54 protein-coding genes and 1 tRNA gene are annotated in these 52,956 nt (G+C 67.1%); 38 read left to right on the top strand and 17 right to left on the bottom strand.

Annotation, left to right across the window (positions count from 1 at the left end; genetic code table 11):
* Positions 1 to 173: 173 nt before the first annotated feature.
* Both QZT59_RS13920 and QZT59_RS19235 read right to left on the bottom strand, forming a co-directional pair.
* A complete protein-coding gene (locus QZT59_RS13920; protein ID WP_290817604.1) occupies positions 174 to 560 on the bottom strand; it encodes a PIN domain-containing protein in 387 nt (128 codons plus the stop codon).
* On the bottom strand, positions 560 to 784 hold the full coding sequence (locus tag QZT59_RS19235; RefSeq protein WP_394348660.1) for an antitoxin VapB family protein: 225 nt from the start codon (positions 782 to 784) through the stop codon (positions 560 to 562). Before QZT59_RS19235 ends, QZT59_RS13920 begins: the two co-directional genes overlap by 1 nt.
* 143 nt (positions 785 to 927) lie before the next feature.
* On the opposite strand from QZT59_RS19235, the gene glmU reads away from it, so the two are divergent.
* From glmU to QZT59_RS13955, 7 genes are all read left to right on the top strand, one after another.
* Entirely contained in the window at positions 928 to 2,121 is a 1,194-nt protein-coding gene (glmU, locus tag QZT59_RS13925) for a bifunctional sugar-1-phosphate nucleotidylyltransferase/acetyltransferase (protein WP_290817607.1), read from the top strand.
* A 175-nt stretch (positions 2,122 to 2,296) separates the two neighbouring features.
* A complete protein-coding gene (locus QZT59_RS13930) occupies positions 2,297 to 3,778 on the top strand; it encodes a phosphopentomutase/phosphoglucosamine mutase (RefSeq protein WP_394348661.1) in 1,482 nt (493 codons plus the stop codon).
* A 406-nt stretch (positions 3,779 to 4,184) separates the two neighbouring features.
* Positions 4,185 to 4,922: a UTP--glucose-1-phosphate uridylyltransferase AglF gene (gene aglF / locus QZT59_RS13935; RefSeq protein ID WP_290817610.1), complete on the top strand. Its 738-nt coding sequence runs from the start codon at positions 4,185 to 4,187 to the stop codon at positions 4,920 to 4,922.
* A gap of 73 nt (positions 4,923 to 4,995) precedes the next feature.
* Positions 4,996 to 5,298 (top strand): antitoxin VapB family protein, encoded by a 303-nt coding sequence (locus QZT59_RS13940; RefSeq protein ID WP_290817613.1) that lies wholly within the window; start codon positions 4,996 to 4,998, stop codon positions 5,296 to 5,298.
* Positions 5,270 to 5,554, top strand: coding sequence for a type II toxin-antitoxin system VapC family toxin (locus QZT59_RS13945; protein ID WP_290817616.1), 285 nt, complete (start codon positions 5,270 to 5,272; stop codon positions 5,552 to 5,554). Before QZT59_RS13940 ends, QZT59_RS13945 begins: the two co-directional genes overlap by 29 nt.
* Positions 5,555 to 5,757: 203 nt before the next feature.
* A complete protein-coding gene (aglM, locus tag QZT59_RS13950) occupies positions 5,758 to 7,047 on the top strand; it encodes a UDP-glucose 6-dehydrogenase AglM (RefSeq protein WP_290817619.1) in 1,290 nt (429 codons plus the stop codon).
* 284 nt (positions 7,048 to 7,331) lie between these two features.
* Positions 7,332 to 8,327: an MBL fold metallo-hydrolase gene (locus tag QZT59_RS13955; RefSeq protein WP_290817622.1), complete on the top strand. Its 996-nt coding sequence runs from the start codon at positions 7,332 to 7,334 to the stop codon at positions 8,325 to 8,327.
* Between the two features lie 40 nt (positions 8,328 to 8,367).
* On the opposite strand, the gene QZT59_RS13960 is transcribed toward QZT59_RS13955, so the two are convergent.
* A complete protein-coding gene (locus QZT59_RS13960; RefSeq protein WP_290817625.1) occupies positions 8,368 to 10,173 on the bottom strand; it encodes a VWA domain-containing protein in 1,806 nt (601 codons plus the stop codon).
* Between the two features lie 259 nt (positions 10,174 to 10,432).
* On the opposite strand from QZT59_RS13960, the gene aroC reads away from it, so the two are divergent.
* Complete coding sequence (gene aroC, locus QZT59_RS13965) at positions 10,433 to 11,587, top strand: chorismate synthase (protein WP_290817628.1); 1,155 nt, start codon at positions 10,433 to 10,435, stop codon at positions 11,585 to 11,587.
* Between the two features lie 350 nt (positions 11,588 to 11,937).
* Here the strand turns inward: aroC and QZT59_RS13970 are convergent, their stop codons facing one another.
* Positions 11,938 to 12,276 (bottom strand): hypothetical protein, encoded by a 339-nt coding sequence (locus QZT59_RS13970; protein WP_290817631.1) that lies wholly within the window; start codon positions 12,274 to 12,276, stop codon positions 11,938 to 11,940.
* A 777-nt stretch (positions 12,277 to 13,053) separates the two neighbouring features.
* On the opposite strand from QZT59_RS13970, the gene QZT59_RS13975 reads away from it, so the two are divergent.
* A complete protein-coding gene (locus QZT59_RS13975) occupies positions 13,054 to 14,955 on the top strand; it encodes a 2-oxoacid:acceptor oxidoreductase subunit alpha (RefSeq protein ID WP_290817634.1) in 1,902 nt (633 codons plus the stop codon).
* Positions 14,956 to 14,957: 2 nt separating this feature from the next.
* On the top strand, positions 14,958 to 15,893 hold the full coding sequence (locus tag QZT59_RS13980; RefSeq protein WP_290817637.1) for a thiamine pyrophosphate-dependent enzyme: 936 nt from the start codon (positions 14,958 to 14,960) through the stop codon (positions 15,891 to 15,893).
* A 406-nt stretch (positions 15,894 to 16,299) separates the two neighbouring features.
* On the opposite strand, the gene QZT59_RS13985 is transcribed toward QZT59_RS13980, so the two are convergent.
* Positions 16,300 to 16,635 carry a hypothetical protein gene (locus QZT59_RS13985; RefSeq protein ID WP_290817639.1) on the bottom strand — a complete coding sequence of 112 codons (336 nt, stop codon included), beginning with the start codon at positions 16,633 to 16,635 and terminating at the stop codon, positions 16,300 to 16,302.
* A 235-nt stretch (positions 16,636 to 16,870) separates the two neighbouring features.
* Here QZT59_RS13985 and lrpA1 point away from each other — a divergent pair, with 235 nt between their 5' ends.
* From lrpA1 to QZT59_RS14005, 4 genes are all read left to right on the top strand, one after another.
* Positions 16,871 to 17,299, top strand: coding sequence for an HTH-type transcriptional regulator LrpA1 (gene lrpA1, locus QZT59_RS13990; RefSeq protein WP_290817642.1), 429 nt, complete (start codon positions 16,871 to 16,873; stop codon positions 17,297 to 17,299).
* Positions 17,300 to 17,414: 115 nt separating this feature from the next.
* A complete protein-coding gene (locus QZT59_RS13995) occupies positions 17,415 to 17,918 on the top strand; it encodes an SRPBCC family protein (protein WP_290817645.1) in 504 nt (167 codons plus the stop codon).
* Positions 17,919 to 18,024: 106 nt separating this feature from the next.
* The gene (locus tag QZT59_RS14000; protein WP_290817648.1) at positions 18,025 to 18,648 is read left to right on the top strand and encodes a nitrous oxide reductase accessory protein NosL; all 624 of its coding nucleotides are present in this window, start codon (positions 18,025 to 18,027) and stop codon (positions 18,646 to 18,648) included.
* Positions 18,649 to 18,724: 76 nt separating this feature from the next.
* Entirely contained in the window at positions 18,725 to 19,660 is a 936-nt protein-coding gene (locus tag QZT59_RS14005; protein ID WP_290817651.1) for a DMT family transporter, read from the top strand.
* A 163-nt stretch (positions 19,661 to 19,823) separates the two neighbouring features.
* On the opposite strand, the gene QZT59_RS14010 is transcribed toward QZT59_RS14005, so the two are convergent.
* Both QZT59_RS14010 and QZT59_RS14015 read right to left on the bottom strand, forming a co-directional pair.
* Positions 19,824 to 20,180, bottom strand: coding sequence for a helix-turn-helix domain-containing protein (locus tag QZT59_RS14010; protein WP_290817654.1), 357 nt, complete (start codon positions 20,178 to 20,180; stop codon positions 19,824 to 19,826).
* A gap of 248 nt (positions 20,181 to 20,428) precedes the next feature.
* Entirely contained in the window at positions 20,429 to 21,088 is a 660-nt protein-coding gene (locus QZT59_RS14015; protein ID WP_290817656.1) for a type 1 glutamine amidotransferase, read from the bottom strand.
* 106 nt (positions 21,089 to 21,194) lie between these two features.
* Here QZT59_RS14015 and QZT59_RS14020 point away from each other — a divergent pair, with 106 nt between their 5' ends.
* The 7 genes from QZT59_RS14020 to QZT59_RS14050 all read left to right on the top strand — a co-directional run bounded on the left by QZT59_RS14020 (position 21,195) and on the right by QZT59_RS14050 (position 26,618).
* Positions 21,195 to 21,899 (top strand): competence/damage-inducible protein A, encoded by a 705-nt coding sequence (locus QZT59_RS14020; RefSeq protein WP_290817659.1) that lies wholly within the window; start codon positions 21,195 to 21,197, stop codon positions 21,897 to 21,899.
* 303 nt (positions 21,900 to 22,202) lie between these two features.
* Positions 22,203 to 23,282, top strand: coding sequence for an ATP-NAD kinase family protein (locus QZT59_RS14025; RefSeq protein ID WP_290817662.1), 1,080 nt, complete (start codon positions 22,203 to 22,205; stop codon positions 23,280 to 23,282).
* A 402-nt stretch (positions 23,283 to 23,684) separates the two neighbouring features.
* Complete coding sequence (locus tag QZT59_RS14030) at positions 23,685 to 24,716, top strand: PhoU domain-containing protein (RefSeq protein ID WP_290817664.1); 1,032 nt, start codon at positions 23,685 to 23,687, stop codon at positions 24,714 to 24,716.
* Between the two features lie 82 nt (positions 24,717 to 24,798).
* On the top strand, positions 24,799 to 24,984 hold the full coding sequence (locus QZT59_RS14035) for a hypothetical protein (protein ID WP_290817667.1): 186 nt from the start codon (positions 24,799 to 24,801) through the stop codon (positions 24,982 to 24,984).
* Positions 24,985 to 25,076: 92 nt separating this feature from the next.
* Positions 25,077 to 25,301: a hypothetical protein gene (locus QZT59_RS14040; RefSeq protein ID WP_290817670.1), complete on the top strand. Its 225-nt coding sequence runs from the start codon at positions 25,077 to 25,079 to the stop codon at positions 25,299 to 25,301.
* A gap of 43 nt (positions 25,302 to 25,344) precedes the next feature.
* Complete coding sequence (locus QZT59_RS14045; protein ID WP_290817673.1) at positions 25,345 to 25,800, top strand: SRPBCC family protein; 456 nt, start codon at positions 25,345 to 25,347, stop codon at positions 25,798 to 25,800.
* Positions 25,797 to 26,618 (top strand): carbon-nitrogen family hydrolase, encoded by an 822-nt coding sequence (locus tag QZT59_RS14050; RefSeq protein ID WP_290817675.1) that lies wholly within the window; start codon positions 25,797 to 25,799, stop codon positions 26,616 to 26,618. Before QZT59_RS14045 ends, QZT59_RS14050 begins: the two co-directional genes overlap by 4 nt.
* Before the next feature lie 369 nt (positions 26,619 to 26,987).
* On the opposite strand, the gene QZT59_RS14055 is transcribed toward QZT59_RS14050, so the two are convergent.
* Together QZT59_RS14055 and QZT59_RS14060 are read right to left on the bottom strand one after the other, a co-directional pair.
* A complete protein-coding gene (locus tag QZT59_RS14055; RefSeq protein ID WP_290817678.1) occupies positions 26,988 to 28,523 on the bottom strand; it encodes an aldehyde dehydrogenase family protein in 1,536 nt (511 codons plus the stop codon).
* Between the two features lie 287 nt (positions 28,524 to 28,810).
* The gene (locus QZT59_RS14060) at positions 28,811 to 29,620 is read right to left on the bottom strand and encodes an RIO1 family regulatory kinase/ATPase (protein WP_290817681.1); all 810 of its coding nucleotides are present in this window, start codon (positions 29,618 to 29,620) and stop codon (positions 28,811 to 28,813) included.
* Positions 29,621 to 29,862: 242 nt separating this feature from the next.
* Here QZT59_RS14060 and QZT59_RS14065 point away from each other — a divergent pair, with 242 nt between their 5' ends.
* From QZT59_RS14065 to QZT59_RS14080, 4 genes are all read left to right on the top strand, one after another.
* Positions 29,863 to 31,083 carry a hypothetical protein gene (locus tag QZT59_RS14065; RefSeq protein WP_290817684.1) on the top strand — a complete coding sequence of 407 codons (1,221 nt, stop codon included), beginning with the start codon at positions 29,863 to 29,865 and terminating at the stop codon, positions 31,081 to 31,083.
* A gap of 63 nt (positions 31,084 to 31,146) precedes the next feature.
* A complete protein-coding gene (locus tag QZT59_RS14070; protein ID WP_290817687.1) occupies positions 31,147 to 32,289 on the top strand; it encodes an acyl-CoA dehydrogenase family protein in 1,143 nt (380 codons plus the stop codon).
* A gap of 2 nt (positions 32,290 to 32,291) precedes the next feature.
* Complete coding sequence (locus QZT59_RS14075) at positions 32,292 to 32,507, top strand: hypothetical protein (protein ID WP_290817690.1); 216 nt, start codon at positions 32,292 to 32,294, stop codon at positions 32,505 to 32,507.
* Positions 32,508 to 32,594: 87 nt separating this feature from the next.
* Positions 32,595 to 32,822, top strand: a complete 228-nt coding sequence (locus tag QZT59_RS14080; protein WP_290817693.1) for a hypothetical protein — start codon at positions 32,595 to 32,597, stop codon at positions 32,820 to 32,822.
* A gap of 8 nt (positions 32,823 to 32,830) precedes the next feature.
* Here QZT59_RS14080 and QZT59_RS14085 read toward each other — a convergent pair whose 3' ends face one another.
* Together QZT59_RS14085 and QZT59_RS14090 are read right to left on the bottom strand one after the other, a co-directional pair.
* Complete coding sequence (locus tag QZT59_RS14085) at positions 32,831 to 34,087, bottom strand: Glu/Leu/Phe/Val dehydrogenase (RefSeq protein WP_290817696.1); 1,257 nt, start codon at positions 34,085 to 34,087, stop codon at positions 32,831 to 32,833.
* Between the two features lie 90 nt (positions 34,088 to 34,177).
* The gene (locus tag QZT59_RS14090; protein WP_290817699.1) at positions 34,178 to 35,035 is read right to left on the bottom strand and encodes a CoA ester lyase; all 858 of its coding nucleotides are present in this window, start codon (positions 35,033 to 35,035) and stop codon (positions 34,178 to 34,180) included.
* A 32-nt stretch (positions 35,036 to 35,067) separates the two neighbouring features.
* Between QZT59_RS14090 and QZT59_RS14095 the strand changes: the two genes are divergently transcribed.
* Together QZT59_RS14095 and QZT59_RS14100 are read left to right on the top strand one after the other, a co-directional pair.
* Positions 35,068 to 35,595, top strand: coding sequence for a MaoC family dehydratase (locus QZT59_RS14095; protein ID WP_343195780.1), 528 nt, complete (start codon positions 35,068 to 35,070; stop codon positions 35,593 to 35,595).
* 109 nt (positions 35,596 to 35,704) lie between these two features.
* Positions 35,705 to 36,484, top strand: a complete 780-nt coding sequence (locus tag QZT59_RS14100) for a winged helix-turn-helix transcriptional regulator (RefSeq protein ID WP_290817708.1) — start codon at positions 35,705 to 35,707, stop codon at positions 36,482 to 36,484.
* Positions 36,485 to 36,510: 26 nt separating this feature from the next.
* Here QZT59_RS14100 and QZT59_RS14105 read toward each other — a convergent pair whose 3' ends face one another.
* Genes QZT59_RS14105 through QZT59_RS14125 form a run of 5 tightly spaced genes read right to left on the bottom strand, consistent with a single transcriptional unit; the run spans position 36,511 to position 38,745 of the window.
* Positions 36,511 to 37,278 carry a proteasome assembly chaperone family protein gene (locus QZT59_RS14105; RefSeq protein WP_290817711.1) on the bottom strand — a complete coding sequence of 256 codons (768 nt, stop codon included), beginning with the start codon at positions 37,276 to 37,278 and terminating at the stop codon, positions 36,511 to 36,513.
* Between the two features lie 4 nt (positions 37,279 to 37,282).
* Complete coding sequence (locus QZT59_RS14110; protein ID WP_290817713.1) at positions 37,283 to 37,465, bottom strand: RNA-protein complex protein Nop10; 183 nt, start codon at positions 37,463 to 37,465, stop codon at positions 37,283 to 37,285.
* A gap of 19 nt (positions 37,466 to 37,484) precedes the next feature.
* A complete protein-coding gene (locus QZT59_RS14115; RefSeq protein ID WP_290817716.1) occupies positions 37,485 to 38,285 on the bottom strand; it encodes a translation initiation factor IF-2 subunit alpha in 801 nt (266 codons plus the stop codon).
* Complete coding sequence (locus QZT59_RS14120) at positions 38,282 to 38,455, bottom strand: 30S ribosomal protein S27e (RefSeq protein WP_290817719.1); 174 nt, start codon at positions 38,453 to 38,455, stop codon at positions 38,282 to 38,284. Before QZT59_RS14120 ends, QZT59_RS14115 begins: the two co-directional genes overlap by 4 nt.
* A gap of 5 nt (positions 38,456 to 38,460) precedes the next feature.
* The gene (locus QZT59_RS14125) at positions 38,461 to 38,745 is read right to left on the bottom strand and encodes a 50S ribosomal protein L44e (RefSeq protein ID WP_290817722.1); all 285 of its coding nucleotides are present in this window, start codon (positions 38,743 to 38,745) and stop codon (positions 38,461 to 38,463) included.
* 241 nt (positions 38,746 to 38,986) lie between these two features.
* Between QZT59_RS14125 and QZT59_RS14130 the strand changes: the two genes are divergently transcribed.
* The 10 genes from QZT59_RS14130 to QZT59_RS14175 all read left to right on the top strand — a co-directional run bounded on the left by QZT59_RS14130 (position 38,987) and on the right by QZT59_RS14175 (position 50,883).
* Positions 38,987 to 39,250, top strand: a complete 264-nt coding sequence (locus QZT59_RS14130; RefSeq protein WP_290817725.1) for an HAH_0734 family protein — start codon at positions 38,987 to 38,989, stop codon at positions 39,248 to 39,250.
* 167 nt (positions 39,251 to 39,417) lie between these two features.
* A tRNA-Met gene (locus QZT59_RS14135) sits at positions 39,418 to 39,492 on the top strand.
* Positions 39,493 to 40,318: 826 nt separating this feature from the next.
* Positions 40,319 to 41,218, top strand: a complete 900-nt coding sequence (locus QZT59_RS14140; protein ID WP_290817728.1) for a hypothetical protein — start codon at positions 40,319 to 40,321, stop codon at positions 41,216 to 41,218.
* A gap of 317 nt (positions 41,219 to 41,535) precedes the next feature.
* Positions 41,536 to 43,458, top strand: coding sequence for an ABC transporter substrate-binding protein (locus tag QZT59_RS14145; protein ID WP_290817730.1), 1,923 nt, complete (start codon positions 41,536 to 41,538; stop codon positions 43,456 to 43,458).
* A 380-nt stretch (positions 43,459 to 43,838) separates the two neighbouring features.
* Positions 43,839 to 45,764, top strand: a complete 1,926-nt coding sequence (locus QZT59_RS14150; RefSeq protein WP_290817733.1) for an ABC transporter substrate-binding protein — start codon at positions 43,839 to 43,841, stop codon at positions 45,762 to 45,764.
* A gap of 57 nt (positions 45,765 to 45,821) precedes the next feature.
* Complete coding sequence (locus QZT59_RS14155; RefSeq protein ID WP_290817736.1) at positions 45,822 to 46,775, top strand: ABC transporter permease; 954 nt, start codon at positions 45,822 to 45,824, stop codon at positions 46,773 to 46,775.
* Positions 46,776 to 46,787: 12 nt separating this feature from the next.
* Positions 46,788 to 47,828, top strand: a complete 1,041-nt coding sequence (locus QZT59_RS14160) for an ABC transporter permease (protein ID WP_290817739.1) — start codon at positions 46,788 to 46,790, stop codon at positions 47,826 to 47,828.
* Position 47,829: 1 nt separating this feature from the next.
* On the top strand, positions 47,830 to 48,903 hold the full coding sequence (locus QZT59_RS14165) for an ABC transporter ATP-binding protein (RefSeq protein ID WP_290817742.1): 1,074 nt from the start codon (positions 47,830 to 47,832) through the stop codon (positions 48,901 to 48,903).
* Positions 48,903 to 50,297: an oligopeptide/dipeptide ABC transporter ATP-binding protein gene (locus tag QZT59_RS14170; protein ID WP_290817745.1), complete on the top strand. Its 1,395-nt coding sequence runs from the start codon at positions 48,903 to 48,905 to the stop codon at positions 50,295 to 50,297. Before QZT59_RS14165 ends, QZT59_RS14170 begins: the two co-directional genes overlap by 1 nt.
* Before the next feature lie 43 nt (positions 50,298 to 50,340).
* Positions 50,341 to 50,883 carry a hypothetical protein gene (locus tag QZT59_RS14175; RefSeq protein ID WP_290817748.1) on the top strand — a complete coding sequence of 181 codons (543 nt, stop codon included), beginning with the start codon at positions 50,341 to 50,343 and terminating at the stop codon, positions 50,881 to 50,883.
* Positions 50,884 to 50,936: 53 nt separating this feature from the next.
* On the opposite strand, the gene QZT59_RS14180 is transcribed toward QZT59_RS14175, so the two are convergent.
* Entirely contained in the window at positions 50,937 to 51,884 is a 948-nt protein-coding gene (locus tag QZT59_RS14180; protein WP_290817751.1) for an ABC transporter permease, read from the bottom strand.
* Between the two features lie 251 nt (positions 51,885 to 52,135).
* On the opposite strand from QZT59_RS14180, the gene QZT59_RS14185 reads away from it, so the two are divergent.
* Positions 52,136 to 52,956: ABC transporter permease (locus tag QZT59_RS14185; protein ID WP_290817754.1), on the top strand; the 821-nt coding region annotated here is incomplete at its 3' end.

Genomic DNA, 52,956 nt, shown 5'->3' on the forward strand with positions numbered 1-52,956 from the left:
CCCGCCCACACCGGCGAGTACGAGCTGGCGGACGCGATCACGCGACTGATCGAGCGGGGCGAGCGCGTCGACGTCGCGGAACTCGGGGGCGAGCGGGTGAACGTGAACGAACCGGCGGACCTGGCGCGAGCCGCACGGATCGTCGACGGCTGACCGTATCGTCGACGGCTGACTCAGTACGAGCGCACGCGAAGGTTCGGAACCCGTTCGAAGACGGAATCCCCGGCCACTAGCGTTTGCCCGTGTTCGATCGCCGTCGCAGCGATCAGACAGTCGTTGAATCCGAATCGGGAACCGTCCTCGATCAGTCGAGCCTGGATCTCTCCGGCGCGACGCGCACACGACCGGTCGATATCGAACCAGAGCAGCGACTCGAGGAGGTCCTCGGATCGTCTGTACTCGGCGGCCGAACCGAGATCGGATCCGATCCAGAGTTCCGCGGCGGTTACGGGTGAGACGCCGTGGCGTTCGTTCCGTGCGTCTACTTCCTCCATCAGCTTCCGCGCAGCGTCCGCACCGTCGAGGACGTCGATGAGGATCGCCGTGTCGAGGCAAGTCATCAGTCTCGAAGCCGTTCGAGGCGGCCGTCGTTTCGCCGACGACTCTCAGCGATCGCTTCTCGAGCGTTCGTGGCGGTATCGTCGGACCACGCGCCCCAGAACTCCGACAGTTCTCGCCGTCCGAGCAGCCGATCGATGGCTTCGCCGAAACTTTCGTCCGCTCGGCGTTCCTCCCGGAGTTTTTCGTACACGTCGTCCGGTATCGAGATGTTCTTGCTGCCCATACGTTACTGTGTGTGCTGTGTGTAAATATCCTGTCGTCGCGTTTGGCCATCGCAGCTGCGCGAACCGCACCAACTCACCACTCGACTGCTCGTCCTGAGTCGCTCCCGAACGCCTTTGTCGGTCGCCGGTGCCAGAGGCCGATATGCAGACCGTCGTGCTCGCGGCCGGCCGGGGAACGCGCATGCGGCCGCTGACCGACCGTCGTCCGAAGCCGATGCTGCCGGTGGCAGATCGACCGCTCGTCGCTCACACCGTCGGCGCGGCCGTCGAGGCCGGCGCCGATCGGATCGTGCTCGTTGTCGGCTACGAGTCCGACCCCCTCCGGGAGTACTTCGGGCGCGAGTACCGGGGCGTCCCGGTGGAGTACGCCGTCCAGGAGGAACGGGCCGGCACCGCCGACGCCGTGCGCGCCGGCGCGCACCTCCTCGAGGACGAGCCGTTCGCGGTGCTCAACGGCGACGCCCTCTTCGATCAGGCCGGGCTGGACGAGCTCTACGCCGACGGTCCGGCGGTCGCCAGCGTCCGCGTCGACGACCCGACCCAGTACGGCGTGCTCGACGTCGATCGCGGCTCCGTTTCCGGGATCGTCGAGAAACCGGCCGATCCGCCCTCGGACCTGATCAACGCGGGCGCGTACTGCTTCCCCGCCGAGGCTCGCCGGTGGCTCGACGTGCCGGAGAGCGAACGGGGCGAACGCGAGCTCACGGACGTCCTCGAGCGGACGATCGATCGCGCCGACGTCCGCCCGGTCCCGCTCTCGCGCTGGCTCGACGTCGGCCGACCGTGGGAACTCCTCGAGGCGAACGAATGGAAGGTGGCCGAGGTGGCCGAGCGCACGCCGACTCGCGCGGGCGAGGTGAGCGAGGACGCCACCCTTCGAGGCCCGGTCGCCGTCGAGGACGGTGCCGAGGTCCGCGAGGGCGTCACCCTCGAGGGGCCGGTTCTCGTCCGGTCGGGCGCGACCGTCGGTCCGAACGCCTACGTGCGGGGCGCGTCGCTGATCGGTCCCGACGCGAACGTCGGTCACGCCGTCGAGATCAAGAACAGCGTCCTCATGCGCGAGGCCGCCGTCAACCACCTCTCGTACGTCGGCGACTCGATCCTCGGACGCGACTCGAACTTCGGCGCCGGAACGGTCGTCGCCAACCTCAGGCACGACGACGAACCCGTGAAACTCACCGTGAAGGGCGAGCGGGTTTCCACCGGCCGGCGGAAGCTGGGCGTGGTCGTCGCCGACGGCGTCAAGACCGGCATCGACACCAATCTCAACGCCGGGGTCTCCCTCTCCACGGGGGCCACGACCGCACCCGGCGAGTCGGTGACCCGGGACCGGTAAGCGTCGTCGGCCGATCTCGCGGTCGCCCCAGCTCGACGCCGTTCGTTCCTCCTGACGGTGTCGGCTCAACTCGACGCCGTCGGTCCATTCCGAACGCGCTCCGAGGGGACGCACTCGCTCTCAGCGAGTGCCGGAGACCCCAACGCTTTCCATCCCCCCGCTGGCAGTGTGGCGCATGTCTCTGTTCGGAACGAGCGGCGTCCGCGGGCCCGTCGGCGAGACCGTGACGGCCGAGCTCGCGCTGTCGGTCGGTCGCGCCGTCGGCTCGGCCGCAGCGCGCGTCGTGGTCGGCCGGGACGTCCGCGAGAGCGGCGCGGTGCTCGAGTCGGCCGTCCACGCGGGCGTTCGCGAGTGCGGCGCGGACGTCGTCGACGTGGGCGTCGCCTCGACGCCGACGATCGCGCGGAGCGTCGGGTGGCGCGGTGCGGACGCGGGAATCGCGATCACGGCCTCGCACAACCCGCCGGAAGACAACGGCCTCAAGCTGTGGTCGGCGAGCGGGCGGGCGTTCGACCGCGACCGACTCGCGGCGGTCGAGCGCCGAATCGAGCGCGGGGAGTACGAACTCGCCGCCTGGAACGAGATCGGCTCCTACGAATCCTGGTCCGAAGCGACGGATCGCCACGTCGCTGCCCTCGCCGGTGCGGTCGACGTTCCGGGGGAGCCCGCGGTCGTGATCGACGTCGGGAGCGGGACCGGCGTGGTGACGGCCCGCGCCCTCCGCGAGCTGGGATGTCGCGTGGAGACGCTCAACGCCGACCCCGACGGCGCGTTCCCGGCGCGGCCGAGCGAGCCCACCGCCGACAACTGCGAGACGCTCGTCACCCTCGTCGCCGCGACGGACGCCGATCTCGGGATCGCCCACGACGGCGACGCGGACCGGATGCTCGCGGTCGCGGAGGACGGCGCGGTCGTGGGCGGCGATACGTTGCTGGCGCTGTTCGGACGGGACGCCGCGCGCGTTGGGTCCAACGCCTCGGGTGCGGCGAGGTCCAACGCCTCGGGTGCGGCGAGCGGCGACGACGCGAGCGAGGCCCACCGGGGTCCGGAATCCGCGCGTGAAGCACGTGAGGAAACTGCGCGCGACCGAGCCGCGTCCGACGGGGGCGAGCCGGCCGTCGCCGCGCCCGTCAACACCAGCCTCGCCGTCGACGACGCGCTGGCCGAGGTCGGCGCGACCGTCACCCGAACCCGCGTCGGCGACGGCTTCGTGGCCGCCCGAGCCGCGGAGCCGGACGTCGTCTTCGGCGGCGAGCCCAGCGGCGCGTGGATATGGCCGGAGGAAACGCGGTGTCCGGACGGGCCGCTCGCGGCCTGCCGGCTCGCCGCGCTGGTCGCCCGCGAGGGGCCGCTATCCGAACTGGTCGACGGGGTGCCGTCGTATCCGATCCGTCGAACGTCGATCGAGGTCGAACCGGCCGAGAAGGCCGCGATCGTCGATCGGGTCGCCGCGGCGGTCGCCGACGGTGCCGGGCCGGATTCGGTCGAAGCGGTCGACGACCGGGACGGCCTCCGCGTCGACCTCGGCGACGCCTGGTACCTGATCCGGGCGAGCGGGACCCAGCCGCTGGTGCGAGTGACCGCCGAGGCGCGGAACCCGGAGCGGGCCGACGTCGTGTTCGAGGCGGCCGGGGAGCTCGTCGCGGACGTCGCGTGAACGCGACCGGACGCACCGGTCAGGCAGGCGGTCCGAGTCGAAACGGCAGTTCGGGGCACGTCGGTAGTCCGGGTCGGGACGGCAGTTCGGGTCAGGGCGGCGGTTTTGGTCACGGCTGCAGTCTTGGTCAGGACGGCAGTTCTGGGCACGTCGGTAGTCCGGGTCAGGACGGCAGTTCTGGGCACGTCGGTAGTCCGGGTCAGGACGGCGGTTCTGGGCACATCGGTAGTCCGGGTCGGGACGGCAGTTCGGGTCACGCCACACCCCGGCAACCGGACGCCGGTGTCGTCGGTACGGAAACCATTCGCTGTCGGGAACGTCGGTTACGGCCCGGGTGAGACAATGTCGCGTTAGCGGCGAGGGGATCCCCGAAAGGATATAGCAGTCGGCGTGAGAGGAAAGCGGTATGCAAGCCGTCGTGCTCGCCGCGGGGAAGGGAACGCGCCTCGAGCCGCTCACGGAGGACAAGCCGAAAGCGCTGGTCGAGGTAAACGGGAAGCCGATCATCGAGGACGTGTTCGACAACCTCCTGGCGATCGGCGCGACCGAGCTGATCGTCGTCGTCGGCCACCTGAAAGAGCAGATCATCGAACGCTACGACGACGAGTATCGCGGCGTCCCCATCACCTACGCCCACCAGCGCAAGCAGCTGGGGCTGGCTCACGCGATCCTTCAGGCGGAGCCCCACGTCGACGACGATTTCGTCCTCATGCTGGGCGACAACGTCTTCCGGGCCAACCTCGGGGACGTCCTCAACCGCCAGCAGGAAGATCGCGCCGACGCGGCGTTCCTCGTCGAGGAAGTCCCGTGGGACGAGGCGTCGCGATACGGGGTGCTCGACACCAACGAGTACGGCGAAGTGGTCGAGGTCATGGAAAAGCCCGACGACCCGCCGTCGAACCTCGTGATGACCGGTTTCTACACGTTCACGCCGGCGATCTTCCACGCCTGTCACCTCGTCCAGCCCTCCGCCCGCGGCGAGTACGAGCTTCCGGACGCGATCGACCTGCTGATCCAGTCCGGTCGCACGATCGACGCCCTCCGGATGGACGGCTGGCGGATCGACGTCGGCTACCCCGAGGATCGTGACCGCGCCGAGGAGCGGATTCGCGAGGAAGCCGAGGCGGTCCAGCCGGCGGAATAGCGTCCGTACTCCGGTTCATCCGGTATTGCGGTGTCCTGACGCCGACGAGACTTTTGCGTATGGGTGCCCGTACGTGCGGGGTAGCAAGAACATCGCCATCTCCGACGACGTTTACGAGCACCTCAAGCGCGAAAAAGGCGACCGTAGCTTCGGCGAGGAGATCGAGGATCGACTGGAATCCGGGGACCGAATCGACGACGTGGTCGGCACGGGAGCGCTCGATCTCGAGACGCAGGACGAGGTCTCCTCGGAGACCGAGCGGATGAGTCGCGGCCCCCTCTCGCGAATGGACGATGGAACTCTGTGGTACGTCAGTTCTCGTCGACGTCGATCGGGGCACGAGGGAGGTGACGCGGCGCGCCGTAAAACTCGATGACGAGGGACGGCACGCGGTCAGTGTGGTTACGGTCACCGAGGTACGCCGCGGCGTCAACGAACGATGCGAGGCCGAAGACGATCGCCGCCGCGCGTCGGAGGCGCTCGATCGATCGCTCGCCCGATTCGATGTCCTCGCCGTGTCGCGTCCGGTTGCCGTCGCCGCCGCCGAGGTGATTTCTTCGCTCGAGCGGCGTGGCGCTCCATCGCACGATCTCCACGACGTCTACATCGGGGCTACGGCGAGAGTCGAATAATCGCCGGTCCTGACGGCGAACGCGAGTCACTTCGACCGGATCGACGGCATCGACGTCGTCGATTGGACGGGATACTGACGAGGCGAGTCGCGGCTTCGACCGTCGTCGATAATTGCGAGGAACGTATCCGTATCGAACTCTGGCGACGACGAACGCGGTGCAGACCCAAAAGCGACAAACCCCCCCGCGTCGTCCGCTCTCCCATGCACGTCTCCATCGTCGGCAGCGGCTACGTCGGCACCACCGTGGCCGCCTGCCTCGCGGACCTCGGGCACGACGTCGTCAACATCGACATCGACGAGGACATCGTGGCGTCGATCGAAGCCGGCCGGCCCCCCATCCACGAACCTGGCCTCGCCGAACTGATCGACGAACACGCCGGGAACCGACTCCGCGCGACGACCGACTACGACGCCGTCCGGGAGACCGACCTCACGCTGCTCTGTCTGCCGACGCCGCAGGCCGACGACGGGAGTCTCGACCTCGCCCCCATGCGTGCCGCGAGCGAGTCCCTGGGGGACGCTCTCGCCGGGAAATCCGACGATCACCTCGTCGTCGTCAAGAGCACGGTACTCCCGGGAACGACGGCGGACGTCGTCGGCGAGATCGTCGCCGAGCGCGCCGGCACGCCCGTGGGCGACGGTCTCGAGCTGGCGATGAATCCGGAGTTCCTCCGGATGGGCAGCGCCGTCGCGGACTTCCGCGAGCCCGACAAGGTGGTCGTGGGCGCCACGAGCGAGTCGGCGGCCGGCCTCCTCCGGGACCTCTACGCGCCGATCCTCGAACGCGAGGGCACGGACTACGTCGAGACCGACGTCCGCTCGGCCGAACTCATCAAGTACGCGAACAACGCGTTCCTGGCCGCGAAGATATCGCTCGTCAACGAGCTCGGCAACGTGGCCAAGGCGTACGACGCCGACGCGTACGAGGTGCTCGAGGCCGTCGGCCTCGACGACCGGATCTCGGAGCGGTTCATGCGCTCGGGACTCGGCTGGGGCGGTTCGTGCTTCCCGAAGGACGTGAACGCGCTCCGAGCGGGTGCGCGCGAACAGGGGTACGATCCCGCCCTGCTGGACGCGGTCGTCGAGGTCAACGACGCCCAGCCGCGGCGACTGGTCTCGCTGCTCGGCGACCACGTCGCTCTCGAGGGGGCGCGGGTCGCCGTCCTCGGCCTCTCGTTCAAGCCCCACACCGACGACGTCCGGAAGTCGCGAGCCCTGGAAGTGATCGACGAGCTGTGCGACCGGGGTGCGACGGTCGTGGCCTACGACCCGGTCGCGATCGACAACGTCCGCGAGCAGTACCCGGAGATCGAGTACGCGGACTCCCCAGCGGCCGCACTCGACGGCGCCGAGTGCGCGGTGGTCGCCACCGACTGGCCGGCGTTCGACGACCTTCCGGTCGAGAAGATGGCGAGGAAGGTCCTCGTCGACGGCCGACGAGTCGACGTCGATCGCGGCGCGTTCGACGTCTACGAGGGGCTCACCTGGTAGCCTCACCGGCGGGCAGTCGGTGCGATGCCCTCACTGGCGGGTACTCGATGCGACGCCCTCGCCGGCGGGTACTCAATGCGACGCCCTCACTGGCGGGTACTCGATGCGACGCCCTCACTGGCGGGTACTCGATGCGACGCCCTCGCCGGCAGGTATCTCCCGGGGCCTTCGGTCGCGACCGCCGGTTTCCATCGATACGCATTCCTGGTCCTCATTCTTCCAGGGATTCGCGAATGCGGCCGGTAGTAGTACACTTTTATCCGGCGGTCGACTACCGAGGATTCATGCCCGCCGAGTCACCGGCGGAACCGGCCGCCGTCGAGACCCCCGCGTCGGTTCACCGCCTCGAGTTCGACGTCCCGTGGCCGCCCCGCCGCGTCGCCGCGTACCTGCTGGACGGTCCGCAGCCGATCCTCGTCGACGCCGGCCCGCCTGGTGACGACGCCGAAGCGGCGCTCGAGGAGCAACTCGCCGCGGTCGGCCTCGCCCTCGACGATATCGAACACGTGGTCCTCACACACCCCCACGTCGACCACGTCGGACTGGTTCCCGCGCTGCGCGGCGCCGGTGCCGAGATTCACGCGGCCGGCGAGGAGCTCGACCAGCTTCGGCGCGACGAGGCGGCGCTCGAGGCGAGCGCCCGCGAGGTCGGCCGCGGTGCGGGATTGACGGGCGAGGAGCTGTCGGAGGCGGTCGAGCGGGCCGTCGAGTCGCTCCGGCGGAACCGCGGACTCGTGGCGCCCGACGAGACGACGCCGATCGCCGGTTCCGGCCCCGTGGACGTCGGCGATCGACGGTTCGAGGCGATCCACGCGCCCGGTCACCAGTGCTATCACACCTGCCTGGAGACGACCGTGGACGGCCGGCGACTCCTGTTCTCCGGCGACGCGCTCATCGAGAGTTTTCGCCCCGGCCTCCTCCACGTCGGCCTCGACCGCGGGGCGTACGAGGCCGTCGACGCATTCCGCGACGGGCTCGATCGGCTCGGCGAGTCCGATGCCGGGCTCGCGCTCCCCGGCCACGGCCCGGTGTTCGCCGACGTGAGCGGCGTCGTCGAGTGGACCCGGAACGAACTCGACCGGCTCGTGGCCGAGACACGGGCCGGGGTCGACGCGGTCGGTCCGGCCACGCCGCTCGCGATCACGACCGAGCGAGTCGGCCACCAGCGTCACCCGATCCAGCTGCTGGACACGCTGGGTGCGCTCGGGACGCTCGAATCCGACGGGGCGGTCGAGAAGTCGATGGAGGACGGCGTCCGGTACTACCGGCGGTCGTCGTAACCGTTCGACGACCGTCGTCGAGTGGCGGGAGGATCGAGCGCTACTCGAGACCTTCGGCGGTTTCGAGGATGTCGTCGATCAGCTCCACTTCTCGGGTGAGCGTCTCGTCGCCGACCGCGTCCATCTCGTCCGCGAGGTGTTTTCTGAGGGCCCGGAACCGCTCGTCGTAGGGTTCCGAAACCGAGAGCGGGTGCGACTGGAGCTCCCACTCGCTCGCCGTCTCCGTTACCGGGGGCTCGATCGGGTCGTCCGCGTCGACGTCCCGGTCGGCGGGGTCGATCTCGTCCCGGGCCGCGTCCTCCCCGGCGGCCGCGCGCTCGTGGACCGACCACCGCTTCAGGAGGTCGCCGTAGCGAGCGAGGAGCGTGGCTTTGCGAACGGCGTCGTTTCCGTACACTTCGTCGCCGGGCGGGAACGAGACGGTCTCCGTCGACGACTCGGACTCGCCGTACCGCGTCTCCCAGCTGGCTTCGAGCTCCAGGTCTTCGGCGGCGGCCGCGTCCACCTGCACGAGCACGACCCCACCTTTCGCCTCGCCGTCCTCGCGGGGCGACGGGAAGAGGGTGTGGACGTGCATGAGCTCCCCGTCCGCCGAATCGTCCGCGCCCGACCCGTACACCCGGACGATCTCGGCATCCTCGGCGTGCAGTTCCAGCGAGAGGTCGTACACCAGCGGCGTGACCATGTACTCGAACTGCTCGTCCATCCGGCGTTCGAACTCGGACTCGGTGTAGACGCTGTAGTAGTTCGCGCCCTTGACGGACGTGAGCTGGTCGATCAGGTCCGCGTTGAAGTCGACGCCGATGCCGACCACCGAGGTGTGGTGGTCCGACTCGGCGTTCGCCTCGAGGCTGGAGCGGAGCTCGTCGGCGTCGGTCTCGCCCCAGTTGATCTGGGCGTCGGTGAGCATGATCGAACGGGTCTCGTACTCGTCCTGGCGGAGGTCGTCGTACTCGTCGACCAGGTCCTCGGCGGCCGCCATCGCCGCCGAGATGTTCGTGCCGCCGCCCGCCTGCACGTCCTCCCGGATGTGTCCGCGGATGGCGTCCATGTCGGTCGTCTCGACCGCCCGGAGCGGCTTGGCGACGTGGGCTTCGCTCTCGAACAGGACGATCCCGAGTCGATCTTCGGGTCGTAGGTGACGGGTCAGCGTGACGAGGGCTTCCTTCGCGACCTCCATCTTCGGCCGGTCGTTCTCCTCCTCGAGCTCCTGCTTGTTGCCGTGCTCGTCGTAGTAGTATCGACCGCCGTACTGGCCGTAATAGTAGTCGTCGAAGCTGGCACTCATGGACCCGGAGACGTCGAGGACGACCACGAGGTTCAGCGGCGGGCGCTCGAATTCGGACTGGGCGAGTCCGGAGTCGAGTCCCACGGAGAGGTACCGCTCGCGGTCACCGGAGAGCGGATCGGGCGACGTGGCGGGCGTGTAGGTCGGACAGAACAGCGAGTCGCAGGACCCGTCGCCGCCGGTGTCGAAGTAGTACTCGTGGAACAACCCCTCGTAGGCGATCGTCTCGGGGATGGGAAGGTACCCCTCGGCGACGTTCCGCCGGAACGTAGAGACGTCGGCGGCGCCGCCGGCCGCGAGGCCGATCGCTTCGTCGCTCTCGGCCGCCATCGCCGCGTCGTCCGCGACGTCCGCGACGTCCTCGTCGACCGCTCCGTCGGTGCCGCCGAATTGGACGGGGGGTGCGAACGAGCCGCCGTCGTCCCCGTCCGGTTCGTACTGCCAGTCGTCGACGAGTTCGTCGTCGCTCGATCGGTCGGGTCGCGGGACGCTCGTGCAGCCGGCGAGGAGCGTCGCACCGGCCGAAACCGTCAGGAAGTGTCGTCTGGAGGGCGTCATCGGTACAAACACTCTCGTCGGACGGGTAAACGGTATTCCAAGCTCAAATACGCGTTTCAGCGTCCGCCGTCGGGCGAGGCGTGGTGACTCCGACTCGCGGACGTCGCCGATCCGCGCACGTCACCGACTCGGGGACGTCGCCGATCCGCGCACGTCACCGACTCGGGAACGCCACCGATTTGCCCACGTCACCGACTCGGGGACGCCACGCTCGCCCGAAACCTCACCGCTAAGTGTGCGCGACCCAGAAACCGTGGTAATGAACGGCAACCGCATCGGTCGACTCTTTCAGGTGACCACGTTCGGCGAGAGCCACGGGGCGGCGATGGGGTGTACCGTCTCCGGCTGTCCCGCCGGCCTCGAACTCTCCGAGGAGGACATCCAGGCGGACCTCGACCGACGGAAACCCGGCCAGTCGATGATCACGACGAGCCGCGGGGAACCCGACGCGGTCTCGATCGAGTCGGGGATCCAGGACGGCTACACCACCGGCACGCCGATCGGGATGGTCATCCGGAACAAGGACGCCCGGTCGGGAAAGTACGAGCCCTTCATCACCGCGCCCCGACCGAGCCACGGCGATTTCACGTACTCGGCGAAGTTCGGCACGCGAAACTGGGGCGGCGGCGGTCGTTCCTCCGCACGCGAGACGGTCAACTGGGTCGCGGCCGGCGCGATCGCGAAGAAGCTGATAGCGCGCGAGGGGATCGAACTCAAAGCTCACGTCAACCAGATCGGCGATATCGAGGCGCCGGAGGTGAGCTTCGAGGAGATGCTCGAGCACAGCGAGGAGAACGACGTCCGCTGTGGGCACCCCGAGACGGCCGAGCGGATGCAGGAACTGATCGAGACCTACCAGAACGAGGGCGACTCTATCGGCGGCAGCATCTACTTCGAGGCTCGCGGGGTCCCCGTCGGCCTCGGCGCGCCCCGGTTCGACTCCCTCTCGGCGCGGCTCGGCCGCGCGATGATGGCGATTCCCGCGAGCACGGCGTTCGAGTTCGGCCTCGGTCGCGAGGCGCGCGAGTATGCGGGGACGGAGCGAAACGACGACTGGGAGTTCGATTCCGACGGCGATCCGACGCCGGTCGAAAACGACCACGGCGGTATCCAGGGCGGGATCAGTTCCGGCGAACCGATCTACGGCCAGGTGACCCTCCACGCGCCTACGTCGATCCCGGTCGAACAGCAGACGGTCGACTGGGAGACCGGCGAGGTGGTGGACGACGCCCAGGTCATCGGCCGACACGACCCCGTGCTGCCGCCCCGGGGCGTTCCCGTGGTCGAGGCGATGCTCGCGCTCACGCTCGTCGACTTCATGCTGCTCGCCGGGCGGATCAACCCCGACCGGGTGGACGGCCGACCGGGCGAGTACGACACGGACTACCACCCGAGCAACCCGCGAAGCGAGTGACGAACTCGAGAGTCCGGTGGGTTCAAACCGGGCGATCGGCTTCGCTTCCGAGCGACGCCGTTCGACGACGACTCCTCCGTTCCCGAACGCTTCGGGAGCCGGTCGGCCGAGTCGGGGACCGACCGTACGCCCTCGACGAGGAGAATCGGAGAGTTACGGGACGCCGAGGGCGGGCGGGGAGTCGAAACTGAACGGCGAGTCGGACGCGGATGGGATCGGTATTGGGCGGCGATGTGAACGCGGATAGGATCGGAATTGGGCGACGAATCGGAAGCGCGCGGAGCGAATTCGGTCGTCGGCGGGGACGGGGTACCGCCCGTCGAGCGGCTTCGGCGGGGTTCCTCGACGCGTCACTCGACGGTCTCGATGGCCTGACGGACGTCCGCGTCGGTCGCCTCGTCCGGGGAGTGAAGCGGGGTGATTCCGGCGACCGTCTCCGCCCGCAGGTCGCCGTGTACGTCGAGCGTCAGATCGCGGGCCGGTTCCGGCCACGGGCGGGGGAGCGTGGATTCGGGGAGCGCCGGCAGTGCCCCTCGCAACCCCTCGGTCGCGTCGAGGTCGTCTTCGCGTCCGCGGTCCGCCCGCACTGCGGACGTTCCGTCGGCGACGCCCGAACCCGGTTCGTCCGCACCGTCGTGCTTGGAGGGCGATTCGCGGGTGTCGGAGGGTGACGGTGTCGCGTGCTTCATCGTCGTCCGATCGTTCCCGTCGAGGGTGTATATAAACCGGAGTCGCTTCGTTCCAATTTGTGATAGCTCACGATGAGCGTCGATTTTCGCCCTCCCGGACATCATTTTACGGACGTTTTACGAGCGCCTCAGCGGGTCCGAGAGGTTTTATCGAAGCGCGAGGTGAGATTTCAGCGATGGTGACTCTCACCGGTTCCGACACTGTCAACGGGGCGCACGGCACCGCGGCAATCGGTGCCCGGCTGACGGACCGCAACCCTCGCCAGATCCGCTTCAACCACTCGTTGAAGGGGAGACCGGCGGCTTCGTCGACTTCGCTCTTTTCGGGGCTCGCAAGGGACGGGCGATCGCAGCGGGAATCGCCGACCGGCCCTGCGCGTTTCCACGATTCGGGCGTCCGAAGCGTTCTCGTGGGCGTCCTGGTGGACGTGACGTTCCGCCCGTCTGATCGATGTTCCGTTCGGCGAATCGATGTTCCGCCCGTCTGATCGATGTTCCGCCCGGCGGATGTCACTCCGGGGTGGTGGCGGGGGGACGACAAACGGGCGGGTGAACGCCTCCCGTAGCCGTCGGGGCCCAGTCTCCGGTCGGCTCGAGCGAGACGCTGACGGGCGTTTCGTTTCACTCCACCGATCGGTGCGATACGGGATCCCTCCCTCAATCGGGATGATAAATCGAGATCCTTCACGATAATTGCATGCTAACCGATAGCAAAGGCTTTAGGCGCAGTATCGCAAAATTCTCGTACGGCGCGTTAACATAGCCACTCTTTAAACTATGAGCAACGACGAACTCATCTGGCGAATCGCGGGTGGATCCGGCGACGGGATCGACTCGACGAGCCAGAACTTCGCGAAGGCGCTGATGCGCTCGGGACTGCACGTGTTCACTCACCGCCACTATCCGTCCAGGATCCGCGGTGGCCACACGTACGTGGAGATCCGGGCGTCGGACCGGGCGGTACGATCGCGCGGCGACGGCTACAACTTCCTCCTCGCGCTGGGCGATTCCTTCGCCCGGAACCCGAAGGAGGAGGCCTACTACGGAAACGAGGAGATCAAGCCGCTCTCGGAGAACCTGGACGACCTCCGGGAGGGCGGGATCATCGTCTACGACGAGGGCCTGCTCAGCGAGGAGGACGTCGCCGACCTCGACCTCGAGGCTCGCGCCGAGGAGAACGGCTGGCACGTCTACCCCGTCGACCTCCGCGCGCTCGCCAAGGAACACGGTCGCGAGGTCATGCGAAACACGGCCGGCGTCGGCGTCACCGCGGCGCTGATCGGGATGGACCTGGCCCACATCGAGGATCTGATGGAGGACGCGATGTCCGGCGAGGTCCTCGAGGCGAACCTGGAGATCCTCCACGACGCTCACGAGATGGTCGAGTCGGAGTTCGACCAGACACACGACCTCCAGGTGCCGACCGGCGAGCACGAGACCGAGCAGGCGCTCCTGTCGGGGTCGAACGCGATCGCCTACGCCGCCATCGACGCCGGTTGCCGGTTCATCGCCGGCTACCCGATGACGCCGTGGACGGACGTGTTCACGATCCTCAGCCAGAACTTCCCCGACATGGGCGGGCTCGCCGAGCAGGTCGAAGACGAGATCGCGGCGGCGGCGCTCGCCCTCGGCGCGAGCCACGCCGGCGCGAAGGCGATGTCCGGCTCGTCCGGCGGCGGCTTCGCGCTGATGTCCGAACCGCTCGGGCTGGCGGAGATGACCGAGACGCCGCTCGTCCTGCTGGAGTCGATGCGCGCCGGCCCCTCGACGGGGATGCCGACCAAACCCGAACAGGGCGACCTGGAGTTCGTCCTCTACACGAGCCAGGGCGACTCCTCGCGGGTCGTCTTCGCGCCGGGCAACGTCGAGGAAGCCTACGAACAGACCCGCCTCGCGTTCGAGATCGCCTACGACTACCAGATCCCGACGATCCTCATCTACGATCAGAAGCTCTCGGGCGAGAACACGAACGTCGACGTCGAGTTCTTCGACCGCGAACCCGCGCCCGACCTGGGCTCGACGCTCACGGAGGAAGAGCTGAAAGAGGCCGCCCACGACGCCTCCGGCAAGTTCGAGCGGTTCGGCTACGACGACAATGAGCGCGGGGTCAGCCCGCGCTCGCTGCCGGGGCAGAAGGGCGGGCGGTACCTCGCCACGGGTAACGAGCACAGCCCGGTCGGCCACATCAGCGAGGATCCGGACAACCGGGTCTTCCAGATGGACCGCCGGCTGGAGAAACTCGAGCACATCCGCGAGGACCTCGATGAGGGCGAGACGAACCAGACCTACTTCGGTCCCGAGGAAGCAGACTACGGCATCATCACCTGGGGGTCCACCCAGGGCGCCGTACGCGAGGCCGTCGAGCGCCTGAACGACGCGGGCCACTCCGTGAGGGGGGTCGGCGTCTCGGACATGATGCCGTTCCCCGAGGCCGAACTGGTCGAGTTCATCGAGAGCGTCGACGAGGCGATGGTCGTCGAGATGAACGCCACCGCACAGTTCCGCGGGCTGATCCAGAAGGAGCTCGGTCGCTACGGCGACAAGCTCACCAGCCTGCTGAAGTACAACGGCAACCCGTTCGAACCCGCCGAGATCGTCGAGGGCTACGAGATCAACCTCGAGGGCGGCGAGGTCGAACCCGCCGCACAGGTGCGGATCGAACCCGCTGCAGGTGACTGACCATGAGTGCATTCAACGCGATCGGTGAGGACCGAGAGATCGACCGAGACGAGTACACCCCCGGCGTCGAGCCCCAGCCGACCTGGTGTCCGGGCTGCGGCGACTTCGGGGTCCTGAAGGCGCTGAAACAGGCGCTTCCCGAGGTCGGCCGCACCCCCGAGGAGGTGCTGTGTGTCACCGGGATCGGCTGTTCCGGCAAGCTGAACAGCTACCTCGACACGTACGGCTTCCACACCATCCACGGCCGCTCGTTGCCCGTCGCCCGGGCGGCGAAGCTGGCGAACCCCGGCCTCGAGGTCATCGCCGCCGGCGGCGACGGCGACGGCTACGGGATCGGGGGCAACCACTTCATCCACAGCGCCCGCGAGAACCACGATATCACCTACATCGTGTTCAACAACGAGGTCTTCGGCCTCACCAAGGGCCAGACCTCCCCGACGAGCCCGAAGGGCCACAAGTCCAAGACCCAGCCCTCCGGGAGCGCGAAGTCGCCGCTCCGGCCGCTGTCGATGGCGCTCACCGCGGGCGCCAGCTACGTCGCCCGCACCGCCGCGGTCAACCCGAACCAGGCCAAGGAGATCCTCGTCGAGGCGATGGAACACGACGGCTTCGCCCACATCGACTTCCTCACCCAGTGTCCGACCTGGAACAAGGACGCCCGCCAGTACGTCCCCTACGTCGACGTCCAGGAGTCCGACGACTACGACTTCGACATCACGGACCGCCGCGAGGCCGCCGAACTGATGTACGAGACCGAGAGCGCCCTCTACGAGGGAACGGTCCTCACCGGCCGCTACTACGTCGCCGAGGATCGCCCGTCCTACGAGGAGGAAAAGCGCGCCGTCGGCGAGATGCCCGAGGATCCCATCGCCGGTCGGTACTTCGACGACGACGAGGAGTGGGCCCGCAGCTACGACCTGCTGGACCGGCACAAGTGAGCTGATCGTCCGCGATCGATCGCGAGGGTAGCCCGTCTCCCGCCGCCGACTCCGGCTCCCGTTTTTCAGGTTCTTCGGTTCGACATCGTCGTTCGGTCGCGACGCCGCCTCGGAGTTGGAGCGGAGCGCCGATACGGCCAGTCCGGCGTGGCGCCGTCACTGCCACTTCGGCGTGGCGCCGTCACTGCCACCTCGGCGTGGCGCCGTCACTGCCACTTCGGCGTGGCGCCGTCACTGCCACCTCGGCGTAGCGCCGTCACTGCCACTTCGGCGTAGCGCCGTCACTGCCACCTCGGCGTAGCGCCGTCACTGCCACCTCGGCGTACCGCCGTCACTGCCACCTCGGCGTACCGTCGACATGGCCGGTCCGGCGGTGCGTCGACGCCGCCGGTTCGGTCCAGCCCCGTCACCGCCAGTCCGCGTCGTTCGTCGGCGTCCACCCGCGCGCGAACAGCTTCGTGAGCCAGCTGCAGACCAGCAGGACGACCAACAGGAGCCCCAGCAGGCCGGGTTCGAATCCGAAGAGCATCTCTCGCACGCCGTGAGCGAGCGTCACCGCGCCCATGAACAGGGCGACGGCCCCGACGCGCCGGGAGACGAGCGCGGCGTCGACGTCGCGGGACTCCTCGAAGTCCGAGTGCAGGTCGGCCCGCCCGCGGAACGCGATGAGATATCCCAGTCCAAGCATGCAGAGCCCGCCGAGCGCCCAGACGCCGCCGCTGAGCCAGTGCACCTCGACCATCGATCGGAATCGGTCGGGCAGTCGAATAAGACTCACGATGCTGGAACGTCGGTCGGTCGGTCGCTGCTGGAACGTCGGTCGGTCGCCGGAGCCGGGGCCCGAGGAACGCCGCTCGCGGCTGACCGACGCAAGCGGTCGACGCGTCGCGATCGGATCGTTCGACGGGGATTTCCGTCTCGGGAGGGTCGGTTACCGATTCAAAAGATATTTTTCCGTCCGAGCAAAACGAATCGTCATGAGTAGCCGGTCGACGCGAGATCGTATCCTGTCCGTGCTCGAAGAGGATGCGCAAGCGTCGTACGCCGAGATCGCCGAACGGGCCGACGTCTCGAAGCCGACGGTCCGAAAGTACATCGACCAGCTCGAAGACGACGGGGTGATCGTCGGCTACTCGGCCGACGTCAACCCGAAGAAGCTCTCGAGTCAGACGATCGCCCTGGTGGGTATCGAGGTCGCGAGCGAAGCGTACGTCGGGGCCATTTCCGACCTGAAGGCGCTCGAGGAGATCGAGGTCCTCTACAGCTCGAGCGGGGACCACATGCTGATGGCCGAGGTCCGCGCGCCGGACGGCGACGCGCTCGGGACGATCATCAGCGAGGACATCCTCGGGATCGAGGGCGTGACCGAGGCGCACCCCACCTTTCTACAAGAACGGCTGAAGTGAGGCCCGGCGCGCTCGATTCCCCGACCCCCGGTGCGCCCCCGACGTTTGGCCGTTCGCCCCCCGTATTTTGCCGTTCGCCCCCGACGTTTTGCCGCTCGCGCCCGTACGGTCGAGCGTGACGCCTACCGACGACTCGACGACCACCGTCGAGCGGACGACCCGGATCGACGCCCCGCTCGAGGACGTGTGGTCCTTTCACGCTGACGCTTCCGGACTGGAGCGCCTGACCCCGTCCTGGATCGGCCTGCGCCTCGAATCCGCCGTCGACGCCGACGGCTCGTCCGGTCGAGCCGAGCTGCGTTCGGGGACCGAACTCGTCTACTCGGTTCGTCCCTTCGGAATCGGCCCGCGCCGCTACGTCAGGGCGCGCATCGTCGATCGGTGGCGGACGGACGAACGGGCCGGGTTTCGGGACGAGCTGGCCGACGGCCCGCTGGAGCACTGGGAACACGAGCACGCGTTCGTCGCCGACGGCGACGGGACGTTCCTGTCCGACCGGGTGTCGTTCGCGTTGCCGGGCGGTCGCGCCGGCGCGGCGGTCGCACCGGCGGCGAAGCTGGGACTCGCCGTCGCCTTTCGGGACCGTCACCGGCGGACGAAGGCGTTGCTCGAGCGATAACCGCCCGATGTCGGCGTGCCTTCACCGATCCGTTCTCCCGCCGGATCCCGTGACCGTCGCCGTTCGATCCAGACGGACTTTTGGGCGTCCAGCCGCTATCTCGGCTATGACCCACCACGAGCGTCGAGGGCGTACGCGGCGGTCCCTGTTCGGAACCGCCGCCTGCGCGACGGCACTCCTCCTCGCGGGCTGTCAGAGCGGCGGGGACGACGCCTCTGGGAGCGACGACGGTGACGACGCTCCTGCCGACGTCGACGCCTCCTCGTACGCCATCGACGATCACCCGATCGACGAACCGGTCGAATTCGGGGACGAGCACGCGTGTCCGATCTGTAATATGCGGGTCGAGCGGTACGGAAGCTGGCGCGCCCAGCTCGCTCACGAGGACGGAACCGGCCTCTTTTTCGACACCCCGGGGTGTTGCGTCGCCTACGTGGCCGGCGCCGACGCGGCCGGGGCGTCCGACGAACCGATCGAGACCGTCTGGATGACCGATTTCGAGACGCGGAATCTCTTCGAGGCGAGCGAGGGGTACCTCGTACGCGAGACCGACCTGGGTCGCCAGGACTTCCCGATGGGCGGCAGTCCGATCCCGTTCGAAGACCGCGCCGACGCCGAGGCGTACGTCGAGGAGTACGACGACCTCTCCGAGGACGAGATCGTCACGCTGGACGACGTCGATCGCGAGTTCGCCGAGTTCTACCGGGGTAATCGGGTCCCCGAGGAGTGATCGGCGCCGACGACGGACGAGGGTGCGACTGCCGGCGTCGAAAGCGTTTGGAACCCCCGGTGCGATCGAACGTGACGTGACCGGGTACACGGACGTTCGGGTGACGCCGCTGGCCGCGCTCGCGTTCGCCGTCTTCGCGGCGAGCACGAGCGCGATCCTCGTCCGCTGGAGCGTCGCCCCGAGCTCGGTGGCCGCCTTCTACCGCGTGCTGTTCACCACGCTGCTCGTCGCGCCGGTCGCCCTCGTCTATCACCGCGAGGAGTTCGGCCGCCTCTCGCCGCGGGACCGCTGGTCGGCGATCCTCGCTGGCGTGGCGCTCGCCGTCCACTTCGCGACCTGGTTCGAGAGCCTGAATCACACGAGCGTGGCCGCGAGCGTGACGCTCGTCCAGACCCAGCCGATCTTCGTGGCGATCGGCGCGGCGCTCCTGCTCGGCGAGCGGGTCACCCGGACGACGGTCGCCGGCATCGCGGTCGCGATCTGTGGCGCCGCCGCGATGTCGTTCGGGGACGCCGGCCAGGCGCCGCTGTCCGACGCCACCGCGTTCGGGAACGCCCTCGCGCTGGTCGGGGCGCTGATGCTGGCCGGCTACGTCCTCGCCGGCCGATCGATCCGCCAGCGAGTTTCGTTGTTCCCCTACGTCACGGTCGTCTACGCGGCCTGCAGCGTGACGCTGCTGGTCGTCGTCGGCGTTCAGGGGCACGCCTACGCGGCCTACCCGGCCCGCGAGTGGGCGCTCTTCCTCGCGATGGCGCTGCTCCCGGGAATCCTCGGCCACACGATCATCAACTGGGTCCTCGAGCACCTGGAGTCGGTGGTGGTGAGCGTGGCCTGGCTGGGCGAGCCCGTCGGGGCGACGCTGCTCGCGCTGGTGTTGCTCGCCGAGGTTCCCGACGCGATCACCGTCGTCGGCGGGCTCGTCGTCCTGTCGGGGATCTACGTGACGACGGTCGAGCGCGAGCGACGCGATTCCGAGGTCGACGGGCCGTCACCGGAGCCCCCGACCGACTGAGACGCGCCGGCCTGCGGGTGCGCTGCGGATCGGTATCGCGCTGGCCACGGTCGAGGTATACCATCCGCTGGAACGGTGCGGATCACTGCGACGGTGCGGATCACTTCGGCGCCGATGAATGGGGTCGGGTCGACCGTTCGATGGGGGTGTTGCCGCCGACGGTTCAATCTTGCAGCTGGTCCTGGAGCTGGTTTTTTGCCTCCGTGCGGCGCTTCTGGGAGAACCGGGGCTCACCCTCGCTGAAATCGACCTCGATCTCGTCCAGGGTTCGCCGGTAGATGTTCGTCCGACGCCCCTCCTCGGAGAGCGTCCGCCCCTCGCACTCGAGGAGGCCGGCTTCGACGAGTTCTTCGATGCGACGATAACAGGTCGCGATCGGAATCTCGATGTCCTCGCTCAGCGCCTGCGCCGACTTCGGCGTCCCGGCCGCACACAGGATCTCCGCGCTGTACTTGCTTCCGAGTGCGGACAGCAGCGCGTCCGGGTCCTCCTGCTGACCTGTCCAACCACCACGTGCCATCGATGTACAGGGATTTCTAATTATCAAGGTTGAATCTTGTGGTTGCCTTGACCGTCATTTTTATAGGAAACTGGCCGATTTAGTCGGCGTGGAAACACGTTAACGCGCAGTGAGGTGGTCCGGCGCCGCGCAGGGATCCGGCGAACGACGCGCAGTGAGGCGGTCCGGCGCCGCGCAGGGATCCACGGGCGATCACGTCGAAAACCGCTACCGGTGGGCTGGGTGCCCGGACGGTCCGAGCTCGACCGTCAGTCGCCGTCCCCGCAATCGCGGACGAGCCCCCGAAAGTTCGACAGGACCCGGGACGCGCCGACGTCGTCGTATTCGTACTCGGTCTCGGTCCAGCCGAAATCCGTCGCGATCCGGTCGGCGACGTCGGCCGTGAACTCGGGGTGAAACTGAACCGTCCAGAGCGGGGCCGTCCGGTGTCGCGTACCGAAGTGCGGGGAGTGTGGCGCGGCGGCGATGACGTCGAGGTTCGCGGCCGGCTCGCGGACGACGTCACCGTGGACGGCGGGAACCACCGGAGCCACGCCGTCGAAGAGGGGGTCGTCGGCGAACTCGACCTCGACGAGCCGGTGGGTCGTGCCCACGTGTTCGACCCGGCCGCCGAGGGCGGCGTTGGCCAGCTGGTGGCCGAAACAGACGCCGAGCGTCGGTACGCGCCGCTCGAGCAGGTCGCGAACCAGGTCCGCCGCTTCGTCGATCCAGGGTTCGTCGTCGACCTCGTAGACGCCCGCGGTGCTCCCCGATAGGACGACGCCGTCGACGCCGTCGAGGTCCGGCCGCTCGCCCGCCGGGAAGTCGATCGTCCGCCGGTTGGGGAAGTAACCGGCGAGCGCCTCCGCGTGGTAGGCGTACCGCGGGTCCACCTCGTTGTGGACGACGGCGATGGTCGGCTCGCTCATCGGTCGAACGCTGGCGCCCCAGGGAGATAGCCCTGGCGAGACCACCGGGGGCGAGAAGGCCATCGCGGGCGAGAGGGATATGAGGGTCGCGCTCGAAGCCGTTCGTATGGAGGTAGCGCTCGTGACCGTGGGCGACGAACTGCTCGCCGGTCGGACGACGAACACGAACGCGACGTGGCTCTGCGAGCGCCTGGCCGGGCGCGGCGCGTTCGTTCGGCGGGTCACGACGGTCCCCGATCGCGTCGGCGACATCGCACAGGTCGTCAACGAGTACCGGGCCGCCTACGACCGGGTGATCGTCACCGGCGGATTGGGACCCACCCACGACGACGTCACGATGGCGGGCGTCGCCGCGGCCTTCGGCCGGACGGTCGAAGAGCACCCGGAGGCGCTGGCCTGGCTCACCGAGGAGGGCGGCTACGCCCGCTCGGAGCTCACGGCGGGGACGGCGGACCTGCCGCGCGGGGCCCGGCCGTTGCACAACGAGGTCGGCGTCGCACCCGGCGCCGTGGTCGAGACGGTCTACGTCCTCCCCGGCGTCCCGGCCGAGATGAAGGGGATGTTCGAGACCGTCGCCGACGAGTTCACCGGGACGCCGAACGCGGAGGCGGTCGTCGTCGCCGACGAACCGGAGAGCGCGCTGCTCGGTCGGATCGACGCGGTCAGGGAGCGCTTCGACGTCGGCGTCGGGAGCTACCCGGGCGGATCGGTGCGCCTGATCCTCGACGGCGAGGACGAGTCCGAGGTCGAACGGGCGGCCTCCTGGCTGCGTGCGCGCGTCGATGCGCCCGGGGAGTCGCCCGAGGAGTGAATGCATCCTCGCCTCCGGGAGTGACCGCGTCGCCGCCCGGGACGCCGTCGTCTCGACCGAGGGTGCGTCAGCGGTAGAGGTAGAACAGCCAGGCCGCGGTGATCAGCAGACTGATCAGCAGGAGGCCCCAGCCGGTGATCGTCATCGGGAGTTCCGTCTCGAGGACGACGCGCGGGAGTGCGTTCATACGTACGACTCTGCATCCGGGCCCCTTAACGGTTCAGAAATCGGGTCGGTTTCGACGCAACCGTCGCCGCCGAGGGAGTCGCACCGTTTTTGCGACGCTGGGCCCAACCGACGGCCATGGAGACGCTGGGGTTCGTCGTCAATCCGATCGCCGGCATGGGCGGTCGGGTCGGGTTGAAGGGCACCGACGGGAAGGTCGACGAGGCGCTGGAACGGGGCGCACAGCCCCGAGCCCCGGGGCGGGCCGAGGAGGCGATGGTCGCGCTGGCCGACCGCCGCCCCGACCTGACGGTGCTCACCGCGGGCGGCCCGATGGGGGCCGACGCCGCTCGCGAGGCGGGCTACGACCCGACGGTCGTCCACCGACCGTCGGCCGACGAGTGGACCGAGACGAGCGCCGCGGACACCCGCGAGGCGGTCGGGGCGTTCCTCGCCGAAGGGGTCGACCTCGTGTTGTTCGTCGGCGGCGACGGAACCGCGGTCGACGTCGCGACGATCCTCGAGGAGCGAGGCGACCGAACGCCGATGCTGGGCGTTCCCGCTGGCGTGAAGATCTACTCGTCGGTGTTCGGGGTGACGCCCGCGGACGCCGGTCGCGTCGCCGCCTCCTTCGACGACGTCGAGCTCCGCGAAGTCAACGACATCGACGAGGCGGCGTACCGGGACGGGGAGGTCCGGACCGAACTGCGGGCGGTGGTCCCGGTGCCCGTCGCGAGCGACGTCCAGTCCGGAAAGCAGCTGGCTCGCGGGAGCGTCGACTCCCTCGCGGCCGGGTACGCACGCGAGATCGACCCCGAGCGGACCTACGTCTTCGGGCCCGGCGGAACCGTCGGCGCGATCGAGGCGGAGCTGGGGATCGAGCCCTCTCCGCTCGGCGTCGACGTCTGGCGCGACGGCGAGGTGCTCGCCCGCGACGCCGGCGAATCCGAGATCCTCGCGGCCCTGGACGGGCCCGCGACGGTCGTCGTCTCGCCGATCGGCGGACAGGGGTTCGTCTTCGGCAGGGGGAACCACCAGCTCTCTCCCGACGTACTTGACCGCGTCGAGGAGATCGAGGTCGTCGCCTCGGCCGAGAAGCTCGATTCGCTCGACGCGCTCCGCGTCGACACCGACGATCCGGACTTCGACGAGTCGCTTCGGGGCTGGATACGGGTTCGGACGGGTCGGTTCACGACGCGGCTGATCAAGGTGGTGTAGGATGCCACCAACGGGAAGCGCCCGGGCGAAGGGGGGCGTCGGAGGGCCGACCGGGTGACGGTGTAGCCAGAGTGGCGATCGGGTGACGGTGTCGCCAGAGTGGCGATCGGGTGATGAGGGCGCCAGAGTGGCGATCGGGTGATGAAGATGACTGTGCGGGGACAATTGAAGGCATCGTCGGGGATCTGGCTTGGGACGACGCTCTCCGTGGCCCCCGTCGGCGGTGTCGCTGGAATCGACGAAACCCATCGCCGCCGAGCCGAAAGCCAAACCGAGCGTGACCGTCCCGGCCCTCTAGGTCTTCCGTCGTGATTCACCTGTCCTAGTTCCTCTACCGTACAACATCATCCATATAAGGGTAATATGGTCAAGATTAAGGTCGACGGTCTCCAACCCGCGAGTATGGAAACGCGGAAAGTACAGCGACTCGGCCCCTCTACGCTGGCGATGACGTTACCAGCGGAGTGGGCCAGCGAGCAGGACGTCGAGAAGGGCGACGAGGTGTCGATACGAATGGGCGGCAAGGGGACGCTGACGGTGATGCCGGAGTCGGCGAGCTCCGAGGAGACGGAGGCGATCGTCCACTCCGACAAGCTCGACGCCGACTCGGTCGAGCGCGCGATCGTCGCCCAGTACGTGCTGGGGCGACGGGTGATCCGCATCGAGCGCTCCGAGGGCGCGCTCGATTCCGACATCATCAACGCGGTCTACAAGGCCGAGACGCAGCTGATGGGGCTGGGCGTCATCGAAGAGACGCCCGAGAGCATCGCCATCAGGTGTTCGGTCGACGCCGAGGACTTCACGCTCGACAATCTGCTGGAACGCCTGGAGCGAACCGGCCGGACGATGCGCGGCGAGGCGATCAAGGCGCTCGCACACGGCAACCCGGACCTCGCCCAGCGGGCGCTCAACCGGGAGCGCCAGGCCAACAAGATCTTCGTCCTCCTGCTGCGCCTGATCTTTACCGCCCACCAGAACCCGAACCTCGCTCGCGCGGTCGACCTGGACAGCGGCTTCCCGCTGATCGGCTACCGCTCGATCGCGAAGAACCTAGAGTTGACGGCCGACAACGCCGAGGACATCGCCGACATCGTGATGGAGACCGAAGGGCACAGCCTGGCGATCGACTCGTCGGTGATGCGCGAGATCCGCGAGCTGACCGAACAGGTCGACGAGATCACCTCGCGATCGGTCGAGGCGGCCGTCGAGCGGGACTACGACCTCGCGATCGAGGTGCGCCAGCGCTTTCACGCGATCTCCGAGCAGGAGCGAGAGATCCTCGCCGGCCTCCCGGAGATGTCGAACGAGGAGCTGCTTCGGGTCCGCGAGGTGCTCGTCAGCCTCGAACAGACCGCTCAGTACGCCGTCCGCAACGCCGAGATCGCCGCCAACCTGGCGCTGAACGAGGAGTCCGAGCACACGACGATCATCTGAGGCGCTTTTGGCGCCCGACGGGACCCGGCCCGCGGTGGTCCGAATGGCCAAAGTTAAGACCGGTTGCTGCAAATCCGCCCACATGGTCGAGACAACGGGAGCCACGGACAGGGGCGTGGGACTGACGCTGCTGCTCGGCGCCGTCGCCGTCCTCGCCGCGGCGGTCGCGGCGGTCGGCGCGCCGGAGGAGATCGCCGCCTGGGGCTTCGCGGCAGCCGTCGCGTTCTCCTGTCTGGCGGTCGTCGCGATACACCTCTACTGGGAGTGATTCGGTCGGTCGACGGCGGGGAGTTTCGACCGCGATCGGAGAGCCCTGACAACTATTAAGACGACGGACGCCTTACCTCCTCCCACCGAGAGATGACCGACTACTCCGACGAAGACAAGCGGATCCTCTCGTACCTCCGCGAGAGCGCCGCCCGGGGCGAGCAGTACTTCCGGGCGAAGAACATCGCCGAAGCGATCGGCCTCTCGTCGAAGCAGGTCGGCGCGCGCCTCCCGCAGCTGGCCGAGAAATCCGACGAGGTCGACATCGAGAAGTGGGGACGGGCGCGGTCGACGACGTGGAAGGTTACGCTGAGCTAGGACGGGTCGCGGTCTTTTTAGGGCTCACCGCCGTGGTTCGGGTATGACCGTACGGGTCGAGCGGACGTTCGAGCTGGACGCGTCCCCGGAGCGCGTGTGGCAGTTCATCGCCGACCCGGCGAACCGGGCCCGGGCGATCGACGTCGTCGCCGACTTCGAGGTCGATCCGACCGACGACCGCCGGCTCACCTGGCACGTCGAACTGCCGATCCCGTTCGTCAGTCGGACGACGGCGGTCGAGACGCGCGACGTCGCCCGCGATCCGCCGCGGTTCGTCGAGTTCACGGGCCGGTCGTCGGTGATGGACGTGACGGGCTCTCACGAGCTCGCGGAGACGAACGGCGGCTGCCGGGTCGCGAACCGGTTCGTCGTGGACGGACGCGTTCCCGGCGTCGAACGCTTTTTCACTCGACAGCTCGACGTCGAGCTGGAGAACCTGCGCCGGGCCGCCGAGCGGGACATCGAGACCGGCGCCGTCGACGAGGAGGCGGACGGATGACCGGCGCGGACGCCACCCGGATCGCGCTCGCCCAGCTCGAGGTCGAAGCCGGCGCCGTCGCGGACAACCGGGGGCGTGGGCTGGCCGCGATCGAGCGGGCCGGTTCCCGGGGTGCCGACCTCGTCGTCCTCCCCGAGCTGTTCTCGGTCGGCTACTTCGCCTTCGACTGTTACCACCGCGCCGCCGAACCCATCGAAGGCGAGACCCTCGCCGCGATCGGCGAGGCGGCGGCGGACAACGGCGTCGCGGTGCTCGCCGGAACGATCGTCGAGGATCTCGAGGGGACGGAGTCGGCGACGACGCCCGCGGACGAAGGACTGGCCAACACCGCCGTCCTGTTCGACGCCACCGGCGAGCGCCGCCTCGTCTACCGCAAGCACCACCTCTTCGGCTACGACTCCCAGGAACGGAACCTCCTCGTCCCGGGCGAGCGCCTCGAGGTGGCGGACGTGGCGGGATTCTCGATCGGCGTCACCACCTGCTACGACCTCCGGTTCCCGGAGCTCTACCGCCGGCTGATCGACCGCGGCGCGACCCTCCTGCTCGTCCCCAGCGCCTGGCCGTACCCTAGGATCGAACACTGGGCGACGCTGGCCCGAGCGCGCGCGATCGAGAACCAGTGCTTTCTCGCCGCGGCGAACGGGTCGGGCGCGTTCGAAGACGCAACGTTGCTGGGTCGATCGACGGTCTACGATCCCTGGGGCGTTCCGGTCGCCTCCAGCGGCGACGAGCCGACGCTCGTGTTCGCGGACCTCGATCCGGACGCCGTCGCCCGCGTTCGCGAGGACTTTCCCGCCCTGATCGACCGGCGGCTGTGATCGGCCGACCGCGTTTCCGTGGGACATTTTCGCACGACCGGCGGACTTTTCACCTCGGGGGCCCAACCTCAGCGTGCCGGTACCCGACGCTTTTCACGTCGCTGCCGGTAAACGCGCCCGCCGAGCCGGTCTCTCCCGGGAGCCGGCGACCCGACGCCCCAATCCACCGCCCCCTTTCCACTCTTGGTCGTATGCGATCCGCGAGCGGCGCCGCCGGCGCGTCGGGACCTGCGTCGACCCGAGAACGGCGGCGTTCGATGCGGACGATCGACCGCCGCTCATCGGCGGCTCGATACCGAAAACCGTCGAAGACAGCGAGTCCTCGCCGCGCGGCCGAGGCCTCGCTCTCAGTCGTCCTGGGTCTCGGCCTCAGTCGTCCTGGGTCTTGATGTCCGCCGAGAGCCCCTGGGCCATCTCGATGTCCGTCGAGTTGTTCAGCGTGAACGCGGTCCGCTCGGTGACGGCCTCGATGGCTTCGCGGGCGCTGGGGTAGCCGTTGCCGGACTTCTTGACGCCGCCGAACGGCAGCTGGACCTCGGCGCCGATGCAGGGCAGGTTGGCGTAGGCCAGGCCGATGTCGGCGCGGTCGCGGAAGTGGTGGATCTGGCGGTAGTCCTCGGAGATGACGGCGCCCGCCAGGCCGTAGGGCGTGTCGTTGTGGATCTCCACCGCCCGCTCCACGTCGTCGGAGTACTCGATGAGCGCGACGTGGGGGCCGAAGCACTCCTCTTTCAAACAGCGCAGCTCGGGGTCGTAGTCGATCTCGTAGACGAACGGGCCGACCCAGTAGCCGTCCTCGTGGCCGTCGGGGATCTCGTCGTCGTCGAGTTCGAACCGGTCGACGAGGACGGTCGCACCCTCCTTCTCGGCGAGCTCGTTGTGTCGGCGGATCTTCTCGACGTGGCTCTCCTCGATGGCGGGGCCCATGAACGTGTCGGCGTCGAGCGGGTCGCCGACCGCGATATTCTCCGCGATCTCGACGTAGCGCTCCGTGAACTCGTCGTAGACGTCCTCGTGGACGATCAGGCGCTCGGAGGAGACGCAGCGCTGGCCGGTCGTCTTGAACGACGACATCACCGCCGAGTGGACGGCGACGTCCAGGTCGGCGTTCTCGGTGATGACGATGCCGTTCTTTCCGCCCATCTCGCAGGCGGCGAGCTTGCCGGGTTCGCCGCCGACCTTGCCGGCGATCTCGTGGCCGACCTCGGCGGAGCCGGTGAAGAGCACCGTATCCACGCGCTCGTCGTCGGTGATGGCGGCGCCGGCGTCGCCGAAGCCCTGGACCATGTTGAAGACGCCCTCGGGAATTCCGGCGTCTTCCATCATCTCGGCGATGATCTGGCCGCACCAGGGCGTCTGTTCGGCGGGCTTCCAGACGACGACGTTGCCTTCGACGAGCGCGATCGCCATGTGCCAGAACGGGATCGCGACCGGGAAGTTCCACGGCGTGATGCAGCCGATCACGCCGCGGGGCTTGCGGCGCATGTAGGCGTCTTTGCTCCCGATCTCGGAGGGGACGACGTCGCCGTGGGGGTGGCGGGCGTTGCCGGCGGCCCACTCGACCATGTGCCAGGCCTCGGTGACGTCGGCTTTCCCCTCGCTGATCTCCTTGCCGCACTCTTTGGTGACGATCTCGCCGAGCTCCTCGTGGCGCTCTCTGAGCTCGTGGTAGATGTCCCAGAGGTACTCCGCGCGGTCGATGTAGCTCAGCGTGCGCCACTCCTCGAAGGCGTCTTCCGCCGCGGCGAGGGCGGCGTCGACGTCGGCTTCGGTTCCGCGGTGGAACGACGCGATCTCCTCGCCCGTCGCCGGGTTCACGCTGGCGAACGTCTCGCTTCCGTCGCCCTCGGTCCACTCGCCACCGATGTAGTGGCCGTACGTCTCGCTCGCGGCTTGTTGGCTCATGTTCGGCAATATTTTCGCCGAGGCCGGTCAAAAAGCCTGCTACTTCCGGGGCAAGCCGTCCGATCGTCGCGGCCGGGTCGGAATCCACCGCCCCGACCTCGATTCCCCGACCGGCGCCACGGTCAGCTTCTCTCGACCCGACGTAGCCCGTCGGAGTGCTCGATCGGAGGTAGCCCGTCGGAGTGCTCGATCGGAGGTAGCCCGTCGGAGTGCTGGATCGGACGTAGACAGTCACACCGGCGGACCGAGCGTGGCCCGTCGTATCGGCCGACCGGACGTGGCCGCCCTCAGCGGCCGTGGAGGTCGGCGGCCTTCTCGACCTCGCTGCGAAGTTGCGTCGAGTCGAAGTCGTGGTCCGGGCGGAGGCGAACGAAGTCCAGGAACTCCCGGGCGCTGAGGAGGTCCTCGGTCGGGTATCGTTCGGCCGCCGCTCGCACGGCGTCTCGGGCGCCGATGCGGGGCTCGAGGACCGCCATCGCGCAGGCGAGGTCGTAACCGCGCGTCTCTCGGCGTCGCTCCTCCTGGACGCGCGTCGCGTCGATGAAGTAGAGTTCGCCGTCACAGAGCAAGATGTTCTCCGCGCGAAGGTCGCCGTGGGCGAGCCCGTGTTCGTGCAGCAATCCCAGCATCTCGTACAGCTTCGGCGCGAGCGCCCGGACCCGATCTTCGGGCAGTTCGTCGAGCGTCTCGAACGCCGGCAGGTACTCCAGGACGAGCACCCCGAGGCCGTTCACCTCGAACGCCTCGACCGGCCGGGGCGCGTTGCAGCCGATCTCTCGCATGCGAAGGGTCGCCTCGTACTCGTGTTCGACCATCTCAAGGGGCGTCTCGAACCGGTCGAAAAAGCCGCCGGAGCCCGAGGTGAACGCGCCGACGTTCCGCCCGGCGGTCAACAGCGAGTGGACGCGGGCGTTCTGGGTCGAGACGATCTTGACGAACCACTCGTCGTCGACCACGCACGGCGTCGAGAGCCAGTTGTCCGCGTCCAGGAACTCGACCCGCGCGACGTCCAGATCGTACCGCCGAACCAGCGTCAGCACCACTCGCTCGAGGCGGACCCAGGCGACCGTTCCGCGCGCCAGCTGGCGGATGTCCATCCGTGCGGGTGAAGGCGCCGGGAGGGTTTAATGCTCCCGGAGCGTCGACCGCGGAGGCGGAGCCGGCGACGCCTCGGCGTGGAGGTTGCGGGTTCCGCGACGGCGAAAGGAGTGATCGTTCGCTGGGCGCGCTGGTCCGACGGTGTCGGAACCGGCTGCGTGCCGTCTCGTCGGTATCGCTGGGGATGTCGCGGTATCAGTACCGTTTTGTCGGGAGCCTCCGAATCCCTCGACCGACGACTATGTACGCCGTCGACGATCTCAGCGACGCGATCGACGTCACGCGGGAATTTCTCACGCCGGTAGATGCGGGCACGTGGCTCCGACTCGCCATCGTCGTCTTCTTCCTCACGGGGTTGGGATTCGGAATGCCGACCGTCCCGACGGGCGACGTCTCGCTGCCGGAAGACGACGCGGTCGCGGACGAACCGTTCGAGAGTCCGATCCCGACGGAAGACCTCGTCGCACTCCTGGCCGTCGTCGCGATCATCGTGATCGCGCTCTGGCTCGTATTCGCCTTCGTCGGTTCGATGATGGAGTTCGTCCTCGTCGAATCGCTGCGCTCGGACGACGTCCGCGTCAGGCGCTACGCGGGGGACAACCTCGGGCGCGCCGTCTCGCTGTTTCTGTTCAGGCTCGTCCTCGGAGTCCTGGCGGCGCTCGTCGTCGCCGTACCGGCGTACGTGCTGGTGTCTCCGCTCGAGTCGATCGACGAGGTCTCCCCGTCCGCACTCGGCGCCCTGGCGCTGCTCGGGTTCGCGACGTACCTGGTGTACGCGGTGATCATGCGACTGACGACCGAGTTCGTCGTCCCGGTGATGCTCCTCGAGGAACGCGGCGTTCGCGCCGGATGGGGGAGATTCTGGCTGACCCTACGGGGAAACCTCGGCGAGTACGTGGTCTACGTCCTGTTCGCGTCGATCATCGGGTTCGTCGCCTCGATCGCCGTCGGCATCCTCGCGACCCTCACGATGCTGGTGCTGTTGATCCCGTTCGGGCTGCTGGCGGTCGTCTTTTTCTTCCTCGGCCCGCTCGCGGTTCCCCTGCTGGTTCTCCTCGTGCTCGCGATGGTCCTCACCTTCCTCCTCGTCATGGCGCTGTACGAAATGCCGGTGGTCGCGTACATCCGGTACTACGCGCTGTTAGTCCTGGGGGACACCGACGGGGAGCTGGATCTGATTCCGGGGCGGCGCGAAGCGGTTCGAGCCGGCGGCGGAGACTTCGACGGGGCGACGGGCGACCGGATCGACGAGCCCGGCCGCGAGGGACGAGAGTTGGACGACGACGCCGGGCCGAACGGGGATGACGACGGCTGGATCGGGACCGACGACGACTGGAGCGGGACCGACGCCGGTTGGGGCGATGCCGACGGAGTCGCGTCCGATGGCGAGCGAGACGACGAGGGCGCCGACCGGTCGTCGGCGGACGACGATCGCGGGGGCTGGCGCTACCGCGACGAGTAGGGCGTTCGCTCGCGGCCCGTCGACCTTCGGTGCGTTTATTTCGCGGGTCGGCAAGTATTGCACATGGACTTCGAGCTCCCCGACGAGCACCGGATGATCCGGAAGAGCGTACGGGACTTCTGCGAGGCGGAACTCGAACCGATCGCCCAGGAGATCGAGGAGGAACACCGCTACCCGGAAGAGATCTTCGACCAGCTCGCCGAACTCGACGTGATGGGCGTGCCGATCACCGACGAGTACGGCGGTCTCGGCGGCGACACCCTGATGTACGCGCTCGTCGCCGAGGAGATCGGCCGCGTCTCCGGCTCCGTCGGGCTCTCCTACGTCGCGCACACGTCGCTGGCATCGAAGCCGATCGAGCTGTTCGGCACCGAGGAGCAGAAAGAGCGCTGGCTCCGCCCGCTCGCGGAGGGCGAGTACATCGGCGGCTGGGCGCTCACCGAACCCGGCAGCGGCTCCGACGCCTCGGACATGGACACCACCGCCGAAAAGGACGGCGACGAGTGGGTGCTCGACGGCACCAAGCAGTTCATCACCAACGCGTCCGAGGCCGGCTCCGTGCTCGTCAAGGTGGTCACGGAACCCGACGCGGGTTACGGTGGCATCTCCACGTTCATCGTCGACCCCGAGGAGGACGACGGCTTCGAGGTCACCACGATCTGGGACAAGATGGGGCTGAACGCGTCGCCGACCTGCGAGATCTCGCTCGACGCCGTCCGGCTCCCCGAGGACCGCCTGCTCGGCGAGGAGGGCGACGGCTGGGAGCAGACGAAAAAGACCCTCGACGGCGGCCGCATCTCGATCGCCGCCCTCTCGACCGGCCTGGCACAGGGCGCCTACGAGCACGCGAAGGCCTACAGCCGGGAGCGCGAGCAGTTCGGCCAGCCCATCTGCGAGTTCGACGCGATCCGGGACAAGATCGTCGACATGCACCGCAAGACCGAGCGGGCCCGCCTGCTGACCCACAAGGCCGCGCGCCGGTACGACGCGGGCCAGTCGGTCACCCGGGAGTCGGCGCTCGCGAAGCTGGACGCCTCCGAGGCCGCCCGCGAGGTGGCCGAGGAGGCCGTCCAGGTGCTCGGCGGCTACGGCTACACCACCGACTTCGCGCCCCAGCGGTTCTACCGCGACGCGAAGCTGATGGAGATCGGCGAGGGAACGAGCGAGATCCAGCACCTCGTGATCGGTCGGGAGCTCGGCCTCTGAAGATGTGGATCGTCGCGCTGGGCGTCGTGGCACTCGCGCTCGGACTCGCCGGCCTCCTCCTGGCGCCCGCGATGATCGAGGCGCGCCGCGATGCGGGCATGCTTCGGGACTCGTCGCCGGAGATCACCGACGAGGACCGGATCCTGGCGACGCGCGGGATGGGCGCCCTGTTCGCCGTGATCGGCGCGTTGCTGATCGGCTACGGACTGGCGGGGTGACGGCGGGCCGAGCTCGGGCCGACGGCTCGGACCGAGCCTCGTCGATGCGACCGGTAGTTTTTCCGTTCGACCGCGACATCCCCGGACATGGACGGACTGCTACTCACCGCGCTCGGCATGCTCCTGATCATCTTCGGCACCGCCGCGGCGTGGCAACCGGAGGCGGCGATCGAGGTCCAGCAATCGCACGGCCCGGGTCTCTTCGCCGACGCGGACGACGCCTTCGTCGACGACATGGTCGCCGCGACGCCGTGGATCGGCGGCGTCCTGGCCTGGATCGGCGTCGGGCTGGTCCTGTACGTCTTTTTCTTCTGAATCGGGACTCAGGGCCAGGCGCCGGCCTGCTCGTAGGCGTCGACGACTCGCTGGATCGCGACCACGTACGCCGCCGTGCGCGGATCGTCGATGCCCCGCTCGTCCATCGTCGTCGTGAGGGCGTCGAACGCGCCCACGATGATCCGTTCGAGCTCCTCGTTGACCTTCCGTTCGGTCCAGTAGAAGCGCTGGCGATTCTGGACCCACTCGAAGTACGAGACGGTGACGCCGCCGGCGTTCGCGAGGATGTCGGGGATCACGAACACGTCCGTTTCGGCGAGGACGCCGTCGGCCGCTGGCGTGATGGGGCCGTTGGCGGCCTCGGAGATGACGTCAGCGCGCACGTCGCGGGCCAGGTCCTCGTCGATGGCGTTCTCGAGCGCGGCGGGGATCAGGAGATCGACGTCGAGGGTGAGCAACTCCTCGTTCGTGAGTTCGTCGGCGGCATCGGGGTAGCCGGTGACGGCCCCGGTCTCGTTCTTGTGCGTTTTTACCGCGACCGGGTCGAGCCCGTCGGGCGCGAAGACGGCACCGCTCGAGTCGCTGACGGCGACGACGCTCGAACCCATCTCGTCGATCAGCTTCGCGGCGATCCAGCCGGCGTTGCCGTAGCCCTGCACCGCGACGGTCGCCCCCTCCAGCTCCTTCCCCAGGTGCTCGAACGCTTCGCGGGCGGCGAGCACCGTCGAGCGGCCGGTGGCCTCGACGCGCCCCTCGCTGCCGCCGCTTTCCAGGTGCTTGCCGGTGATGACGCCGGGAGCGGTCGTGTTCTCCAGGGTCTCGTAGGTGTCTTTGATCCAGTTCATCTCCCGCTGTCCGGTGTTGACGTCGGGCGCGGGGATGTCGCGGTCCTCGCCGATCATCGGGCGGAGCTCTTTCGCGAACGCGCGGGTGAGCCGTTCGAGCTCGGCGTCGGAGTACGCTCTGGGATCGACGACGATTCCGCCCTTGCCGCCCCCGTAGGGGATGTCCACCGTCGCGCACTTGTACACCATCCAGCCGGACAGCGCCTTCACCTCGTCGCGGGAGACCTCCGGGTGGTACCGGATGCCGCCCTTGTAGGGGCCGCGGTCGCCGTTGAACTGTGAGCGAAAGGCTTTGAATCGCTCCAGACTCCCGTCGTCGAGCTCGATCGTCAGGTTCGTCTCGAGCACCCGTTCCGGATGTTTGAGCCGCTCGACGACGTCCTGGCCCACGTCGAGATGCGCGGCGGCCTCGTCGATCTGTGATTGCAGGCTCTCGAACGGATTGGCCGACTCGGTCATACGGTTCGTTTCGCCGGAGCGTGAGTTGAGCGGTTCGCATGGGACGATAATTGGGGTCGTCGTAGGTCGTTCCAACACGCCGGCCGACCGTTAGTTCAGCGAGCCGGCGGCCTCCGCCCGGCGGACGATTCGCTCGGCTTGCGCGATCAAGGGAGCGTCGATCATCTCGCCGTCGACCTGGAACACGCCCCGCCCCTCGGCGTCGGCCTCGCGCTTCCCTTCGAGCACCGCTTCGGCCCACTCGAGGTCGTCGGGGTCGGGCGTGAACGCCTCGTTGATCGGCTCGACCTGGGCGGGGTGGATCGCCAGCTTCCCGTCGTAGCCGAGCTGGACGGCGAACTCGGTCTCTTCGATCAACCCGTCCTCGTCGTCGAAGTCTGTGTACACCGTGTCGATAGCGTCGCACTCGTGGGCGGCCGCCGCGATCACCACTCGCTGGCGCGCGTAGCTCACTTCGACCCCCTCGTCGGTCCGCGTGGCGCCGATATCCGCGGCGAGGTCCTCCGCGCCGAAGATCAGCGCGTCCGTTTCCGGTTCCGCCGCGATCTCGTCCGCGGCGAGGACTCCCCTCGCGCTCTCGATCAGCGCCAGCACGGGGACCTGTACGCCCCGGGACTCGAGTTTCACCGAGAGGTCGCGCACGTCGTCGGCCGACTCCGTCTTAGGTAACATCACGGCGTCGAGGCGAGGGCTGTCCGCTGCACGCAGCTCGTCCAGATCGTCCCGGACGGCCGGCGAGTCCGCGTTCACCCGCACGCACACCTCGCAGTCCGGATCGAAGTCGGGATCGGACAACACCGAGCGGACGGCCTCGCGCGCCTCGCCCTTGCGCCGGGGGGCGACGGCGTCCTCGAGGTCGAAGACGACCACGTCGGAGCCCGCACCCGGCGCCTTGCGCATCATCTCGGGACGATCCCCTGGCGTAAACAACAGGGAGCGGCGTACCATGGGCGAAGCGTTCGCGGACCGTCGCATTGAAGATGTGGATCTCGCGTCGCCGAGCCCCCTTCGATTCGCTTTTGTCACCGGACCGCGACGACTCGCACATGTCCGGTCTCTACTACGAGGAGTTCGAGGTTGGCGAGACGATCGAGCACGAGCGCCGACGGACGATCTCCGAGAGCGACAACCAGCGCTTTTGCGACATGACGATGAATCAGCAGCCGCTGCACCTGGACGCCGAGTTCGCCGGCGAAACCGACTTCGGGCGGCGGCTGGTCAACGGCCTCTACACCGTGTCGCTGGCGGTCGGGATCACGATCCCCGAGACCACCGACGGGACGATCGTCGCCAATCTCTCCTACGACGACGTCGTCCACCCGAAGCCGGTGTTTCACGGCGACACGATCCGGGTCCAGTCCACGGTGACCGACAAGCGCGAAACCTCCGACGGCGAGCGCGGCGTCGTGACGATGCACGTCGAGGCCTTCAACCAGGACGACGAGCTCGTCTGCGAGTTCGACCGCACAGTCCTCTCGCTGAAACGCGAGTACGCGGACGCGGAGTGAGGCCGGCGCGGTCGCCGTCCGCATCTTCCGGGTGCGGGCCCCGTCCCTGCAGGCCGCCACCGACGTCGTGATCGACTAGCTTTTTGGCCGGGACCTGAGAAGAACACCCATGGTCGACGTCCTGGACAACAAGCGGGCCGCCACCCGCCTTCGGATCCTCGTCGAGATCGCCGAGCGTCAGCCCGCGGTCAGTCAGGGCGAGATAGCCGACGAAGTGGGCGTCACCAGTCAGGCGGTCAGCGAGTACATCCGCGAGCTCGTCGACGACGGACTCGTCGAGAAGGAGGCGCGATCGCGCTATCACGTCACGAACGAGGGCGTCGACTGGCTCTTTCGCGCGGCCGACGACGTCCGCCGGTTCGCCGATCACGTCACCGAGGACGTTCTCGGCGCGGTGAGCGAGGACGCGGCGATCGCGACCGACGAGGTCGCGGAGGGAGAGTCGGTCACCCTCTCGATCGAGGACGGTCTCTTGCACGCGACCTCGGGCGAGCGAGGATCGGCCACCGGCGTCGCCACGACCGACGCGGCGCCCGGAACCGACGTCGGCGTCACCGGATTCGAGGGCGTCATCGACCTCGATCCGGGGAGCGTGACCGTGTTGCAGGTGCCGCCGGTGCGCGCCGGCGGCAGCCGCGCGGTGGACGAAGACGCGATCGCGAGCGCCGTCGACGGGGCCGACCTCGTCCTCGCAGGCGGCGTCGAGGCGGTTGTCACGCTACGGGCCGCCGACGCGGAGCCGGCGGTCACGGTGGCGGCCGGCGACGTCGCGGTGGCGGCGGCCGAGCGCGGGCTCGATGTGGCCGTCGTCGCGACGATCGACGCCGTCGGTCGCGTAACCGACGTGCTCAGAGATGGCGACGTCCCCTACGAAGTGCTGGAAGGCTGAGCGACGGCACGACGTCCCGTCCGCGCTCAGCCGATGTATCGGAGGTCTTCGTCGCTCGGGACGTCCATCGCCTGCTGGGACTCCATCTCGCGGATCTGCCCGATGACCTCCTCCATCTCCTCGGCACGCTCGTCGAGGGAGTCGTACTCGACGTCGAAGCCGACGAGCTCCTCGAGCACGGCCAGCACGGCGCGGGCGCTCTTCGGATCGACGAGGTAGCCGCTCGTCTCTCCCATCAGGCACGTCGCGTCGAACCCGCGACGCTGGCCCAGTCCGAGCAACAGCCCGGAGATCCCGACGATCCCGCCCGCGGGTTCGTCCTCGCGAAACGCGACGCCGGCCGCCTCGAGCTCGTCGATCATCGACTCGTCGGTGACCGCGCCGAGGACGGCGTACTCTTCGATCAGTTCCCCGGTCGGGACGCCGCCGAGCGCGTAGCACTCCTCGACGCCGAACGTTTCCGCGACGTCGAGGTACGCGTCGGCGAGGGCGTAGTGACCCTCGTTGTGCTGGGCCTGGTGGTCGCCGGTGAACACGAGGAGATCCCGCCCGTCGGGGACTTCGACCGCGTGGACGGCCGTGTGGGTGAGCGAGGCGACGCCGTCCTCGACGGACACCTGGGGCGGGAACGCCCGCGAGTAGATTCGGCGAACGAGCGTCGACCGATCGTCCAGCTCTTCGAGGAGGTGTTCGGCGGCGAGGGTGCCGACGTGTCCGACGCCGGGGAGCCCTTCGACCAGCACCGGGTCGTCGAGGGGGACGTCGGCGACCTCGTCGACGTCGAGTTCGTCCATACGCCTAAGAGCGGAGGCGGCGCTTAAGAGCGCGTCGGTACTCGCCGTGGCGGTCCGCCGGCGAGAAGGGTGCCGGGGCGCTGTTTTCGGCGGGTCCGTCGCACTCCGGACAGGTATCAGAAAGCGTGTATACCGGCCGATCGTGACGCGTTCGCCACGCCGAACAGCACCGAATGTGGGATTTCACGGGTCTCTCGGTGTGGCGATCACTCGTCGTCGGTGCGACGCTGCCGGTGGTACTCGCCGCTCCCGCCGTGGTCCTCGATGGCGGCGATCGCACGCTCGGCGCTCGATTCGAGGTGGTCTTCGGCGGTCTTGTAGTTCGGCGCCCGAACTTTGATCCGGTATTCGGGGGCGCCGACGTAGGTGACCGAGAGTTCGACCTCGTCCGGGACCTCGCCGTTGCCTTCGGCCGCTTCGAGGGCCTCTCGAACGCCGTCGACGCCCGACGGCGAGGGATTCTTCAGATCCACGTAGCCGGTCACGTTCACGTAGGGGACGGAGACGTTCTCGCGTGCGGTCTCGACGATGGCGTCGATCTCGTCGCCCGAGAGGTCGGTGTCCTCGAGGGCTTCGTCGCCGTGAATCGCGGCCTGCTTGAATCCGTCGTAGAGGCTCCCGTGAGTTCCGAGTAGCTCGTTCGCGATCGCGGTGTAGGTCTCGTTGCCGATGTCGTCGCCGAACGCCAGCTCCATCCAGTTGTCCGCCTTCTGTTCGTTCTTCCACTCCTGGATCTTATCGGAGCGCTGGTGATCGTTGACGTCCTTCAGCGAGAGGTCGATCTGCTGGGCCGACTCGTCGACGTCGAGCACCTTCGCGACGACGATCTGTCCCTCGCGGACGTGATCGCGGACGTTCTTGATCCATCCGCTCGCCACCTCGGAAATGTGGACGAGTCCGCGCTTGTCCTCGTACTCCTCGAGATCGACGAAGACCCCGAAATCCTCGATCTCGTCGATCTTGCCGACGACGAGTTCGCCGGGATCGGGCCAGCCGCTGTATTTCATCGTGTCTCGACGGTTTCGACGATCTCGTGTCCGATGTCGGCGTTACCACCGGTCGGTCGAGCGAGCGTCGTGCCGCAGACGGCGCAGGCGACTTCCGTGGAGGCCTTGCCGAAGACGATCTGTTCGTTCTCGCAGTCGCCGCACCGGACCTGGTAGAAGTTTCCTGCCATGCGGATCACTCCTGGAACTCGAGTCGGCCGGCCCGCCATCCCTTGCGGAGGTGCGCTTTGCCGCACTCGCCGCAGCGGTACTTGAGGTCGGTCTTCTTGGTGGGCTTGTTTCCGCTGGGAACTTTCGAGAACTTGCCGGCGTTCCCGATGGTGCTCTTCGCGCGTCGGCGCTGCCGGTCGGCGACCTCCTTCATACCGGTCGAGCGGCCCGTTCGGACCTTCTCTACCTCGTGCTGGTGGTGTTCGTTACAGTGCGGACAGTAGGTGTTGAATCGGCGTGGCATCTGCATGATCGAATCACTTGTCGTGGCCTAAGGCAGCCCCCTTTAAAACCAGTTTGGTTCGTCTTCCTCGAACCGCCTGCGGCGGTGATCGCGAGGGGTACGTCGCGACCGCGAACGGATCACCCGCGGGCTCGGATGCGGACGAAATACCGGGGGATCGGCTGCGGACGATAGGGGGATCGGCTGCGGGCGATATCGACGGAGCCGTCCCGAAGCGCTTACGGTTCGACTCTCCGAATCGACGCGCATGAAGAAGCTCATCATCCACGGCGACCCGGGAATCCGCAAGGGGGCCGTCATCGAGGTCGACGGAGAACGGCTGGTCTGCTTTTCGATCAATCGAAACGGCGAGTGGCACGGTCCGGAGCGCGTACAGCTCTGGTGTACGGTCGGGACGGACTCGGAACGCGAGGACTTCGAGTTGCGAAACTACGTCCCCCACTTCCTCGACGTCGAACTCGTCGACGCGGAGGACGTTACCGTCGTCGAGGCCCGCGAACGGGCTGCGTGAACCGGCCGCGAGGTGGGCGCCGCGTGGACGAATATTCCGCATCCGGCTGCATGGAACTACGTAACGTCGGGCGGCTTCCCCGCCGAGCGACCGTGCCGTACCGCCAGAAACCCGCATACGGCACCCGAATCACAATCCTTAACTACCACACTCGGTTACGAGCAGGTAGCGGGATGGGATAGCCAGGAGATTCCGGCGGGCTCATAACCCGCAGATCGGTAGTTCAAATCTACCTCCCGCTACTTTTCGACGCGAACGAAAACGAGGAACGACGTGACGAGTGCCGTGAGCGTCGAAAGTCGACGAGTAGATTTGAAGGAGACGAGACGCGCACAGCGGAGCGAGCACGTCTCGGCGTGGTTCAAATCTACCTCCCGCTATGTTTTTGCCGCGAGCAACGACGCGAGCGGCAGATACCGCACGATGGTAATTTGAACGAGAGGAGACCGAGAGTGCAGCGAACGGTCTTCGCGTAGTTCAAATATACCTCCCGCTACTTTTCGACGCGAACAACCTCGCGACCGGCAGGTACGGAACGCGGTGGAGTTGACGGAGACGACGAGACCGCGACGTGACCGAAGTCGGCAACGTACAACTCCCTCCCGCGACGAGCCGAGCTGACATTCCGAGCTGATCGTCTCCCCAAACGGTCGCGGAATCGACGTCGGCGTGGACCGAATCCGGGAGACGTTTCGTGATCGGCTCGCTCTCGAGTCCGAACGATCGATCGGTGTCGGGGGAACCGGAACGGTCGATCGAATCGAGTCCGTCGGAGCCCGTCGAATCGAGCCCGGGTATTTTGCGCGTGCGCACTGACGAAGGTCGGACGTAGTAGTGACGAAGTTCCGACGTAGCGTCGGTCTACGGACACACGTGTGCGCCACGGGAGAAGTCGAGTGGTTGCGCATGCGCGAAGAAAAGATCCATCGAACTAGCGGCGCATTTCGCAGGCGGACCGTCTCGCGCCTCGGAGTGACCACGATCGGTCTGGCCGTATACTGAAGTGTTCGGACAATTTCGGAAACCCGGGACGCGACCGTTTATACGGATCCGTGCGTATCGTGGGGTATGACCGGAGATTCATCGACCGTCGTCGGACGGTTGCGAAACGACGAGTACACGGGAGCGAACCGGTGTACGCCGTGTACGGCCGTCAACGTGATCATCGCCGTGGGGGTAAGCGCTCCGCTCGCGATAGTTTCTCCGCTTTTCGGCGCTGTGGTGTTCGCGCTGGCTATGGGCGCGATTTACTTCCGGGGATACCTCGTCCCCGGGACGCCGACCTTGACGAAGCGGTACCTCCCGGACAGTGTCCTCGCGAGGTTCGACAAGGGGCCGGAGCGATTTGGGGCGGATGCCGGCGACGAGTACGAGTTCGAGACGGCGAAGAAGATCGAGTATCGGAAGAAACACAGCGTCGATCCGGAGGAGTTCCTGGTCGACGTCGGCGCCGTGGAACCCGGAACGGACGACGAGAGACGATTGACCGACGAGTTCGCCTCGCTCGTCGACGAACACGTCGAACGCGTCGAGGCGGACGGCGTCGACGTCGACGATATCGTCGTCATGTTCGACGAGGATCCGGACCGGATTCAGTTCAAAGACCGCGATCACCCGGCGATCAGGGTCGTCCGTCGGGTTCGGGAGTGGCCCGCCGAGGGCGCGCTGGTGACCGACGTCGGTACCGATCGAGCGCTGCGCGAGTTGACCGACCGCTGGGCGGCCGTCCCCCTCGAGCAGCGCCTCGAGATGCTGGAGTCCCTACGCCTGTTCAAGAAGACGTGTCCGGCGTGCGGTGGCGACATCGAGCCGAGCGAGGAAACCGTCGAATCCTGCTGTCGGGCCTTTCCGGTGGTCGCGCTTCTGTGCGTCGAATGCGACCTCCGAGTGACGGAACTCGATCCGCAAGAAGTGGACGCTGGCATGATCGACTGGGATCTCGCTGGCGACCCTGGGATCGCGCGATAACCGGTCGATCAGGACCGTCCGCGGACGGGAGATCGTCGGCCCGCGATCCCGTCGATACCGCCGATACCCGTCCGTTCATCGGTACGATCGGTTCCGGGCTGGAGGTGCAGGGATCCTGTGTCGAGATATCGAGTTCACACCTCTCGAAACGGATCCCGACGGTGGACGGTCCCGTTCGGGCGATCGGATGATACCCAACCTGTTAAAGGGAATATTCCCGACCGGCTAAAGTATTACAGATCGCGCCCGCGGACCGTCTCCATTCCTGTCAACTCACGCGAGTAAATGATTTATACGGTTGCCAATAGCTATCGCATATGCCATTCGGAATCAACCGCCGAACGGTGCTCAAGACGAGCGGTGCAGCGGCCGCACTCTCCGCGCTGGCCGGGTGCCTCGGTGGAAGCGACGACGACGATGACAGGGAAACCGTCGTCCAACCCGGCGAGGGCATGGTCGAAATCGACTACGACGAGATCGTCGAGGGCGGCACGCTCCGCACGGCGATCGGTTCGGCCCCGCCGAACTGGGACCCGCCGGAGATCGGCGACACGACCTCGCGCATGGTCAGCGGGTCGGCGATCTACGAGTCGCTGCTCACCACCGACTACGAGGGGCAGATTCACCCCTGGTTGGCGACGGATTGGGAAGAGATCGAGGTGCAGGAGGTCGCCGAAGACGACTACCAGGACTACTTCGTCCCGGAAGACGACGCGACCTCCGATCCGCTCATCGTCTCTGACGATATGGTCCTCGACATGGAGGGCGGCCAGGCGGCCGCCGAGGACGGCGTCTTCGGCATGCAGGTCGAGTTCGACATTCGCGAGGGCGTCGAGTTTCACAACGGCGAAGCGCTCACCGCCGAACACTTCGTTCGCGGGATGCATCGCTGGGACGGATCCCCTCGCTGGGCGGCCGAGATGGACGACTGGTTCCTCCACGCTGAGGCGCCAGACGACCACACGTTGGTGCTGTACTCCCAGCTTCCCGACGCGGACTTCTACTACAACATCGGTCGGCATCCGTTCCCCGAGGAACAGTGGGACGCCGAACCCGGCGACGTGAGCCCGCTCGCCGAACACGATCCAATCGGGACTGGCGTCTACCAGTTCCACGAGTACGAGGACGAATCCTACGTCATCCTCCGGCGCTTCGACGACCACTGGTTCGACCCCGAAGAGTACGAGGAGAGCCACCCCGACGACGACTTCGAGCTGCCCGACGGCTTCCCGGAGCGGCCGCCGATCGAGGAGATCGACATCGAGATCATCCCCGAAGACCCGAGCCGGTCGGCCGCTCTCCAGGACGGCATCGTTGATCACGCGTTCGGCCTGGAATCGGACACGTACACCGACTTCGACGACTCGGAGGAGTTCCGCGTTTCGGCGGTCACCAGCGGCGGCTACCTGTACCTCTCGTATCCGGTCCAGCTGGAACCCTGGGACGACTCGCGCGTCACCCGCGGTGTCAACCACATGGTCCCCCGTCCGCAGATCGTGGACACCGTCTTCGACGGCTGGTCGACGCAGGCTTCCCTGCCACTTTCGCCCACGTCCGACTACGCGGGCACGCACGACTACGAGGCGATCGAGGAGGAGCTCGCCCCCCACAGCGAGTACGATCTCGAGACCGGCACCGAGCTCGTCGAGGAGGCTTTCGACGACCTGGGAATCGAGACGCCGTTCGAAGTCGAGATCATGACGAACTCGGACAACGACGACCGCGTCGACAGCGTCGGGTTGATCGCGGAGTCCATGGAGAACTCCGGCCTCTTCGAGGTGGATATCGAGACCTACGAGTGGGGTCGGTTCCTCGAAATCGTCACGTCGGGCGAGATGTACCAGGAGAACACGCTCATCTGCGGCGGACTATCCTCGGGCTGGAGCCCGGACGGCTACGCGCGTGCGGTGTCCCATCCGGATCATCACGGTGGCGTGTGCTGTAATCGGGGACACTACGAGAACGATCAGGTCACCGAACTGATCGACGGCGCCCGATACGGCGGGGAGGTCGTCGGGGAGGAGAACATCGATAATCGTCGGGATACCTACGAAGAGCTCTGGGAGACGGTGCTCGAAGACCCGCCGGTCTCCTGGATCCAGTTCGAGATGGAGGTCGACGTCATCCGCGACGACGTCGTCAAGGGCTGGAACGCGTTCCCGTTCAACGGAACGAAGTTCGACGCGGCTACGTTCAACCCGCCGTCGGGACAGGTCAGTTGGATCGAAGAAGACGACTGACCAAAACGAGGAGTTTCGGTCGATGGTTCGGCCGAATTCGCGTATCCTTCGGATGATTAGAATAGCCTCAAAACGCCTTCTTTCCCACTCGTCGGGGACTTTCGGCCGACGTGCGACCGTCTCAGCCAACGTCAGGACAGCGTGGAACACCCATCGTTTCGACCGGCAGATTCGGGCCGGCGAGCGATCAACTGTGCATCCCCACGGAGGGTGCTTGCCCAAATCATCCTCGTCCAGGAGTCCCGAGTGAAGTTAACGTTTGGTGACTCAAACGGATGGTTTCTGGCGGAGTCGTCGGTACGACGTGCGCAGATTCCTGTAATTGGTATCGTTACGTAAAGACAGTAAGCTTTTTATGGGCTTGAGAATACCTCCCATGTATGCCATTCAACGTGGATCGGCGAAAGGTGCTACAGACCACTGGTGCAGCGGCTGCGGTTTCGGCGCTTGCCGGATGCCTCGGTGGGAGCGAGGACGACGACGGAGAGACCGTCATCCAGCCCGGTGAGGGTATGGTCGAAATCGATTACGACGACATCGTCGAGGGCGGAACGCTCCGCACTTCCATCGGCTCGGCCCCGCCGAACTGGGACCCGCCGCAGATCGGTGACACGACGTCGAACATGGTCTGCGGGGTGATGGTCTACGAGGGGCTGCTCACGACGGACTACGAAGGCCAGATCCATCCGTGGCTCGCCACGGACTGGGAGGAGATCGAAGTTCAGGACATCACGTCCGAGGCCTACGAGGACTACATGGTCGAGGCGGACGAGCAGCCAGACATCCTGGAAGGTCCGACCGAGGACGGCATGGTCCTCACGACGGACGGCGCCCAGGAAGCGGCCGAGGACGGCGTCTTCGGCATGCAGGTCGAGTTCTCGATCCGTGAGGGCGTCCAGTTCCACGACGGCGATGAGCTCACGGCCGAACACTTCGTCCGCTCGCTGGACCGCTGGGTCGGTGCGAACCGGTGGGGCGTCGAGATGGTCGACTGGTTCCTCCACGCGGAGGCGACCGACGACCACACGCTCGTCCTGTACGCGCAGCTTCCCGACGCGGACTTCTACTACAACATCGGCCATGCGGTGTTCCCGGAACAGTACTGGGACGCCGAGCCGGGCGACGTCAATCCGCTCGAAGGCAACGACCCGATCGGCACCGGCGTGTGGCAGTTCGAGGAGTACGAGGACGAGTCCCACATCATCCTCCGGCGCTTCGACGACCACTGGTTCGACCCCGAAGAGTACGAGGAGAACCACCCCGACGACGACTTCGAACTCGTCGACGGCTTCCCGGAGCGCCCGCCCGTCGAAGAGATCGACTACGAGATCATCCCCGAAGACCCGAGCCGCTCCGCCGCGCTGCAGGACGGCATCGTCGATCACGCCTTCGGGCTCGCCTCGGACACGCTGTCGGACTTCGACGACTCCGAGGAGTTCCGCGTCTCCGCGGTGACCAGCGGCGGATACCTGTTCTTCGAGTACCCGAACCAGCAGGAGCCGTGGGACGACCCGCGCGTCTGTCGCGGCGTCAACCACATGATCCCGCGTCCCCAGATCGTCGACACGGTCTTCGACGGCTGGCAGACTGAGGCCGCGATCCCCCTCTCGCCGACGTCGGCCCACGCGGGGGTCCACGACTACGATGCGATCGAGGAGGACCTCGGCCACTACAACGAGTACGACCCTGACGCGGGTGCCGAGCTAGTGCAGGAAGCCTTCGACGAACACGGGATCGAGGCGCCGTTCGAGACGGAGATCATCACCAACTCCGACAACGACGACCGCGTCGACACCGTCGGTCTGATCGCCGAGTCGATGGAGAACTCCGGCCTCTTCGAGGTCGAGATCAACACGTACGAGTGGGGTCGGTTCGTCGAGATGCTGGTCTCGGGCGAACTCTGGGAGAACAACCAGATCATCACGGTCGGGCTCTCCTCGGGCTGGACGCCCGACGGCTACGCACGCGCCGTCTCCCACCCGGACAACCAGGGCGGGGCCTGCTGTAACCACACGCACTACGAGAACGATGAGGTCACCGAGCTGATCGACGGCGCCCGGTACGGACCGGACGTCGTCGGCGAGGAGAACATCGACAACCGCCGGGACACCTACGAGCAGCTCTGGGAGACGCTGCTCGAGGACCCGCCGGTCTCGTGGGTCTCGTTCGGCATGGAGGACGACATCCTCCGCGACGACGTCGTCAAGGGCTGGAACGCCTACCCGTTCAACTCCTCGAAGTACTCGGCGGCCATGTTCAACCCGCCGGCCGGTCAGGTCACCTGGGTCGAAGAAGACGACGACTGATCGATCGAGGCGTATCGCTCGCCAACCACCGCACCATATTACCAATTAATTGACTCAATGAGCCTTCGACGATTTGTCATAAAACGGTTACTCCTGGTGATTCCGACGTTGATCGGGGTGTCGATAATCACGTTCGCACTCGTACACCTCACGCCCGGAGACCCGGTCGCTTTCATCATCGATATCGACCCGAACGTCACGGAAGCCGACCGCGACCGGGTCCGAGCCGAACACGGACTCGATCGTCCGGTATACGTACAGTACCTCGACTGGATGGCGGGCGTCGCACAGGGGGATTTCGGACAGGAGTTCAGCACCGGTCGGCCGGTGTCGGACATCATCCTCACGCGACTGCCGCCCACGATCATGCTCGGCCTGTTCGGCTGGGTGTTCGCGATCGTCATCGCGGTGCCGACGGGTATCTACGCCGCGGTTAATCGACAGAAGCTGGGCGACGACATCAGCCGGTTCATCGCGCTGGCCGGAATCTCGATCCCCAACTTCTGGCTGGGTCTGATGTTGATCCTGATCTTCGCGCTGTGGATCGACCTCTGGCCGGCGGTGTACTCGGGACGCGGTGCGATCTACTCGCCGGACGCGCTCTGGTTCCTGATACTCCCGGGCGTGACGATCGGTACGGCGGCGTCGGCGAACATGATGCGGATTATGCGCCAGTCGATGGCCGAGGAGATGAACAAGGAGTACGTCACGACCGCGAGAGCGAAAGGCCTACCGGAGCGAACGGTCATCCTCAAGCACGTGCTTCGGAACTCGTTGATCTCCGTCGTGACGGTCGCGGCGTTCCTGACCGCCGGCATCGTCGCCGGTTCGGTCGTCGTCGAGGTCGTCTTCTCGTGGCCGGGGCTCGGCTTCGAGCTCATCAGCGCGATCAACGAGCGCGAGTACTACGTGGTCATGGGGATCACGCTGTTCATCGGGATCGCGATCATCATCATGAACCTGGTCGCCGACCTGGCGTACGCATTGCTGGACCCACGCATCAGGTACTGAGGGTATTCAAACATGTCTACTGAACGAGGAAGGATACGAATTACCGGTTTCGACCCGGAACGCGTACGGGAACGAGAGCAGCTCTCCGACTGGGTGGAAGAATCCGGTGGAGAAACGACGAGTCGCTACAAGCGGGCCTGGCGGCGGTTCAAACGCAACCGGACGGCGATGCTGGGGCTGGTAGTGGTCAGCATCATGGTCGTCCTGTCGGTCCTCGCCCGGCCGATCACGCTGTTCGGCGTCCCCGTCCAGCCGATCTCGCTGGCGCCGTACGATCCGGGCGCCCAGCTCGCGCTGGACCCGGACGTCATGGCCGGCACGTACGAGCCGCCGTCGTGGGACCACCCGATGGGAACCGACAACAATAGCCGGGACCTGTTCTCGCGGGTCCTGTACGGCGGCCGATACAGCATCTCGATCGGCTTCATCGTGGTCGGCATCACGATGACCGTCGGCGTCGTCGTCGGTTCGATCGCCGGCTACTACGGCGGCTGGATCGACGAGATCATCATGCGGCTGCTCGACGTGATCTTCGCGTTCCCCGGTCTCGTGCTGGCGCTGGTGCTGGTCGCGATGCTCGGCGGAAACTACTGGACGATGGTCGCCGCGTTCAGCATCTTCGGGTGGGCCGGCTACGCCCGCCTGATCCGCGGCGAGATTCTGAGCGTGAAAGAAGAGGAGTACGTGATGGCGGCGAAGGCGCTGGGCGCCCGCGACAGACGGGTGATCTTCAGACACGTCGTTCCGAACGCGATCTCTCCGGTGATCGTCCAGGCGACGCTGGCGCTGGGTACGGTCGTCATCGGCGTCGCCGCGCTCGGATTCCTCGGCCTCGGACTCTCCCCGGGTACCGCAGAGTGGGGTACCATGCTCGACGACATGCAGGGGACGCTGATCCAGGGTCCGGGCGGTCGGATCCCGTGGTGGGCGACGATCTTCCCGGGCGCCGCGATCTTCATCTTCGTGATGTCTATCAACATGATCGGTGACGGAATCAACGACGCGTTCGACGCACAGGCCGGAGACGTCCAGACCGGACAGGGAGGTGGATGAAATGGCCCTGCTCGAAGTCACGGACCTCGACGTCCGCTTCTACACGGACGAGGGTGTCGTCAACGCCGTCGACGGCCTCTCCTATCGCATCGAGGCGGGGGAGAAGTTCGGCGTCGTCGGCGAAAGCGGGGCCGGCAAGAGCGTGACCGCGCTCTCGCTGATGCGCCTGATCGACAACCCCGGACGGATCGAGAGCGGGGAGATCCGCTTCAAGGGCGAGAACATCCTGGAGATGAGCGACGAGGAGATCCGGTCCATCCGGGGCAACGAGATCGCGATGATCTTCCAGGACGCCCAGACGGCGCTCAACCCGGTCTACACGATCGGCGAACAGATCGCGGAGGCGATTCGTCTCCACCTCGATTACGACAAGCAAGAGGCGAAAGAACGAACGATCCAGCTGCTCGACAAGGTCGGCATTCCGGAGGCCGAAGCGCGATACTCCGACTATCCCCACCAGTTCAGCGGCGGAATGCAACAACGTGCCGTCATCGCGATGGCGCTGTCGTGCGACCCCGACCTGCTGATCTGTGACGAACCGACCACGGCGCTGGACGTGACCATCGAGGCTCAGATCCTGGGACTGATCGAGGAGCTGGCCGACGATTTCGACACCGCGATCCAGCTGATCACGCACGACCTCGGCGTCGTGGCCGAGGTCTGCGACCGCGTGATGGTCATGTACGGCGGCAAGCCGGTGGAGAAGGCCCCGGTCGAGGATCTCTTCTACGATCCCAAGCACCCCTACACGGTCGGCCTGATGAGCTCGATCCCGAGGCTGGGCGACCAGAGCGATCGTCTGCAGACGATTCCCGGCACCATGCCGGACCTGGTCGAACTGCCGCCGGGGTGCAGTTTCCACCCGCGCTGTCCGTTCGCAGAGGAGGTGTGCACGTTGCAGGAGCCGCCGCTCGTCGATCCGACGACCGGCGAGGACGCGTCCGGCGTGTCGGCTGAGCGAGCGGCGTCGTGTCTCGAGTACACGGGAGATCTACAGGACGGTCTCGACTACGAAGTCGCCGTCCAGGGCGAGCCGACGGACGCGCAGGCGCCGTACGCGGAGGGTGATCGCTGATGGTACGATACGACGAAGATCCGATCGTTCGCGTCGAAGGGCTGAAGAAGTACTACAGAGCGAACGAGGGATTCGTGGAGAACCTGCTGGGACAGACCCGGTGGGTCAAGGCCGTCGACGACGTGGACCTCGAGTTGTACCCGGGAGAAACCCTCGGCATCGTCGGCGAGAGCGGCTGCGGGAAGAGCTCGCTCGGCCAGACGATGTTCAGGCTGATCGAACCGACCGACGGCTCCGTCTACTATCGGTACGAGGAGGAATCCGAGGACGGTACCGTCACCGAGAAGGAAATCGATCTCACGGAGATCTCGAACAGCCGGATGCGCGATCTCCGGAAGGACCTCCAGTACATCTTCCAAGACCCGTTCTCGAGTATGAACCCCAAGATGACGGTCGGCGACATCATCGGGGAACCCCTCGACATTCACGGGCTCGCGAGCGGTCAAGAGCGCCAGGATCGCGTCTACGAACTGCTGGAGATCGTCGGACTGAACCCGAGTCACGCCAACCGGTTCCCCCACGAGTTCTCGGGCGGCCAGCGCCAGCGCATCGGTATCGCTCGATCGCTGGCCGTCGACCCCGAGGTCATCATCTGCGACGAGCCGGTGAGCGCCCTCGACGTCTCCGTACAGGCCCAGATCCTGAACCTGCTGGAGGACCTGCAAGAGGAGTTCGACCTCTCGTACATCTTCATCGCACACGACCTGAGCGTGGTCGAGCACATCTCCGATCGCGTCGGGGTCATGTACCTCGGCGACATCGCCGAGATCGGCACCACCGAAGAGGTCTTCGCGCCGCCCCACCACCCGTACGCGGAGGCGCTGCTGTCGGCCATTCCGGAACCCGATCCCCTCTGGGAGGGCGATCGCATCATCTTGCCCGGGAACGTGCCGTCGCCGCTCGATCCCCCGTCGGGGTGTAAGTTCCACACGCGATGCCCGCACGTCATCCCGCCCGAGGAATATAACCTCGAACAGGACGACTGGCGGTCCCTGCTCGACTTCAAGCTCCGGTTGCGCGGCGCGGAATCGATCGATGCGGTGATGTCGGTCGAGGAAGGTACCGATACCGAAGAGATCGACCCGGCCGACCTGGACCAGGCGACCGTCGACGAGCGCGTCCGACGGGAGTTCGGTCTACCGGCGCGGATCCAAGATTCGCAAGTCGAACACCTCCTCTCCCAGACGATCGAGTATCTCGCCGCGGGGAGCATCGAGGAGGCCCGCGAACTCGTCTCCGACGCGTTCGTCTCGCCGTGCGAGGTCGACGAACCGGAGGCGATCCCGACCGGCGGGTCCCAGCGGATCACCTGTCACCTCTACGACGACGAGTACGACCGCGGGCAGATCGGTTCGACGCCGCGGGGCTTCGACGCCGCCTCGGCCGACGACTGATCGGATCGCAACCCTTTATTCGGTGCCGTCCCTGTACTCACCAATGCGACGGATCTACGAGTCTTCGGCGATCCACCGCGACGAGGACGATCCGTTCTCGCCGGGACTGCGCGGGAAGAACGACGAACCGCAGTCGTTTCGGTCCGTTCCGTCTCGAATGCTCAGCCACCTCCTGGTTCCCCGTGGGATCCGACACAGCGCGATCTCCGTCTCGGTGACGACACCGTCGACGGAGTACGACCGACTGACTCGGATCCCGTTTCGCGTCGAGATGCGAAACCCGCTGCCCGTGCCGATCACGCTGGCGACGGATTCGCCGCTCGTCTGGACGTGGTCGGTCGACGGGATCGAAGAGGCGTCTCACGTTGCCCTTCGGGATCCAGGCGACGAGCGGGGCTCGCTAACGTTCTCGCGCGGCGAACGGAAGGTAGTGTCCCGGACCTGGGACCAAACGTTCCGGGTCTCCGAGTCCGAGTGGGAGCACGCCGAACCGGGCGAGTACACGATCGCCGCCCGAGTCAACGTCGACGGGGCGGAGGACGGCGCGCTCTCCGACGACGTGACCGTTCGGATCCGCCCCGACTGACGGTCGCTGACGGTCCGCGACCGTGGGAGTGTCGGCGAGATACCGGTTCGGTACTACCGAGATCCGGTGTCGACGCGCGGGTCCAGTACCGTGTAGGAGACGTCCTGGACGATGTTGCCGACCACGCCGACGGCGATGACGACCATGGTGCCACCGAGCAGGACGGGGAGGTCGCGAGCCTCGATGGCGTCGAACAGTAACAGTCCCAGCCCCTCGATCCCGAAGAGCACCTCGATCACGAAGATCGCCAGAACGAGCAACGCGAGCGCCTCGGTGAATAGCATCGAGAACATCGGGATCGCCCCGTTCCGGACGACGTGGATCGCGACGCGCAGCCGGCTCGCGCCTTTCGCCTTCACGAGGGTCACGAACTCCGCACTGGCGTACTCCGCGGCGTGTGCGCGGGTGAAGCTGACGTAGCCGCCCAACAGCGACGTCGCGGTCAGGGCGACGGGTAGCGCGTGGTCGAACAGCAGCGAGGAGTCCGGAACCGCGCCGCCCGCCGCGAGCGAGAGGAGCATGCCGCCGACGTAGAAGTTCGGCAGGGCGAACAGGAGGTACGCCGTGCCCACCCCCGAACCGGCGAGGCGGCTCTCGGGGTGCAACGCGGCGTAGACGCCCAGGGCCAGTCCGAGCGCGACGGCGACGACGATCGCCGGCAGCACGTACATCGCCGTCCGCCAGGTAGCGTCGACGACCATCGGGAAGACGGCCTCGCCGGTCTGGAACGAATCGCCCCAGTCGAGCGTGAACATGCTCGTCGTCCAGTCGACGTACTGTTCGTGGAGCGGTCGGTCGAGGTCGCGCTCGGCCAGATACTCCTGGACGACGGCTTCCGCCTCCTCGTCCGAAAGGCCGCCGCCCCACTGTTGCATGGCGACGTCCTGTTCGATGTTCCAGTTTCGCGTGAACGAGAACAGCGCGAAGACGACGGTGAGCACGCCCCAGGCGGCGACGACGCCGAGCGCGATACGCTGGAGGAAGGTTCGGGCGAGGCTCATCCCGACCTCCGTCCGGCGCTGCTGGGGGTGCTCCGATGGCGGCCGAACGCGGTTCGACGCGGGTCGCCACGGCTGTGAGTCCGCGGAGGGCGTCCCGGCACCACCCCCATCGGCGGCGATTGCAAGCGGCGGGAGGGCATTGTCGCTTCGTTTTCAGTTCTCGAAGAAAAAGGTACTGATTCCGTCACCTATGTCTCCACTCATATAGCCAAATTTATGTTACCGGGTTTGGGACCGTTCTGGTGTGTTCCATGCAGGATTCTGACGGGACGTCGCGATTCGACCGCGTGGACTGGTCGGAAATCCCGACGGCCCAGCGTCGGGTTTCGGTCGAGCACCTGACGATGCTGGTCGGAATCGGACTGCTTGGATCGCTGTACGCGTACGATCGCGCTACCGGCGGCTACCTCGTGTTCGACTGGTATCTCCAGCGCGTGGATTGGGTATTCGTCGCGGGTTGCGTCGTGATCGTCGCGTACGTCGGCGTACCCGCGGTACGCAATCGTGACGTGACTCGTCGGGCGTTCCGGCACCTGCTGTCCCGCCCGTCCACTGCGGCGGCGACCGCCCTCCTCGGCGCGTTCGTCTTTCTCGGACTCTTCGGGCCGCCCGTGATCGGTTCGTCCGAGTTGCGCCTCGAGCACAGTTTCCATCCCCCGTACGGCGCGACGGTTCCCCGGGCCGCCGTCGGGAACTGTCTCGGCGATCTCACCCCCGTCGAGGGTTCGATCCACCAGCACTGTCACGGAACGTTGTCCGCCTACCCTTTCGGGGCGAACGGGGACGGGATCGCCGTCGATTACCTCGTCGCGGACGGGGCGCGGACGGCGCTGTACGTCGCGGTGTTCACGGCGGCGTTCGTCGTCCCGCTGGCGGCGGCGGTGGGCGTGGTCGCGGGGTTCCGTGGCGGGCTGATGGACGACCTGCTGATGGCCTACGTGGACGTCCAGTTGTCGATTCCGGCGATCATCGTCTACGTGATCGGGTACATGTACTGGAACCCGTCGCTGCTGTTGCTGCTGGTGACGTTCGGGCTGTTGAGCTGGGGCGGAATCGCGCGGCTGGTCCGCAG

The sequence above is a fragment of the Halovivax sp. genome, assembly GCA_007119345.1.
Taxonomy (GTDB): domain Archaea; phylum Halobacteriota; class Halobacteria; order Halobacteriales; family Natrialbaceae; genus Halovivax.

Coding starts and splice junctions, on each gene's coding strand:
- QZT59_RS13920 (WP_290817604.1), bottom strand. CDS start 560: ATGACTTGCCTCGACACGGCGATCCTCATCGACGTCCTCGACGGTGCG.
- QZT59_RS19235 (WP_394348660.1), bottom strand. CDS start 784: ATGGGCAGCAAGAACATCTCGATACCGGACGACGTGTACGAAAAACTC.
- glmU (WP_290817607.1), top strand. CDS start 928: ATGCAGACCGTCGTGCTCGCGGCCGGCCGGGGAACGCGCATGCGGCCG.
- QZT59_RS13930 (WP_394348661.1), top strand. CDS start 2,297: ATGTCTCTGTTCGGAACGAGCGGCGTCCGCGGGCCCGTCGGCGAGACC.
- aglF (WP_290817610.1), top strand. CDS start 4,185: ATGCAAGCCGTCGTGCTCGCCGCGGGGAAGGGAACGCGCCTCGAGCCG.
- aglM (WP_290817619.1), top strand. CDS start 5,758: ATGCACGTCTCCATCGTCGGCAGCGGCTACGTCGGCACCACCGTGGCC.
- QZT59_RS13955 (WP_290817622.1), top strand. CDS start 7,332: ATGCCCGCCGAGTCACCGGCGGAACCGGCCGCCGTCGAGACCCCCGCG.
- QZT59_RS13960 (WP_290817625.1), bottom strand. CDS start 10,173: ATGACGCCCTCCAGACGACACTTCCTGACGGTTTCGGCCGGTGCGACG.
- aroC (WP_290817628.1), top strand. CDS start 10,433: ATGAACGGCAACCGCATCGGTCGACTCTTTCAGGTGACCACGTTCGGC.
- QZT59_RS13970 (WP_290817631.1), bottom strand. CDS start 12,276: ATGAAGCACGCGACACCGTCACCCTCCGACACCCGCGAATCGCCCTCC.
- QZT59_RS13975 (WP_290817634.1), top strand. CDS start 13,054: ATGAGCAACGACGAACTCATCTGGCGAATCGCGGGTGGATCCGGCGAC.
- QZT59_RS13980 (WP_290817637.1), top strand. CDS start 14,958: ATGAGTGCATTCAACGCGATCGGTGAGGACCGAGAGATCGACCGAGAC.
- QZT59_RS13985 (WP_290817639.1), bottom strand. CDS start 16,635: ATGGTCGAGGTGCACTGGCTCAGCGGCGGCGTCTGGGCGCTCGGCGGG.
- lrpA1 (WP_290817642.1), top strand. CDS start 16,871: ATGAGTAGCCGGTCGACGCGAGATCGTATCCTGTCCGTGCTCGAAGAG.
- QZT59_RS14000 (WP_290817648.1), top strand. CDS start 18,025: ATGACCCACCACGAGCGTCGAGGGCGTACGCGGCGGTCCCTGTTCGGA.
- QZT59_RS14010 (WP_290817654.1), bottom strand. CDS start 20,180: ATGGCACGTGGTGGTTGGACAGGTCAGCAGGAGGACCCGGACGCGCTG.
- QZT59_RS14015 (WP_290817656.1), bottom strand. CDS start 21,088: ATGAGCGAGCCGACCATCGCCGTCGTCCACAACGAGGTGGACCCGCGG.
- QZT59_RS14020 (WP_290817659.1), top strand. CDS start 21,195: ATGGAGGTAGCGCTCGTGACCGTGGGCGACGAACTGCTCGCCGGTCGG.
- QZT59_RS14025 (WP_290817662.1), top strand. CDS start 22,203: ATGGAGACGCTGGGGTTCGTCGTCAATCCGATCGCCGGCATGGGCGGT.
- QZT59_RS14030 (WP_290817664.1), top strand. CDS start 23,685: ATGGAAACGCGGAAAGTACAGCGACTCGGCCCCTCTACGCTGGCGATG.
- QZT59_RS14035 (WP_290817667.1), top strand. CDS start 24,799: ATGGTCGAGACAACGGGAGCCACGGACAGGGGCGTGGGACTGACGCTG.
- QZT59_RS14040 (WP_290817670.1), top strand. CDS start 25,077: ATGACCGACTACTCCGACGAAGACAAGCGGATCCTCTCGTACCTCCGC.
- QZT59_RS14045 (WP_290817673.1), top strand. CDS start 25,345: ATGACCGTACGGGTCGAGCGGACGTTCGAGCTGGACGCGTCCCCGGAG.
- QZT59_RS14050 (WP_290817675.1), top strand. CDS start 25,797: ATGACCGGCGCGGACGCCACCCGGATCGCGCTCGCCCAGCTCGAGGTC.
- QZT59_RS14055 (WP_290817678.1), bottom strand. CDS start 28,523: ATGAGCCAACAAGCCGCGAGCGAGACGTACGGCCACTACATCGGTGGC.
- QZT59_RS14060 (WP_290817681.1), bottom strand. CDS start 29,620: ATGGACATCCGCCAGCTGGCGCGCGGAACGGTCGCCTGGGTCCGCCTC.
- QZT59_RS14065 (WP_290817684.1), top strand. CDS start 29,863: ATGTACGCCGTCGACGATCTCAGCGACGCGATCGACGTCACGCGGGAA.
- QZT59_RS14070 (WP_290817687.1), top strand. CDS start 31,147: ATGGACTTCGAGCTCCCCGACGAGCACCGGATGATCCGGAAGAGCGTA.
- QZT59_RS14075 (WP_290817690.1), top strand. CDS start 32,292: ATGTGGATCGTCGCGCTGGGCGTCGTGGCACTCGCGCTCGGACTCGCC.
- QZT59_RS14080 (WP_290817693.1), top strand. CDS start 32,595: ATGGACGGACTGCTACTCACCGCGCTCGGCATGCTCCTGATCATCTTC.
- QZT59_RS14085 (WP_290817696.1), bottom strand. CDS start 34,087: ATGACCGAGTCGGCCAATCCGTTCGAGAGCCTGCAATCACAGATCGAC.
- QZT59_RS14090 (WP_290817699.1), bottom strand. CDS start 35,035: ATGGTACGCCGCTCCCTGTTGTTTACGCCAGGGGATCGTCCCGAGATG.
- QZT59_RS14095 (WP_343195780.1), top strand. CDS start 35,068: ATGTGGATCTCGCGTCGCCGAGCCCCCTTCGATTCGCTTTTGTCACCG.
- QZT59_RS14100 (WP_290817708.1), top strand. CDS start 35,705: ATGGTCGACGTCCTGGACAACAAGCGGGCCGCCACCCGCCTTCGGATC.
- QZT59_RS14105 (WP_290817711.1), bottom strand. CDS start 37,278: ATGGACGAACTCGACGTCGACGAGGTCGCCGACGTCCCCCTCGACGAC.
- QZT59_RS14115 (WP_290817716.1), bottom strand. CDS start 38,285: ATGAAATACAGCGGCTGGCCCGATCCCGGCGAACTCGTCGTCGGCAAG.
- QZT59_RS14120 (WP_290817719.1), bottom strand. CDS start 38,455: ATGGCAGGAAACTTCTACCAGGTCCGGTGCGGCGACTGCGAGAACGAA.
- QZT59_RS14125 (WP_290817722.1), bottom strand. CDS start 38,745: ATGCAGATGCCACGCCGATTCAACACCTACTGTCCGCACTGTAACGAA.
- QZT59_RS14130 (WP_290817725.1), top strand. CDS start 38,987: ATGAAGAAGCTCATCATCCACGGCGACCCGGGAATCCGCAAGGGGGCC.
- QZT59_RS14140 (WP_290817728.1), top strand. CDS start 40,319: ATGACCGGAGATTCATCGACCGTCGTCGGACGGTTGCGAAACGACGAG.
- QZT59_RS14145 (WP_290817730.1), top strand. CDS start 41,536: ATGCCATTCGGAATCAACCGCCGAACGGTGCTCAAGACGAGCGGTGCA.
- QZT59_RS14150 (WP_290817733.1), top strand. CDS start 43,839: ATGCCATTCAACGTGGATCGGCGAAAGGTGCTACAGACCACTGGTGCA.
- QZT59_RS14155 (WP_290817736.1), top strand. CDS start 45,822: ATGAGCCTTCGACGATTTGTCATAAAACGGTTACTCCTGGTGATTCCG.
- QZT59_RS14160 (WP_290817739.1), top strand. CDS start 46,788: ATGTCTACTGAACGAGGAAGGATACGAATTACCGGTTTCGACCCGGAA.
- QZT59_RS14165 (WP_290817742.1), top strand. CDS start 47,830: ATGGCCCTGCTCGAAGTCACGGACCTCGACGTCCGCTTCTACACGGAC.
- QZT59_RS14170 (WP_290817745.1), top strand. CDS start 48,903: ATGGTACGATACGACGAAGATCCGATCGTTCGCGTCGAAGGGCTGAAG.
- QZT59_RS14175 (WP_290817748.1), top strand. CDS start 50,341: ATGCGACGGATCTACGAGTCTTCGGCGATCCACCGCGACGAGGACGAT.
- QZT59_RS14180 (WP_290817751.1), bottom strand. CDS start 51,884: ATGAGCCTCGCCCGAACCTTCCTCCAGCGTATCGCGCTCGGCGTCGTC.